Genomic DNA, 53,864 nt, shown 5'->3' on the forward strand with positions numbered 1-53,864 from the left:
ACATTAACATTTACATGTGAAACAAACTTGATGTCTTTCGCGAACAGCCAACTCTCTGACAGTAAGAAGCACCCATGTCCTCCACAGCCCCCTCCCTCCGCGATCTAGCAAAGACCCTTGGCCTCTCGCACACCACCGTTTCCGAGGCCCTGCGCAACAATCCCCGCGTCAAACCCGAGACGCGCCAGCGCGTGCACGACGCCGCCAAGGCCGCCGGCTATCAATACAACCCTCTCGCCGGCGCGCTCATGTCCGAAATGCGCCGATCACGCGCGACCACATTTCGCGGCGTGATCGCCATCGTCGATCTCGACGGCCCCGACGGACGCGCCCCCAGCTCCGCGCGCTACCACCGCGAACTCACCAAGGGCGCCGTCGAGCGCGCCGAGGAACTCGGCTTCAAGGCCGAGGTATTTATCGTGGGCCACGACGGCATGACGCCCCAGCGCCTCGACACCATACTCCAGTCGCGCGGCATCCGCGGCGTGTTCCTGCTCCCCGTCAGCGACAACCCCGACCTCACAAAAATCAACTGGTCGCGCTACGCCAGCATCTACACCGATTACGTGATCGAACAGCCTGCGCTCCACAACATCTGCCCCAACCACTACCGCGCCATGCTCATGGCGCTGCACCGCCTCCAGTCGCTGGGCTACAAACGCCCCGGCCTCGTGATTCAACAGCACCACGACGAGCGACTCTTCCACCGATGGGAAGCCGCCTACCAGATATACCAGCACCACTACAACAACAACACGACCAAGGTCCCCTCGCTCCTGTCGCGCGAAATCAACCGCGCGGACTTTTCCAAGTGGTTCAAGAAACACAAACCCGACGTCGTGCTCTGCCACCGCGCCGAGGTGCTCGACTGGATGCGCGAGTGCGGCGCGAAGGTTCCGCAGTCACACGGCTTCTGCTGCCTGAACATAATGATGAACCCCGACGTGCCCTGCGCCGGCCTGAACCTCCAACCGCGCATTCTCGGCGCGCGCGGCATCGAACTCGTCATAGGCCAACTCTACCGCAACGAATGCGGCGTCCCCGAGCTGCGCACCACGACAACCGTGCCCGCCCAATGGGTTGACGGCCCGACGGTGCGGAACCTGAAAAAGAAATAAGCATCCCTTGCGATTATTTTTGGGCGTTGTAAAGCAGCGCGGCTTCGCCGTTCAGAACGCCACCGCGTTCTGCGACCCGCCGTCCTGCCACTTTTAATTCCCGGCGCGCTCGGCGAGCGCGCCCCACCCTTTCAAAGGTCAAACCGAGCTTGCTAATGGCATTTATCTTTCGTCGCGGGCTGCCGTGACAATGTCTGGTTTCGCCGGCGGCGTCATGCCTTCGCCGAGATAAAACCCGGGATGCGGCGGCTGGTTGTAGGCGGTGTTCTGCCACGCGATCGCCAGGCGATACTGGCGGTCGTGCATGAGCGTGCGGAGGCGGTGCTCCGTCGGGATCGTCGTCGTGTAAATGCGCAGTTCGCGGTTGTCCTTCGTGCGCCAGATCACTTCCTCGCGCCAGTCGCCAAAGATGTCGCCGCTCAGGCAGGGCGTGGCCTTGGTGCCGTTGTTGGTCACGCACTCGGGATCGGACAAAAGCATGTCGGAGGTTTGCGTTTTCCAATTCCATTTCGATATCCACGCGCGCCCGCGTCGCGAGTCGCCGTCGAGAAATTCACGCAGGAGATCGCCGTCCCACCAAATGAGGAAGTTTTTTTCACGCGGGGGCTTTTTTGAAATGACGTTGCCCTTGTTGTCGTAAAGCGCGCCGTAGCTGGCCCACATCTCGCAACCTTTTGTGCGCGGATCAATGTCGGCGGCGACACCGCGGCCGACGTCGGCTTTTTTGCCCCACTCGTCGCCCTTGGGGCCGACGCCGAAGAGCAGCGTGCCCGTGCGCGCGTCGCGGTATTCGATGCCCGCGTCGCCATACGAGCGCCGGCTTTCGTGAACCATGAACACCTGCTGCCCGCCGCGATCCGGGTCCATGACGCTCATGTGCAGCGCGTCGCCGTGGCCGAGCCCGGTCGAGTAGAGCCCCTTGCCGTCGTTGTTGATGGCGGCGGCGCCGTAGATGATTTCGTCGCAGCCGTCGCCATCGACATCGCCGACGGTCACGCTGTGCGCGCCCTGGCCGTTGTATTGTTTGTTGCCGGGCGTGCCGTCCTCGCTGTCAAAAACCCAGCGTTGCGAGAGCTTGCCGTCGCGCCAGTCCCACGCGGCGAGCACGGCGCGCGTGTAATAACCGCGGCACATGACGAGGCTCGGGCGGCTTCCGTCGAGATACGCCGTGGCGGCGAGGAAACGGTCGATGCGGTTTCCGTTGCCGTCGCCCCAGATTTCCCTCTGACGAGCGCCGTCCGGATTGTCGTCGCGGTTTTCGGGATCGCGTTGCGGGTGGTATCGCACGGTGGACATGGCCGCGCCGGTCCTGCCGTTGAAAATGGTGAGGTATTCGGGGCCGGAGAGTATGCGCCCGGTGTGGCGGCCTTCCGTGCCGCGATGGTCGGCGTTCGCGTCGCCGATGGCTTTTCCAACGCCGTCGATGGTGCCGGCGGCGGTCTTGCAGGCGACCTCGGCAAACCCGTCGCCGTCGAAATCATAAACCTGGAATTGTGTGTAATGCGCGCCGGCGCGGATGTTTTTTCCGAGGTCGATGCGCCAGAGAAAAGTGCCGTCGAGTTTGTAGGCGTCGATAAGCACATTGCCCGTGTGGCCGTCGTGGGCGTTGTCGTGCGCGTTGGTCGGATCCCATTTTAATATGATCTCATATTCACCGTCGCCGTCGAGGTCGCCGACCGAGCAGTCGTTGGCATTGTAGGTATAGGATTCTCCAGCGGGTGTGACGCCGCCCTCGGGGACGCGCAACGGGATGGAGATGTATTGGCGCACGGGCGCGTTTGGCCGGAGCGTGTTGAGCGAGGTTTTTTTCGCGGCGGCGGGGAAGCTTTGTTCGCCGGTGATGACGCGCACCGAGTAGGTGTTGGTTTTCGAGAAATCGGCGGATTTGTCGGTGAAGTGCGTGGCCTTGGCGAGGGGCGCCGTGTTGAGTTTCACGGGCGCTCCGCCGTCGGTGGAGCGGTAAATATCAAACGCCGTGTCGGACGCCTCCGTGCCGAGCAAGCGCCAGCTCACGAACGCGGACGACTTGGTCGCGCGCACCGCGACAACCCCGCGGTCAAGCGCCTCCATTTGCGACGGCGCGGCGGTGACGGCGACGGCTCCAAGCAAGAGGGAGGCGGCGAGGAGGCAGAGTGGGATCGGGTGGAATTTTTTCATGCGCATAAAGGAGCTTGAGGATTGATTGCATATCGCGCCATGCAGTTGGCGCATGATGGAAAGAATACCGAAGCGCGCATTCGCTGCGCCTCCCCAAAATTGGGGATTTTTCGCCCCGTCCATTGTCTTGCGGGCAGGATGCCCGCGCTCCCGGGCACAAGCGTGGTTCGCCCAACTATTTTAATATTTCGTAGAATTCAACCTCGCCGATGCTCAGGGTTTTGCCGCCGATTTTGTCGGCTCCGGTGGAGGCGTTTTCCTTTGCGGCGACTTCGCTCATGGTGAAGGCGTCGCGCGCCTCGGAGCTGCCCTGCAACTCAATGCGCACGACCTTGCCAGCGACGGCGGGCTTCACCGCGAGGGTCACATAACCGAGACTCTTCGGTGTCGCGTCGCGGTGGATCTCAACGCCGTCGAGCGTAATGCTCACCGGGTAACTGCGCTGGCGCCAGCCGGTGAGCCGCAATGTGATTTCGTCCAGCTTCGCGGGACGCTCAAGCGTGTATTCAATCCACGCGCCGGCGAGATCGTTCGCGCTCGTCCACGCCGTCGTCTCGTCATCGTCGTAACTCTTGGCGGCATCGGCGGCATTTGAGCCGGCGCGCACGGAAACCACCCCGACCGGTGTGCGCGAGATTTTATACGACGGGCCCGCGGGTGTCGGGCCGCGATCAGGGCGGGCGATTTCCGGCTCGGGTTGCAAGGCGGCGAGGCCGTTGTGCGACGGATACTCGACCGAGTGGAGCGTGAGCGCGGCGGGGCGCAACGAACCCGAACGGGCGCGAAGCGTGATCGCGCCGGGCTGGCGCGTGGTGCGAATCAGGACGCGATTCACCCCGCATTCGACCGGCAGCGTTTTCGAAAGAATGTAGTTGTCGGCGCGCCCGTGCCCGATGCCGCCGCGCCATTCGGCGGGACCGTCGAGTTCAAACTCGACCAAGTCGAGCGCGGTCGGGCAGCGGCGGCCATCGGCATCGACGACCTCGAACTCGACCAGCGCGAGGTCGTGCCCGTCCGCGTGGTAGTTTGCCTTGCCGATGTTTTTCAGGCGCAAGGCTGCCGGTTCGCCGGCTGTTTGGATGACGGCTTCGGTGACTTTTTTTCCGGCGGTGTCATAACCGGCCGCGCGGAGTTCGCCCGGCTGCCAGGCAATGTTTTCAAATGTATAAAGAAACCGGTGCGACTGCGCGCCGCGCCCGAGCGATTTTCCATTGAGAAACAACTCAACCGCGTCGGCGCTCGATACAACGCATATGTTTTTTACGGTGCCGGGCGCGTAGTTCCAGTGGCCGATGATGTGCGCGGCGGGGCGCTCGATATCGACCCACGCGTCCCACATGACCTTGTGCGCGTGGAAGCCGTCCTTGGGAATGCGCATGGCGTCAACCTCGCCGCTGCGACGGTAGTTTTCGGAGCCGCGATGATGCGTGTTGGAATCGGAAAATATAATATTGGTGCCGCCGCTGTTCACGCGACGCCCGGTGCCGGGACGCTCGCGCCAGTAATCATACCAGCGCACTATGTTCTCGATGGCATGGGAGTCCTGGTTGCGATTATAGACGGCGGCGGGCGCGTTTCTATATAACGGGCCGTCGCCGTCCTTGTGATAAGGCGGCGAGTAGTCATCCCAATATTTGCGCAAACCCTCGTCGCGCGAATACTCCATCTGCCAAAAGGGGATGCGCGCGCTTTTGTTTATATAAAGCATGTGGCCGCCGTATTCGGCGATTTTGCTGTTGAGCATGTCGCGGGAACCCGAGGCGCGCCCGCCGTGCGGATCGTATTTGTCGCGCAGGGCCCTCATTTCGATCATGTGCTCCTCCGAGACGCCGTTGTTGCCGGACTCGTAGAAGAGGATGCTCGGATTGTTGCGGTTGTAGATGATGGCGTCGCGCATGACCTCGACGCGCTGCTCCCAGCGGCGGCCGGTCACGTCGCGCTCGGAATCGCCGGCGGGCATCGCCTGGATGAGGCCGACGCGGTCGCACGATTCGACGTCCTGTTTCCAGGGTGTGATGTGCATCCAGCGCACAAGATTGCCGCCGCTTTCAACCATGAGCCCGTTGCTGAAATCGCTGAGCCACGCGGGCACGCTCGCGCCGATGGCGGGCCATTCGTTTGAGGTGCGCTGCGCGTAACCGTGCATTTGGATGACGCGGTCGTTGAGCGTGATCATGCCGTTGGCGTATTCGGTTTTGCGGAAACCGGTGCGCGTGGTGACGGTGTCCACGGGTTTGCCGGCAACCGAGATCGTGGTGCGCACATCATAGAGCGCGCCGTGCCCCCAGCTCCAAAAGTCGATGTTTTTGGCGCGCGCGCTTGTCTTCAAAACGGCGGTTTCACCGGGGGCGATATTGACGGGGGCCGCGGCGGAAACTTTCACGCCGAGCGCGGGGATTTCCATTGCATACAAGGCGGCCTGCGACTTGCCGGTTTCGTTGCGCACCTCGGATTCGGCGTGAATCGTGGCGGCGCGGTTTTTAATATCAAAATCAACGGCGTATATATAAACGCCGGTCGTCTTGAGGTTCGAATAAAGCGGGAGCGTTTGATAAAGTTTTTTCGTGATATGCAGGCGGACGTTTTTTGTGATGCCGCCGTAGTTGGCGTTGAAGTTTTTGTCGGCCCATTGGTAGCGCTGGTTGGTTTCCTTTTCGCGATAGTCCCAGGAGTTGTCAGTGCGCACGGCGATGACGTTTTCGCCGGCGACGAGCTGCCCGGTGATATCGAAGCCAAATGCCATGATGCCATTTTCGCCACGGCCAACGTGCTTGCCGTTCACATAAACCTCGGCCGCCTGCCGCACGCCCTCGAACTCGATGAAGATTTTTGTGTTATCGAGCTGCGCGGCGGTGAGAGTGAAATATTTCCGATACCAGGCGACGCCAGTCGAGTGATCCTTGATGTCCTTGCTGAAAGCGTCGTCCTCGTTCCACGCGCGCGGGAGCGTGACGAGTTTCCACGCGGAGTCGTCGAAGTCCCTGGCATCGGCGCGGACAGGGTCGCCGACGTGCAAGCGCCAGTCGAGATTGAGGTTGTGGGTTTCGCGTTGCGCAAGGGCGGCGGGCGCGAGAACGAGCGATGCGAGGACGGCGAGCAGAAAAACGTGAAGTTTGGGCTGATTCATTGAGCGTGGCTGACGGAAAATGGTTTATTTTGGAGACAGAGAACACGGATGCGGACTTCGCCGCATTTGTGTTTATTCGTGTGATCCGTGTTGGAGTGACGGATTGGGTTTAACTTCCCTCGGGTTTTTCGAGTGTGGCTGCGGACGGACTGGAAGGGATGGCGATTTTTTTCGGATCGTCGGGGTGCCCGGGGTTAAATCTGCCGGCGTCGGGAGCGAGGCGGACGGCGAGTTCGGGAAGCTGCACGCGAATGGCCTCGACTATGCATCGCGCGAGTTCGTAGGCGCCGTAGTTGCTGAAGTGCGAATTGTCGGCGAGGGCCTTGGGCTGGTTGGGATAGGTGTTGGCCGGGGCAAACACAAAGGCATCCTTTGATTTCTCGACGCCGAGCGCGGTGAAGAGGCGTCCGCTAATCGTGTGCAGGTCGATGAAGGGGACGTTTTTTTCCTCCGCGACTTTGCGGACGGCGGCGGGATAATCGCCGTGCGTGTTTTGGAGTTTGCCAGCCTTATCAAAACGGCGGCGATACATGGGGGAAATCAGCACGGGCCTGCCCTTTTTCGCGACGATGGCGTCGACATATTCGCGGAGGTTGCCGGCATAGGTTGTGAACGCGCCGCCGTTTTTCTCCTTCATGTCGTTATGCCCGAATTGTATGAAAACGTAATCGCCGGGCCGGAGCGTGTTGAGGATTTTTTCGAGCCGGTTCTGACGGTGGAAGGAACCGAGCGAGAGGCCGGACTGGGCGTAGTTGGCGACAACCGTGCCGGGCGCGAAGAAGCGCGGAAGCATCTGCCCCCACGAGGCCCAGGGTTCGTTTTGCTGGTCGGTGACGGTGGAATCGCCCGCGAGAAAAACATTCAGCGCGGTTTCGTTGCGCGCGATTTCAATCGCGGAGACCGCGGGACTCGGGCCGTTGAATTCGAGCGTGAGCTTGTTGTCCCAGTTTGCGGCGCCGATTTCATTGGGTTTGAGCGACACTTTTTTGCCCGAACCGGGGATATCCGGTGTGTGGACGCTGACCGTGAAGGTGCGCGCGGTTGTTTCGCCTTTCGCCGTCTTGACCGACTCAAGCATGAGGCGGCGGTTCTCCGCCTTCACGGTGGTGTCGGACGCGGCGCCCGGGCTGCCGAGGTGGACGGTGACATCGTAAACGCCCTCGGGCAGGTCGATGGAGACGAACGGCGAGGAACTTGTTATCGAGCCGGGGGCGATGTCGATGCGTTGCGGCGCGGCGGTGAGGGCCGTGACTGACAGAATGGTGGTGACGAGGATGCGTTTTATCATTGGTTGAAAAATTCGAGCTATCTTGCGCGTCGGGTTGCGGTATTAATTTTTAACTTTCGCCTACGCCTTTATTCCAGCGGCCCCGGCGATGGTTTGGTTTTTCGGAAAACGCTTGGCGGCCTGTTGCAGGAATCCGAGCGTGCCGGGTTCGGGGCGGGCCTCGCTTTTCAGGAGAATCTCGGCGAGCGTGTCGCAAACATCCTCCGTGGCCAGGCCGCCCGTGAGCGCGCCGCCGAGGGTGTCGATCAATGCCGATGTTTCCTCCGCGTTCAGTTTCGCGCCGGCGGGTTTGGCCGCGAGCGCGTCCTTGAGCTGGAGGCGCGCGGCGGCGATGTGAGCTTGCGCGGGCGGCTTGGGCAGCGCCATCAGAGTCTTGAGGATTTTGCGAGCGCGCGCCTCGGAGCCGGCCTGCTGCTCGAGCGTCGCGAGCAGCGCAAGCATGGCGGGATCGCGCTCGCCGCGCCAGTAGGCGGTGCGCAATTCCTCAAGCGCCTTTCCCGGGTTCGCCTGCGAAACATGCATCTCGCCCTTGATGCGCGCGACCTCGGATTGCGTGGCCGCGCGATAAGTCGGCGCGGGCAGCGGCGGAGGCGAATCGAACTTAAAATCCGTGCTCTTATAGTAGGCGATGTCGCGCGCATAAGCGGCCAGGTGATTTTCAATGGTTTTCATGGATTTCCCAAAAACCTCCCTGAACATCGCATCGGTCGGCGCCACGCCACTCGCCAGCCTGTTCACAAACTGCATGAAACGCGCGGAGTATTTATTATTGTCCCCGTAAAGTCCGTAATGGACAAAGAGGGACGCGGCCCGCGCCTCCTCCTCCGTGAACGCCCCCTCCTTTTTGAGAAGCTCGGAGAGTTTTGGCATGGTGCGGCCGGCCAGTTCCTCGCGAACCCGCGCGAACTGGATGAGCCTGTCGGAAACCTGCGTGCTGCCGAGAAGATTGCTGAAGCCGCGCGTGAACCACGCGGGCAATTTTTGCGGCTGCGCATCGAGGGCAAAGCGGCCCAGTTCGTAACTGACCGTGGAGGCCAGGCGCTCCACGGAGGGACGTTGCAAACCGGAACGCGGTTCGTCGGCGCGAACGAGCACCGCAAGCGGGCCGCCGTTCACCGCCAGCTCAACATAACCATCGGGAAGCGGCCTCACGATGGATTCATCGCGCACAAACCCCGGCACATTGCGACTGGTGAGGTTCAAGTGGTCCTGCGTTGTGGTTTCAGTTTCATCGCCGGTCAAAATATTGCCGTCATTCATGTCGTCCATCTGGGTGAGCCCGTATTCGGAGGCAAAGCGTTGCGCGCCCATGTAGGCGAAATTGACGGAGCTGCTGAAATTGCTCGGCGCGGGCTCGATGTTGACCGCCACAATCGGGTCGCCCTCCCAGGTGTCGCTCGTTTTCACGAACTGCCGTGGCGCGGAGTGTTGCTGATTGATGTCAACGACAACATAAACGGGCGTCCTCGGCAAATTCCGCACAAGCGCGGGCCAGAGGCGGGTGGAGGCCAGCTGGCGCAACTGCAGTTCGTGCACGAGCACCCTTGTCTGGCTGGAATTGAGGTTGGAAAGCAACTCGTAACCGGGCGCGATAACGGTGCGCCCGCCGCGCTCAAGGGCAAGCGCGGGCACGCGAACATAGGTCCAGCGCTCGGGCTCCGGCAGGACGCGGTCGCCCTTGACGACGTAGGGTTCCATTTCGACAACGGGTCCGGGGGGCGCGCCGCTGGCGCCAATGAATAATGGAAAATGGAAAATGTATAATGAGAGAAGCGCGAGGAGGCGGGTTTTCATGTTGTGCGTGTGGGCATGGGCAGGCGGCGGGTTGGATGAGGCTACTTAAATCGCAAGGGAGCAAACGCGCGCTACGCGATTCGGAAGGGCCTCGAATCGCGTAGCCGGGAGCGGGTGTCAAACTGGCGGCGTTTTCAGAAGGTGTAGGTGATGCCGCCGCGCACACCAACGCTTTCCTTGGCGGCGCCGCGATACTCGGACTGGTAGCGCAGTTCGGCGCGGAGCTTGCGAGTCACATTCCAATCGAGGCCGATGTCCATGCGCCAGCCGTTGCTGCCGATGTCGGGACCGCGGACCGACATGCGCTCGCCGAACAGGTCGGAGGCGATCCAGCGCTCGTCATCGTCGAATTCGTGCAGGTAGGAATAGTGCAAATAGGGACGCAGAACACCGTGCTTGAGCGGGAAGCTGCGAGCCACGCGAACGCCCAGTTTGCCCTGAAGCGACATCTTTTCCTGGTCATAAACGCGGAGACTGGCCGCGCCGGCGTTGCGTTCCTCGAAGCCGTCCACCTTCCAATTCATCACTTGAAGGCCCGCAACGGGAACGACCTCGAACCAGGGAAGATTCACCGTGTAGGCGGCGGAAATTGCGGCGCCGAGGCGCGAGCCGTCGGTGTCGGATTTCGCCCATGTGCCAAGACCGGTCAGGGCCACGGAGCGTTCGGATTCATAATCGTCGACGCCATAAAAACCGGTGAAATTGAATTGAAGCTTGCCGGTGTTGTAACGGGCGCTGAGGCCGAAGGTATAGCTGTTCAGGTCGGTATAGCCGCCGGCAGTGTCGAGATCGAAGTCGGTGAACTCATAACTGAAGAAACCGCCGACAACGAAGTTTTCGCTGATTGCGTAGCTGGTGCCGACAACGGTGCCCACGATGCCGTAGTTGGAATAGTCGGCATCACCCTCATTGCCCTTGGATGCCTCCTGGCGGAATCCGTCGAGAAACGCCTGCCACGAACCTTTCTGCCGTTTGAAGGCGGCATCCTGATACATGCGGTCCTCCACGCTTTGCACGAGCGAGTTGGTGCGGACGACCGCCGCGGGAAACCACGACTGATAGACGCTGGGCGTGAGCTGGTCGAGCACCTGGCAGTATTGGATGATGGAGGGCTGGCGGTTCAGCGATTCGAAGAGCGGCTCGTAGGCGGCCTGGCTCGCCACGGGGGTGTTGTAATAAATATCGTCAACCTTCCGGGCGGCGGCCAGGTATTTGTCGCCAAGGTCGCCGGAGGCGAGTTGGGGAACCCCGGAGAACGGCGTTTGCTCCACGGTGACGAGGAGCGTGCGGCGCACCTCCATGTCCTGCAGGTAGGTGTAGTTGTATTCGGACTCGCTCTTCCACTCCCAAGTGGTCTTGAGCGTCATGCTGGCGGGAAGCGTGGTGTTTTCAAAATCGCCCAGGATCATGACGTCGGTGCCACTGCTGGCGACATCCAGATTTACGGTCATCAGTTCGTAGGTGACGGGCGTGCGCACGATGCGGGGAAACGTGTCGGCCATGTTGATGATGAGGTTTGCATACCTGGGATTGCTCGAGGTGGAGTCCACGGTCGTGGAACTGCGAATGGTCATGGTGCCCGTGAGGGTAACGTCGAGGCGGTCGTGCACGGTCTCCGTGACAAGATCAAAACCGAGGCTGCCGTTGAGCTCGAAATTGGTGGCGTTGATGGTGAGCGGCGTGTCGGGGGAATTGCCGATGGTGGAGCCGAGGTAACCGGGCGTGAGCATGCCGCCCTCATCGACGGTGATAAAGCCGTTGATTATGCCGCTGCCGCCGATAACCGAGCCGGCCATGGCTTGAATGCCGCCGTTGTGAACGCCCTCCACGAGATACTGGGCGCCGGAGCGGATGCGAAAACGCGCGCGCCCGTCGCCCTCGTAGTTCACCTGGCCCGTCATGCGTGTGATGTAGCCATACACATCGCAAATGGCATTGGCGGAATTGGAGTTGGCGGGCTCCTGATAGAACAACCCGCCCATGATACTGACCTGGCCTGTTGTGAGCTTGTCATTCAGCGTCACATTGCGTCCGCCCACGTAGATTGTCGTGTTGGGGCCGGCCTCAAGAATGCCGCCGATGCGCACGCCGTCGGTGCGGGCCGACGTGTAGGTGACGACGCCGGGCCTGTTCTCGACATACCCCTCGTAAACAAAGGGGATTTCGCCCGCCATGGAGATGTCAATGCGGGCGTTGTCAGTAAGCGTGAAGATGCCCGTGCCAAGACCGCTGTTGGCGACGCGGGAGCCGGCGTAGGAATCCGCTGCCGTGATGACGGTGTTTCTTCCGAGCTTGTAATAGGCGGCCAGCCGGGTCGAGTCATCCCCGGTCGATTCGGGATAGGTGAGATCAAGTGAGCGCCCCAACTCCGGAGTGCTTCCAATCAAGCCATTAAATGTGAACCCCTTGCCGACTGGATTGATATAAAGGACGCCGTCGCCCTCGCTCGAAAACTCGATCGTGTAGCTTTTGTTGGCGCCAGTCTGGATGCTATAAAACTGAATGGTTCTATCCTCGTCCCCCGTGTGGGTGGCGACGATGTCCTTGTTCGCGATGGCGGTGTCGCCGGGAAGGCGAATGGCGGCCACGGGGCTGTCGGGCACAGAGCCGGTGCTCCAGTTGGCGGCATTGAAGAAGTTATTGTCAACAGCGCCGGTCCAGTCGCTAAACTGGGTCGGCACAGGCGTGGTCTGGGCGGCGAGGTGAGCACAGGCAAGACCGAGGGCCAGGGCGAGGGATGTGGTGCGGAGTGTTTTCATATATTTAAAGTGGCGTTGGCTGATTGTGTTTTTTCGGGTCTATTATACATTTTTCATTATGCATTAGCCCGAGGGGCGTCAGAAGTTGGCCCTCACACCGAGATTAATAACCATGCCGGAGGTGAAGTAGCCGGCGGTGCGGTCAAAGATTTTGCGGTCATCGCCCTCGTCGGTCATGTTGCGCCAGTCGAATGTGGCGTTCCATCGGCTGTTGATCTTGTAGGTGAGGTTGAGGTCGAGGCGCACGACAGAGGCCTGGTTCGTAATTTCGACGATGTCGGCGTTGACCGCCTTCGCGAAATCATCAACCCAGTAGGCTGCGACGCGCCCGTTGAATTTCCGGCCCGTGTAGCTGAGCTGGATGGTGCCGCTGCGTTTTTGGATGCCGGACATGGGCAGCGTGACCCACACCATTTCACTGGCGTTGTATTCGGCCACGGTTTGCGCGGTCACCGTGGAAGGCGCGCGCATGGTGTGACGATAGGCCTTGATCGTGGGGTCGGCGTATGAAAAGGCGCCGTAGAAGAAGAAATTTCTCAGGCTCTTGTGAATGATGTCGAGCCGCTGGCGATAGGAGATTTCGAAGCCCTCGTTTTTGCCCTCGCCGCTGTTGTAATAATTGATCGAGGTCCAGATGCCGGTGCGCATGAGGACGGGGAAGTAGCGGAGATCGTCATTATAAAACACGTCGATTTCGTTCGCCAGTTCGGGCAAGTCGGTGACCTCAAAATACGAGGTCTCCTGGTGGATGTAATCCTTGATGTCCTGGCGGAAAAGCGAAAAGCGGATTTCGCCGTCGCGCGATGTCATATAGTCAATGGACACGTCGTATTTCACCGAGCGCTGGGGTTTGAGCGCGGGGTTGCCCGTGGTCATTCTCCTGCTGCTTTGGTTGTAATCACTTTCGGCGAGCACCTGGCTGAGCTTGGGACGCCCGATGTTTTGGGTGCGGGCGCCGCGAACCGTGAGATTGCGTATCGGCGTCGTCCACCGGAACTGAATATTGGGAAACAATTCGCCGTCGCCGGTGTGGGTGAATGATTTTTTCGAGAAGAGCGCCTTGGTCTGGTCAACAACGTCGTGCATGCCGTAATACGGATTGGGCACCTGGTCGAAATGGAGGAACTCGTTGGTGATCGGATCGCGCACGGCGACGGTGTTGAACTCGCGATTGGGGTTGCGCTGGCTGTTGGCGTTGGTCGTGCTGTAGATATTGTAGTCGGAAACAGTGACCGCGGTGCCATCCACATTGGTATAGCTGCGCATGCCCAGGAACTCCGGCGTTTTGCCGGTCGACCTCAACCGTTCATAACGGAGACCCGCGATCACGGTGAAGGTGGGAGTCACGCGGGCGGTCAGCTGAACATAACCGGCGGTGGTGGCCTCCTTGGTTTCCTTCTCGGAAATCATTTCCTGATACGTCTGCTCATGTCCGCGATCATCGTGGGTTTCCCGCGAATAAAAGGCGTCGGGATTGGCGTTATAAAAATCATAGACTTGGTAGGGGCTGACCCAGGTGGGAATGGGCACGCCAAATCCCCAGTTGTTTTTGAAATAGGGATCGGCGAACTGGCCGAGGGCGGGTTGCGAGGTCGTCCAGCTTGATTCCGAGCTGCCGCCCGTCATCTGGCGACGCCTCCAATATTTATTGGTGTGGCGCGATTGCTCGGCGTAGAGGCCGCCAAATTTAACCTCGACGGGGACCCGGTATTCGGTGAGGGGCACGCGGAGCTCGAGGGGGATGGTTATGTCCATCTTGGCGCCGAGCTTTTCGTCCGTGCCGTAGTTAAAGTTCTGGTCGAGCGTGAGGCGGTCGTAGTTGTCCAGGTTCTGATAGCTGCGCGGGTCGCTGGAGGTGATAACGCCCTGTCCGTCGTGATTGGTCTGGACAAGCCTGCCGGTGGCATTGCCGGCAAGATCGAAAATGTTCATCCCGAGCCCGCGCACACCGTAGGAAACCGAATAGTTGTCATCGGGACTGGGATCGGCCTCGGCCTTGCTGTAATAGGCATTGTAATCAACGGACACCCTGCCGAATTTATGCTTGGCGCCCGCGTTGAACATATAGGTGCGATTGTCGCTGGCATTGACGCTGTTGCTTATATCAACCGAGACGCCGTTGGGCGAAATCATATTGTAGAGGTCGGAGCCGTTGGCGTGCGAACCGGCGTTGACTCGCATATTGCGGTCATAGGCGCCCAATCCGCGGCTGTCATTATACGATGTCTTTAAATAGAACGAGTGATTGGAGCCCCAAGGCTCATAGTCGAGATTGAGCGAAATCACGCGATCCTCCGTGCTGCCGCTTCGTTCCCTCCAACGCAACGACCGCACATAACCGGTCGTGTCTTTCGTGAGCACGTTATTGGAATTGGCCAGCGAAAAGGAGTCGTAGGAGTAGCCGTTTGGCAATGTATACTCGTTGCTATATCGATATTTGCGCGTAAAGCCCACATCAAACGCGATGGCAAAGCGCTGGTTGAAATTCTCGCTCCAGGAAAAGTTGAAACCAGGCTGGAGTTTGCGGTCGGGAGTGCGACCGCCACCGGGAGTCTTGTCGAAGTTGAGCTCGGCGGTATTGAGGCTCATATTGGCCGTGAACATCATGCGGCGGCCCTTTTGCCGGAGCGCGCTCTTGGTCACGATGTTGATCTGGCCGCCCATGGTGCTGGCCGGCTGGTCGGCGGTGGGCGCGGCGTTGATCTCGATTTTCTCAATGTTTTGAAGGGCGGCAGTCTTCAGGTTGAAGGCGCGGCTCGTGTTGCCGTCGGAGTCATACGACATGGAGGCGGTCTCATTGCCGTCGAGGGTGATGCTGGCAAAGTCGGGGTCCATGCCGCGAATGCGCATCGTGGAGGCGTCCTCGCCATCGTAGTCGATGGTGATGCCGGGAAGGTTTTTCATGAGTTCGCCGATGTTGTTATCAACAACATTGCCGAACGAATCGGCCGCGAAAACGGCCTTCTGGGTGACCGCGACACGCTGTTCCTGAAGCGCCCGGGACGAGCCCTCGCGATCACCGGCGACCACAAATTTTTCAAGATGGTAAATCTGCGAGGTCATGTCGAAGTCGGCGCGAGCTTGCGCGCTCGAAACAACGGTCACCTCCCTGGCCATGTCGTCGAGGCCCACATAGCTGGCGGAAATGCGCACGGTGCCGGCCGGCACATTGTCGAGACGGTAGGCGCCGGACGCATCAGTGACGGTCTGGATGTTTGTGCCCTCAACAGTCACGACGGCGTCGGAAAGATACTGGCCGGTGGCCTTGTTGAGGACGCGCCCGGTCACGACCCCGCCGCCCTCGCTCCGCGCGGCCTGGGCGGAGAGATCGGTGGATGCGGTGAAAACCGCGACACCAAGCATGAGGGCAAACAAAGCCGGTCCGCGACGGCGGAAGCGATACATGAAGGCGCCGATTGCGAGCGCCGCCAGATACCAGGCGCTGGGCGCTCCGCCGCCACCACCACCGCCGCCGGTGTCGCCGCCGGAATTGCCATTATCAATGCCCCCGACATCATCCGGATTATTCGGATTGGCGTCGGAGATGGTGAGCCAGGCGTTCGCGGTGCGGAAGCCGAGCGGATTGGTGACAACAACACGATAGCTGGCCACATCGGAAAGCTGGGCGTTGTTAATCGTGAGCGAGGGTCCGGTCGCGCCGGCAATGAGCAATTGATCCCTATACCATTGGTAGGTGGGAAGCGGCCCGCCGGAGGCAACAACGGAGAAGGTGACGTCGGTGCCGGCGGCCACACGCTGATCGGCCGGCGGCGTGACGATGGCGGGGCCGATCTGCAAGGCCCGAATGGTATGGTTGCCCGAGTCGAACACATAGATTTCCCCGTCGGAATCAACGGCAAGGCCGCTCGGAGCGTTGAGGAGCGAATTGACAGCGTTGCCATCCATGCTGCCGGAAATCCCCGGTGAACCGGCAAACGTGATGACAACGCCCGCGCGCACGTCGACGGAACGTATGGTGTTGTTGCCGGTATCGGCCACATACAGGACGCCGGCCGAATCAACGGCCAGGCCTTCCGGTGTATTGAAGCGGGCATCGGCCCCGACACCGTCCGCGCTGCCGTTGACGCCGGCGGAGCCAACGAGCGTGCCCACGACACCGGAGCCTAGCGCGATGTCCCGGATGGTGCTATTGCCGGTGTCGGCCACGAAAAGGCGGAGACCATCGGCGCTGAGCGCAACACCCATGGGCATGTCGAAGGCGGCGGCGGCTCCCGCGCCATCCGTGGCGCCGGATGCGCCGGTGCCGGCAACGGTGCTCATCGCCCCGGTCGAAATCTCGATTTTGCGGATCATGTTGTTGCCGGTGTCGGCCACGTAGAGATTGCCGGACGCATCGAGGACAAGCCCGTGCGGGGAGTTGAGCGCGGGCGCGCCGGTAAGGGCGAGCGTGGTGACATTGCCGGTGGCCGTATCGATTTTCTTGATCGTGTTCGACGCGGAATCGGCCACGTAGAGAGCCGTGCCCGCGGCATCAAGCACGATGGACGAGGGCTGGTTAAGCCCCGTGGCCAGAGTCGAGACGGTGCCATCCGCCGAGATTTTGCGAATGCTGTTGTTGTCGGTGTCGGCGATGTAAAGATTGCCGTCCTTGTCGCCGACGCCCGCGCCGGGCGAGTTGAACCGCGCCGAGGCCAGGTCGCCGTCGGTGGAGCCGGGCGTGCCCGCCTCGCCAGTGATGGTGGAGATCAGCGAGGCGCCATTGATTGTGAAGCGCGCGGCCCTGGCGCCGGCTCCCGTGATATTGGTGGCAACAAACGCAACCGTATACTCCCCGGCCACGAGCGGCGTGCCCGTGATCACTCCGTCCGCGCGGCTCACGTTAAGGCCTTGGGGAATGTTGGTGACGCCGTAGCCGGGCTTGTAGGCTGGATACATGTTCGACGCACTGAGCACATAGGTGAAAGGCACGCCGACCACGCCGAAAAACTCCGTGCCAGTGGTGACAACCGGCTCGGGCGGGTTGATCGTGAAGAACACCTGCGAGCCCCATGTGCCGGTTTCATTGTCGGCGAAAAGGGTGCCGGTGACCATGAGCGGCGCCGTCCCCGTCGTGGCGACATTCGGGCAGGTGCCGCTGACAAGGCCCGTGGTGTCGTCAATCGAAAGGTAATATATCCGGCTTCCTGTAATCGTCAGGGAATCCGTGGTTTCGTAAAAGGCCGACATGCGATAGCCGGTGGGCTCGTTCTGCGCCTCGATTTGATAGGTGAACAACCTGTCCTGTATGGCGATCGCGGTGCTCTCCGAAATGATGACCGGGGGCGGCAGCGCGACGTTCAGCTGCAAGGTTTTTGTGTCCGTGCCGGCGAGGTTGGACGCGGTAATGACAACTTCATACATGCCCAGTATCTCGGGAATGCCCGTGATCAAGCCATTGGCGTCAATCTCAACACCATTGGGCAGGCCCGTGGCCGAGAAGGCGGTTGGAAAATTGGATGCCGTTATCTGGTAGCTCATGTTGCGGCTTCTGATCACCGCCACGCTCAGGGGGCTGCTGATAACCGGGGCGTCCAATACGTAATCGGCTGGATAAATCCGCACAACCAGCTCCTCCGTGGTCGTGCCGCTGGAATTGGTGGCGTGAACCAGAACCACTTCGTAGGAACCGGGCAGCAGGTTGCCATTCTCGTCCCTGGCGCCATCGTAGTATCCCGCCGTGGTTGGCGTGCCGCTGATGATGCCGGTCGCTGAATCGAAAACAAGACCCTCGGGAAGGTTTTCCACGGTCAAGATCGTGGGCGAGGAATCATCGCTTGTGGCGACGATAGCGTGGGAAAACGGCTGGCCGACGATGCCCGCGGCGCGGTTTCCGCTGGTGATCGTTGACAAGGGGATCGCCCCGCCGGTGATGGTGACTTGAATGCGATTGTTTCCGACATACTCAAGCCGGGCGTTAATGAGAGGATCGGCGGCATACGACCAGTTGAGCACGGGCTGGCTGGCAAAGTCGTTTTCGGAGAAAAGAATCGTGTAGGTGCCGTTTGCAATGCGATTGGTGCCGGTGACGACGGGTTTGATTTCGACCGAGCTGCCCTCGAATCTTACCAAGCCGCTGACCGACATTCCGGAAAGCTCGCCCGTCTCCGGGTCGGCATCGATGAGGAGCGCCGCCCCGCCTTGGAAGGTGACATTGGGTGTAACCACGCCCGAACCGCCAAACGCAGCCCCCTCATTGACAGTGACCAGATTGGCGGCGTCGCCATTGGTGATGCGGCCTGTCTTTGCGAGGAACAGCGAACCCGCGGAGACTGTCGTTCCGAAAAGGTAATTATGCGACCCCGAAAGCGTGAGCATGCCAGTGCCCTCCTTGATGAGCGCGGCCTTGTTATAGAGGGTGGCGGCGCCGACCGTCCAGTCGCCGATGGAGCCGGCGAAATGGGTGTCGATATTTTTGCGACCGATGCGATAAGTGCTGTTGGGTTTGCCGGTGGGGCCGTTGCGTCCGGCGTTCAGCACGCCATCGGGGCTGCTTCCCGCAAGCGCGCCGATGTAGATGGTGTTGCCGCCGGAGTTTGTGGTGGGGCGCATCTGCGCCTCGTCCTCAATCACAATGGTCATATTGGCCATGTTGCCCGTAAAATCCCAACTGTTGGTGCTGGGCAGCTCCGAGACGCCGGAACCGCTGAGCAGCAGCGCGCCAGTGAAGTTGTTTCCGATAAACGCATAGCGCGCGCTTTGGTCGTGATTCCTGACCTCCAAGGTGCCGGAACCCTCCAGAATACTGTTAAGCGCAAAGGCGTAATGCATGTCCAGGAGGGCGTGCCCCTCGCGCACAACAATGCTGGAGGCGAGTCCGAGCCTGGCTTTGCTCGCGGGCGGATCATAGCGAAGCGAACCGCCCTCAAAGTAGATCGGCCCCGCATTGCCGGCGGGAGTGGCCGTGCTGCCGTGGGCGGCTTGCAGCGCAAAAACGGCAGTGTCCTGAACACGAGTGATACCGCCCCAAGTGCGGTCGTTGGTGACGTCGAAGGTGACGGTGCCGGTGCCCTTGATGAGCATTTCCTTCGTTCCGCTGACATTGAGGGCCGCGGAATTGGAAATCGCTATCGTAAGGGGACGCCCGGAAACATCGATGGTGATGGAGTTGGGTGCGAATGTGCTGCTGGCAAAAATGATGTTATCGGTGGTGGATGAATCGTCGATGAACACATCGGCTCCATCGGAGTAGGTTTTTGGCGAGCCACCCTGAACCCAGTTCTGGGTGGTTGTGTCCCATGTCGCCTCGATGAGACCGCTTGTGCCGGTCACCTGATCGGCCGTGCCCGTCCAGAGCAGCACGCCGGACGGCGCGGGACCGTAGGTGACGATCTTAAGGGTGACGGCGGGGCCGACTCCGGAGGCGTTTCTGGCGGAGAGATCAATGCTAAGGGTGCCGGCGGCGGAGGGCGTGCCGGTGAGCCGCCCGGTTGCCTGGTCAAAGGAAAAACCGGCGGGCAGGGGCGCGGCGTAGAATTCGGTGGGATTGCGGGTGGCAATAGTCTGGTAGTCAACGGACTCGCCGAGGGGCAAAACGATGGTCTGGTCGCTGACAACGCGCGGTTCGTAGATGTCGATGAGGATGTCGAGCGTCTTCGTGTCGCTGCCGACCGAGTTCTTGGCCGTGATGGTGGCCGTGGTTATAATAACCGCCGTGCCGGTGCCGGTGATTTCACCGGTGCCCGGGTTGAGCGCAAAGTCCTCGGGCAGGCCGCTCTGCTCAAATGAGGTGGGATCGTTGTCAGCGGTGATGAAATAGCTGAAGGGCTCGTTGATCATGGCCTCCGCGTAAGTCGGGCTGGTGATGATTGGTATGGCCCATGCGGTGAGGCTGAGCGTGGCGTTGCCGACGCCGGCTGCGTTGGTGGCGCTGAGCACAATATCCGTCGCGCCCTTGTTGAGAATCGTGCCGCTGATAAGACCCGTGGCCGCGTCGAGCGAAAGACCGGCGGGCAGCGGAGTCGCATCGTAGCCGAGGATCGCGCCGTAGCCAAGGATCGGGTCCTTGGTCGCCGTGATTTGGTATTCAAAGGACGCATCCACGGTGCCCGTCACCGAAAGCGTGCTGGTAATCACGGGGATGACCGTCGCGGGCGGAATGGGCGCCATGGTGATGACGAGCGTCTTGGTGTCGGTGCCTCCGCGGTTCGTGGCGGTGATGGTGACGGTTGTCGGACCCTCGACCTCGGTGATGCCGCTTATGACGCCGGTTGCCGTGTCGATCTCAAGGCCCTCGGGCAGGCCGGTGGCGCCAAAGCTGCGGGGATAATTATCCGCGGTGATTGTGTAGGTGAAGGGGAAGGCCGCCGTGCCGCTTGCCGTGAGCGGGCTGTTGATATCGGGCGTGATCGGCGGCGGCGCCACGACAGTCGCAACGATGGATTTATTGTCCGCCGACTTGGCAAACGTGGCGGTGACGGGCATCATCACTGAAGAGTAATTCCATGTGTAGGACGGATTGCCCGAGATCACGCCCGTGGTCTTGAGCACGGTGAAAGTGCCCGATTCCATCGCGGCATTTTCGGGAATGACGGGCGTCACGACGAGTGTGCCACCAAGGTTCACATCGCCGGTGACTGAAAGCCCCTTGAGCGCTCCGGTGAGGACGTCCACATCCACGAGCAGCCCGGCGTCGGTGGAGAAGTTGAGACTGCGCGCGATCGTTCCCGAACCGCCGATGCCCGTCGAGGCGGGTATGGTCATGAGCGCCCCGCTTCCGACCACCTGCCCTGTTATGTGAATGCTGCCCTCGGACAACGTCATCGCGCCGGTAAAGGAATTGGTGGTCGAACTGAGCGTGAGCATGCCGCCGCCGGTCTTGGTGAAACCGCCCGCGCCGGAGATCATGCCGTCGATGTTGATGTTGTGCGCGGCACCATATTCATCGGCCGCGTCGATAACAATCGAGTTTGAGGCGGGCAGGGTCATGGGGACGGCAACGTCCCAATTCCAGTCGGCATCGGCACCGAGGCGACCGCTGGTGAGCGTGATGTTTGCAAGAAAGGCGGGAGCGCCGGATTTGACGATGCCTCCCGGGCCGACAAACATGGTGCCGCCAGTCAGGGAAAGCGATCCCGAGCCGAGAGTGACCGTGTCATTGAGGCCGCAGGTGATTTTCTCAACCGTGCTGATGCCGCCGGAGATTGTGACAAGTGCAATGTTGTTAACGCCAGCCCTCGCGCTGAGAACCATGCCATAGTCGGCGTTTGTGACAGTGAGGCGCCCGCCCGTCACACGCAACGCGCCGCCGCGGCCGCCCGAGGCTTGGTTGCCGACAATCATGGTGCCGGTGACAAGCACATCACCGCCCTCGACCGACATGTGCGCCCAGGAATTTCCGGAGGCGATGGTGAGGTTCCCGATTGTCGAAGTGCCGCCAGTAATAATCAACCCGGAGGCAAAATTGGTGGCGTTGTTCACATCACGCTGCAATGCGACACTGTCAGCGAAAAACGCCCCGCCGGTGATGCGCATGATTGTTCCATCAGCACTGTTGGAGCGAAAAGCGGAAAACCGGGCGGTCCCCGAGTGGAGGGCAAAAAAACCGGAGCCCGCGTTGCCTCCGCCCATGGTGCTTACATTGCTGGCGTGAGAAATTAAAAGGTGGCCGCCATCAATAACCAACCCGGTTTTGGCGGAAAGGTTGATGACATTGCCACCCGTTAAACTGCCGCCCGTGGCGATCAGAAGTGTTCCGGATGCGACGGAATAACCGCCGGAGATTTCCGCCGGGCCGGCCAGCGTGAGAACGCCCGTGCCCGCCTTGGTCAAGCCGGTCGCGCCGACAAGAGGCGCCCTCACCGTGGCGGGCGCGGATGCGGTTGTGATAGTGGGAGTGGACGAGTCGAGCGTGAGTGTGCCCGTGCCGCCAAGCAGCCATGCGCCTTCAGTGTCGGTGTTGGCATCGCCGAAGACTATCGACCCCACGGATTGGGCTCCGTCCAGATTGACCGCGACCGTGCCGGAGATGTCCAGCGTGTCGAATTTCGCGACCGCGCCCGAACCGCCCGCGGCGGCACCGCCCTCCCAGTTTGCCGTGTCGCTCCAGTTGCCCCCGGCGGTTTGCGTCCAAGTTCCGTCGGCGGCGTTCGCCGCAACAAATGCCAGCGGTGCCAATATCAAACCCGCCATGCGGACAAGCTGGCGGAAACGAATGATTTGATGTGTTTTATTCATAGGAAATTTACTTTGGTGAGGGTTTTTGCAACAGGCGTGCGAGGTTGGACGGTCAGGAACTGGAAGCGTGCGCCGAAACGGCGACCGGACACAAAACGCGAGGAACTGGGCTAATTGCGCGGGGGCATGAGGGTTTAACGGAAGGGGGAAAAGGCAGACAAAGTTTAATGGACGGAATTAAGAGGGCTGAGGCTGAATTTCGTTTTTATCAAAATACCAACATACCCATTGCCCATTGCTCCCTAATTTTAGGGATGTCGGGTTGACAGTAAGAACATCCCCGCGCCCAAAGGATCGAGTGGACAGGCCAAAACAAAAGGGCTTTTTCGAATGCGAAGACGCACATGCGCTCGGGGGTGAGTCACGAAGGGAACGGGGAAAAAAGATGTTTATATAATACCAGACGAGGTCAGCCTGTTTGCTTCCCCTTTTTTAGGCTTTTCTCCGCATTTTATTTTTTTCGTGTGCCAACCAAACCGCAAATCCCGCCGCGTCACAAAACGGATCAAGCTGCCCGCAGACGGCGGAACGTGGCGAGGAGCGCGAGCGCGGCGAGATAGAGGAGGCCCGGCGCGCCGCCGCCGCCCCCTCCCCCACCCTTGTCGGTGTCGTCACCGGTCGGAGGCGGGGCGGTCGTGCCGCTGTTGGTGCCGCTCGTCGAGGCCGTGACCGTCAGCGTGGCGGTGTTGCTGGTGAGTGTGCCGATTTCGTTGGTAATAATCACCGAATACTTGCCTTCGTCCGCCGTTTGCGCGGCGGCCATCGTGTGGGTGTAGGCGGTCGCGCTGGCGATGATCGCGCCGTCCTTATACCATTGGTAGTCCGGATTCGGCGCGCCGATGGCGAGCACGGTGAAGGTCGCCGCAGAGCCTTCCTCGACCGAGATGTCCTCGGGGTGTTTCAACAGGCGCGGGCTGTCGAGATAGAGGCGGATGGCGTGGTTGCCGGTGTCGGCCACGTAGATTTCCCCCGTGGCGGAGTCGATGGCGAGGTCCGCGGGTTGCCTGAGCCGGGCGGCGGAGCCAAAGCCGTCGTCCGTGCCGGGGGTTCCGGCGAGGCCGGCGCTTGTGGTGACGATGCCGGAAAGGATGTCGAGGCGGCGGATGGCGTGGTTGCCGGTGTCGGCGATGTAGAGGTTGCCGATGGCGTCGGCGACGAGTCCTTTCGGCTTGTTGAAGCGGGCGTCGGGCGCGAGGCCGTTGGCGGTGCCGCTCGCGCCGGGCTGGCCGGCGATGGTGGTGATGTCGCCTGTGGTCGTGTCGATTTTGCGGATGGCGCTGTTGAGCGTGTCGGCGACGTAGAGCTGGCCGGCGGCGTCGAGGGCGAGGCCGGCGGGCGAATTGAGGCGCGCGGTCTCGGAGTCGCCGTCCGCCGTGCCGGATGTGTCGAGCTCGCCGGCGAGCACGGTCGCGGTGTCCGATCCGGCGGCGAGTTTGTAGACGACGTGGCGCGCGGCGCTCGCGATGTAGAGGTTTCCGGCTGCGTCGCGGGCGAGGCCGGCGGGTTGTGTGATTCCGGTGGCGAGCGTGGTGAGTTGCGAGGTGGCGGGGTCGAACGCGAGGATGGCGTTGGTGTCGGCCACGATGAGCGAGGCGCCGGCGGAGACAATGGCGGCGGGACGCGAGAGCGCGGCGGTGTGCTTGGTGACGTTGCCGAGCGAATCGACGGAGCGGATGGCGTTGTTGAGCGTGTCGGCGACGTAGAGTTTTCCGTCGGTGTGCGCGGTGATGGAACCGGGGGTGTTGAAACGGGCGTAGATGGCCTGGCCGTCCGAGTCGCCGGGGTTGGGCGCGCCGCCCGCGAGGGCGACGAGCGCGGTCTGGCCGCCGATGGTGAATGTGATTTGTTGCGTGACGGGGCCGCCGGCGTTGGTGGCGGTGATCGTGACGGTGAAGGTGCCGGTGACGGTCGGCGCGCCGCTGATGACGCCGGTCAACGGATCGAAGTCGAGGCCGTCGGGCAATGCGGTGGCGGAAAAGGTCACGGGCGAATCGCTGGTGATCGCGATGGCGTATTCGAAGGTTTCGCCCGTCACGCCGTTGATGGCGAAGGTGTCGCCGGCATCAAAGACGGGCAGCGCGGGCGCGACGACGGACAAGGCGAGCGTGGCCGTGCCCGTTTCGCCGGCGGCGTTGGTTGCGGAGAGCGTGATGTCGAAGTTGCCGCTCACGGTGGGCGTGCCGCTGATGACGCCGGTCGCGGTGTCGATGGAGAGGCCGGCGGGCAGGCTTGCGGCCGCGTAGCCGACCGGGGTGTTGAGCGCGGTGATGGTGTAGGTGAAGGCGACGCCTTGCGCGGCCGAGGCGGTGAGCGCGCTGGTGATGACGGGCACGGTGTTTTCATGCGCGCCGATGTCGGGCGCGAGACCTGAATACGGGAGGCCGACATCGACGCCGGCGTCGATCAGGGCGCTGCCGAGCTTGGGTTTCAGGAAGGTGATGTCCGGCAGGTCGCCGCCGGCCTTGCGGGGGAGCGTCATGAGTTGCGTGAAATCGACGCTCTCAAATTCGGTGTCGGCGAGTTGCGCGGGTTCGGCGGCGGTCGGGATGACGTTGTGATCCATCGTGTTTCCGGTGTCGGCGAGGTTGCTGAGTATTCTGTTCAGCGGGTTTCCGTGGCTGAGGTTGTTGCGGATGACGTGTCCCGTGCCGGGGACATCAACGCCCGGGAGGGACGAATCGCTGTTGGGTTGGTAGCAGAGGAAGTTGTAGTCGGAGCCGTTTTGATACGCGCTGTTGTTATACCAGTCACCGCCGCCGGGGTGATGGTTGGCGTAGAAGCCGCGTTTGTTTTTAACGGCGATGCTGTTGCGCACGGTGTTGCGCGGGATGGGATCGGGCACGACGGAATCGCTGATGCCGTAGCCGCCGGCCTTGAAGCCGGTGCCGTCGCCGCGGGAGACGCCGTCCTTGCTGTATCCGTTGTAAAGGGCCCAGCAGTTTTCGAAGAGGACGGCTTGGTTTTGGTTAATGCAGTCGAAGCCGTCGTCGCTGTTATACCAGGCGCGGCAGCCGCGGAAGATATTGCCCTCGCCGTTTCCATGGCAGCCGAAACCGTCCACGTTTCCACCCGCGCCGCCTTCGGAAACGTCGTCCCAGTTGTTGTAGGCGTCGCAGTTGAGCACGAGGTTGCGCGCGGCGCTGCCGGACATGTAAACGCCGATGGCCTTGCCGTCGTGCATGGAGAGGTGTTCGAGGATGTTGTCGTTGCCGGTGACCTCGAAGCAGATGGATTGGGTGTGCGTGGTGATGTTCACTTGCACGCCGATGACTTCGAGGCCGCGAATGTGTATCCAGGAGCCCTTGAGGCTGAAGACGTGGATGCGGTAGCCGGCGGGGTTGACCGCGCTCATGTCGAAGACGGGCTTTTCATCCTGATACGCGGCGTAGGTGATCGGGCTGCCGCTCGACCCGCTTTTGGTGAGGTTGGTGACGTAGGCGAAAACGCCGCTGTATGCCGCGATCTGCGAGTCCCGCATGGCGTAGGTGCCGCCGCGAATGTAAACGGTTTCGCCGGGCGAGACGGCTTCCTGCGCGCGCTGGATGGTGGCGAAGGGGCGCGAGAGCGTGCCGGTGGCGCTGTCGTCGCCGTCGGGCGCGACATACCAGTCGAACGGCCCCGTGGCGCCCTCGACGGAAATGGTGAGAGTGGCCGTGGTGACGCCGTTGCCATTGATCGCGACAATGGTCAGGGCAATGGGGTTTGTGGTTTTGATGTCGCCAGTGATTTCGCCAGTGGCGGTGTTGATCGACCAGCCTTCTGGAAGATTTGCCGCGGCGAAGGAAGTGGGCGAATTGTCGGCGGTGATTGTGTAACTGAAGGCGTCGCGATAATTGCCCGTGACAACGAGCTCACTGGTGATGACCGGGCGCGGGCCGCCGGAATCAACGGATACGACGGCCTGGATTTTGTTCGCATCGACAATGGTGATGCTGGCGACAAATCCCGGCGCGGCGGATTCATCCCAAATAAACAACGGCGAGCCGGTGATGCCGCCGCCGGCCTGAAGAATTGTGTAGGTGCCGGGAACCAGCGTGACACCCTCGGGGACGACAGGCGTGACCTTGAGGATGGAGCCGAGCGCGACGGCGCCGCCGACATTGAAAGTGGCGAGCGCGCCCGCATCGGTGGCATCGGCGAGAAGCGTGGAACCGTCCGCAAAAGTTGCCGCGCCCGTGCTCGTGCCGGAGCCGCCAAACGCGCCAGCGCCCGCGACCGTGACCGCGCTCGCGCCGGAAAGATGCCCGGTGAGGTGAAGCGCGCCCGCGCTGACCGTGGTCGCGCCCGTGTAGGTGCTCGCGCCGCTGAGCGTGAACATGCCGGTGCCGACCTTGGTGAGGGCGGCGATTTGCGCGGCCGTTTTGTTCTCGATGGTTCCGCTGAAAACGGTGTCGAGATTTCGCGCGCCGATGGCAAAAACCGTCGTGCCGTTGGCGGGGCGGGCGACGAGTCTTTCGGTGCCAATGACGTTGCCCAGCGCGCCAAAGCTAATCGTGCCGGTCGATGCACCGCTACCATGCGGCTCGATGTAGACATTGTTGAGTATTACATTTGCGCCGGCCAGCTCGGCGCCGGTGGAGGCCGCGTAACCATTGGTGCCGTTGAGATGGCGAAACTGCCTGACCGTGGCCGAAGTGGTGTTGAGGCGCAGCTCGCCGGAAAAGTTGGCGAACGATTCGCCATAAATATCGAGCGTGTTTCCGGCTGTAATCGTGAACGTGCCCGAACCGGTCACGGCTCCGCCGATGCGCGTGGCGCGGCCGGTCCGCATCTCACCCGTTTGCCCCTCGGGGATGAGGATCGCGTGGTCGAGAACGATGGAGGTCGAGGCGTCCATCGTGAGCGTTCCGCCCGCCAAAACAACCGGACCGAAAAACGATGTGGTGTAGTTGACCCCGGGATAAAAAATTTGCAGCGTCCCCGCCTCCACCGTGCTCGTGCCGGTGAACGCCGTGTTCGTGGCGGTGAACGCCAGCGTGCCGGCGCCCTTCTTGAGCAGCGGCATGCTGCCGGAAAGCCCGCCGCCGGCGGAGGGCGCGAAGGTCAGCGCGCGCGTCGTGTCCACGGTGATCGATCCGGGCGAAACCGCGCCGGGGATTGCGATCGTCGCGGTGCTCGACGTGTCGTCGAAGACGACCGCGTCGCCATTGAGGAATGTCGCGGGCGCGCCGTTGTCGGTCCAGTTTTGCGATGTCGAGTTCCAGTTGCCGTCGGTCGCGCCGGTCCAGGTCAGCGTCGCGTTTTGAGCGAAGACGCTTCCCTGCAAAAGCAGCGCGGAGGAGGCTGCGAGCAGGAATGTTTTTGCGATGAGGAAAACCTGCCTGAAAACAGGCGCGGCGGGGATGGTTGTTTTAATACGCATGGTTTTTTGAAAAATTCGGAGGCGCGAATCGGGGCGGGGACGTGTTGCGAAACGGGGTCGAGAGTTGATCTTGTCCGCACAAAATACCAAATCGCGCATGGTGCCCCGCACCCCTATTTTTAGGGATGATAAAAAAACCGCGCTCTGTCAGAGTGAAATAAATGCACACCCCGATCATGCGTTCGATCACCCTCCTTCTTCTTTTCACCGCGGCCCTGATGTCTCGCGCGGCGCATGTGCCGATTGCGAATTTTCCGCAGTCCGGCGACACCAATCCCGAGTTCATCATACACAACTGGTTCGTCGAGGACGGGCTGCCCCACAACGGCATCAACAACATCGTGCGCGACTCGCGCGGCTTCCTGTGGATAGGCACGCTGGGCGGCCTGGCGCGCTTCGACGGGAGAAACTTTGTCGAATACCCGATGCCGGAGGAGTTCGCCCGCAGCCGCTACAACATCCGCGCCCTCGCGATCGAGGATGAAAACACAATCCTGCTGCTCAACGCGGCGAACAAAATCCTCCGCCTGCGCAACGGAAAATACGAACTGCATCCGGCGAATGAGCACCTCGCCAACATCACGCCGCGCGACCTCGCGGTGGATCACACCGGCGCCGTCTGGATCGGCACGGACTCGCCGTCGATCATGCGCTGGTCGGAAGCCGGCGGCGCGGGCGCCATGGAAATCTTCGGCACCGGGGCGGGCGTCACCCGGCGCAATTCCACCTTCTGTTTCGTGAGCGATGAAAACAACCGCACCTGGGTGGCAGGCGGCGATTTTTTCGGCTGGTATGAGGACGGCGAACTGCATCGCTACGAAAAACAAAATCCCCGCTCGGTCATGATAACCAAGGCGCGCGCCGGCGGGCTTTGGGTCGCGAGCCGCGACAACCTCGCGCGCTTCGACACGACACGCGGCACCTGGAATGTCGTGCTCTCCGGCAAGGACTGGCCCATGGCGCGCGCCGGGCTTCAGCATTTTTATGAAGGCAAGGACGGCGTGCTCTGGCTCGCAACCCGGCGCGACGGCGTGCTGCGCCTAATCGACGGACACCTGAAGCCCCTGGCGCTTCGATACGACCGCGTGCACGCCATCAACGAGGACATCAACAACGACATCTGGCTCGGCATCTACGCAGCCGGGCTCGTCCACCTGAAACCAAACCGCCACGTGATACTGAACAGCGACGCCGGCCTGCCCATGGACGTGAGCACATCGGTGAGCATTGACGAAACCGGCGCGCTTTGGTGCGCCAACCAGGCGGGCGGGCTCGTGCGCGTCGAGAACGGCGAAATCACCGTCATAAAAGCCCCCACCCGCAACATGCCCTTTGTCATCAACGTCTGCGCGGATCAGCGCGGCACCATCTGGGTCGGAACGGCAAGCGGCCTGTATTCAACACCCGTCAAGGCGGACGACGGACAGCGCGTCCTGCATCACGTCAATCCGGCGCTGCGCGGCATCCAAACCCTCTTCTGCGATTCCAACGGAAACCTCTGGCTGAGCTGGGCATCCTCAAAATTCGCCGTCATAAAAAACGGCGTGGTGCACGAATTCACCGCGCAAGACGGCTTTCCCGGTTCGCGAGTGGCCAGCATCGCCGAGCGCAAGACACCGAAAGGCCGCGAAATCTGGGTGGCCATGGAAAAAGGCCTGCTCTACCAAGTGCGCGAAAACGCGCCCGCCGGGAAAAAAAAGTTCATCGCGCAACAACTCCCCCGCGGTGCCCGAGACGCGCAATTGCACACGCTCTTCGTCGATTCCGAAAACAACCTCTGGCTCGGCACCACCAGCGGCCTCGTCCTCTGGCGCGGCGCCGCCCCGCGCCTCTTCACCCAGGCCGACGGCCTGCCTGACAACATCATCAACCAGGTCATCGCCGACGGCTACGGACGCCTCTGGGTGAGCAGCCGTCGCGGCATTTTTCATGTATCCATAAAACAACTACTGGCCGCGGCGGACGCGCCCGGCTCCCCCGTCAACGCCACGCTCTTCGGGCGCGACGACAATCTCGAGGGAATCTCCGGCATGGTCGGCATCCAGCCCATGGCGTGGAAGCACCGCGACGGCAACCTGTGGTTTGTCACCTATCGCGGCGTTGTCGGTTTCGACGCCGTGCGTCCGCCCGAAACACCCAGGCCGCTCCCCGTTTACATCGACGGCATCCTCGTCGACGGCGCCCCCGCGCCCGTGCCCGCAAAGGGTCCCGTCCACATAGGCCCCGGCGTCGGGCAGCTCGAGCTGCATTTCGCCGCGCTCGATTTTTCAAATCCCGGACGCGTGCGCGTGCGACGCATACTCGAGGGTTTCGACATAGACTGGAACGACGCCACCGGCGAACTCCACTGCGCCTACCCCAACCTCCGGCCAGGACGCTACGTGTTCCGCGTCGAGGCGATCAACGGCGACGGCGGCGCGAGCCGCGCCGAAACCTCCCTCGTCATCATCGTCGCGGCCGCGTGGTGGCAGACCGTGTGGTTTCGCGCGATCCTTGCCTTCGCCTGCGTCGCGCTCGTCTCGTGGATCGCGCTCAAGGTTTCCAACCGCCTCCTCAAGCAGCGCCTCCGCCGCCTCGAGCACGAGCACGCTCTGGAGCGCGAACGCACGCGCATCGCGCGCGACTTGCACGACGAGCTCGGCGGCCGTGTCACCAAAATCGGATACATCGCCGACAGCCTGCTCCGCGAGGACGAACCGACCCCGGTGAAGGAGCTCGCGCAAAACCTGGTCACCCAGTCGCACTACCTTGTGGAGGATCTTCACGGCGTTGTTTGGACTGTAAACCCGCAAAATGATTCCTGGCAGCAGCTCGCCGCATACATAGTGCGCTATGCCCAGCGCCATCTCGCCGGCACGCCAATCCTGTGCACCGCCGATGGCGCGCACACCATCCCTGACCTGCCAATCACGCCCGAAGCCCGCCACAACATCCTGTCCATCGCAAAGGAAGTGCTGAACAATATCCTCAAACATTCGCAAGCCGCGCGCGCCACCATCACCATGAGTGTCGAAAACGAGCGTTTTCGCCTCGTCATTGCCGACGACGGACGGGGCTTCGATCCGAACGCGCCCGAAAACAACGAGGGCAACGGCCTCTACAATATGCGGACGCGCATGGCTGAGATTGGGGGACGTGTTGACATAACAAGCAATCCGGGGAATGGTTCGACGATCACAATAGACTCGCCTCTCAAATGCCGCCCGCCCCAATACGGAGGCGGGGCGAACCCCCAGCCAAAAAACCCGGATGCCACTCAAAGTCGCCATTGTTGAAGACCGATCCGAGATCGCGGAGGAGCTCTCCCGCATAATCACGCGCGCGCCCGACATGGAACTCGCCTGCGTGTGCCGCAACTACCGAAGCGCCCTCGCGCGCATTCCCGAGGCGCAGCCGGACGTCGTCATCATGGACATCAACCTGCCCGACGGCTCGGGCATTCAGGCCACCGCCCACATCAAGCGCGTCCTTCCCAAAACCGAGGTTCTCATCCTGACAATCTACGAGGAGACTGACGAAATCTTCAAGGCGCTCGAAGCCGGCGCGAGCGGCTACCTCCTCAAACGCTCGTCATCGGAAGAGCTTCTCGCCGCGCTTAGAAATCTTTCAAAGGGCGAAGTGCCCATGACCGGCGAAATCGCGCGCAAGGTCATCCAGTTTTTTCACAAGGACAAACCCGTGAGCGCCAGCCAAAGCCTCGACGATCCGCTTACCCTGCGCGAAATCGAAATCCTGCAAATGGCCGCGCGCGGACTCTCCGCAAAGGAAATCGCCGCGCAATGCGGCATCGGCGTGCAAACCGTGAACAGCCACCTGCGCAGCATCTACGACAAGCTCCACGTGCACTCCCGCATGGAGGCCGTGAACAAATATTTCGGTTAAAGTTGTTTCGGTTTAAATTGTCGCGAGGAAATGCCTTTGGGTAGGGCGAACCGTCCCGGTGAGCCGCAACATCCCCGACTCACATGTCCAGAATCGCGATGCCGTGCGCTTCGAGGTTGACCGTCTTCGCCGTCCTGCCGTTGGCGAGCGTGATGCGCGTGGCTTGCGGCGTGCCGGCGTTGTTGATGACGACGAGCTTTTTGCGCTTCGGAAAATACGTCGCCTCGGTGTTGAGGTTTTCAGAGTGCCACACGCCCCACTTTGCCTCGTGCGCGGCGGCCCAGAAAAGCGCGCGGTGCAACAGGCGCGTGTTTTCGTAGGTAAACTTGAACCCGCTCATATACACCGCGCGGCCCTTGCCGAAGGCGTGTGTGGCGAGGCGTGGCGAGGCTTCGCCGGGACGCTCGGCGTGCACATGCGTGTCACCGCCGAAAACATAAATGTTGTCGATTTCCTTCGGGCCAAAATCGAGCGCCACATCGGCCAATTCCTCGGTGATAAAATGTTTTGGAGAGAGGTCGTATTTGTAGCGGCCGTTGGCGACGCGCTCGCCGTTGTCGCGATCGAGTCCGAGCACGCGCGCGAGGCGGAAGTTTTGTCCGGCCTGAGGAAGCGCGCTTGGCTCGGCGATGCCGATGAGTCCGCCGCCGCGTTGCACGTATTGCGTGATCGCGGTTTCGACGCGCGGGTCGGCCCAATGCGCGCCGCCGCTCCATGCGGTGCCGGCGCGTCCGCAGTTGATGATCGCCTTCACGCCGCGCGGCACGCCGTTTTGCGCGATGTCGTCGAGGTTGATGAATTGCACGTCGAGCGGAAGCCCGGAGAGCGCCTCGAGCACGTGGTAGAGCTCGACGTTGGCCATGAAGTGGCCGGAGCACGTCCACGCGCGCAGATCACCCCACGCGGTGAGCACGGCGACCTTGAACGGCGCGACGTGGGGTTTGTCGCCCTTGTGGAATGATTTCAGCAGGCGGAATTCGTTGGCCACTTTTTCAATGTAATCCTGGAAGTCGGGCCACGGTTCGACGAGCGAGAGATAGCCGCCGAGGCCGATGCGGTCGATGGGCGCGCGCACGATGCCGCGGCGCGCGTCGATCCAGAAATTTTTCGCGTCGAGCGTGGGATTGCCGCCGCCGCCTTTTTGGAAGGTGGGCTCGCCCTTCAATCCGGTCGGGAAAAGATACGGGTGCAGGCGCAGTTCTTTTGTGGACACGCCGCGCGAGTGCGCGCAGAGGCGAACCTCGAAGGCGTTGAACACGCACTTGATGAGGCCGTCGAAACCGAACTCATGGAAGCGCGGGCTGCTCGGCTCGACGCCGATCCAGTTGTCGTCGTAAAAAACGTAGGCGAGCTTCTTGTGCTTGTGGACGAGATCGACGCACTTGCGGCCAAACTCGATCACGAAGTCGTGCATGAACGCCATGTAGTCGCGGTAGCGGCGCGTCGGGGCGTTGTGCGTGGAATTGTAGAGGCCGCCGTTGACGAAATCCTCGGAGGTGAGCTTGTAGCCGTATTTTTCTTCGAAGAGTTTCAGCGCGCGCGGGCTCACGGTCATCTCATAATCGGCCCAGTCGGTATACACATCGCGCAGGCGTTTGTGGTCGGCGCCCCAGAACCACGTTAAATTATAAAACATCGACGTGAAGCGCACGACGCGCGTGTCGGCATGGTCGCGCAGCCAGCCGTCGAGATATGCGAGCAGCGCCTTTTGCGTTTCCGGATGCATGGGATCGACGGCGGAGAGATGCTCGCGGTCACCCCAGTTGTTGGTGAGGTGATTATACATCGAGATTTCCTCCCAGACGCGGAACGCGAGAAAATTGACCGTGTAGCGATGCCCGGGCGTCGCGCCGGTGATGGTGACCGCGCCTTTTTTCGGATCAACGCTCCACTTCGAATTCGCGACTTCCCTGCCCGTGGTGCGGTCAAAAACCTGCCACCATTGTTTCGGCGAATCCTTGAAGTTCACGACAAACTGCTCGGTGTAATAACCGTCGAGCAGCGAAATCGTGACGGACGATTTTGCCGCGACGACCGGCCTCGACATGAGGAAATTTTGCTGGAGCTTGTGCGGATTCTTGCGCGCCCAAGGCTGCACCGAACGCACGAGGCAGATCGTCGAATAAATCGAGTAACCGGATTGCGTGATCTCCGGCGAAAGCTGCGTGCCGTCGGAGTCGCGAATGGTGTCGGCGCCCCATTTTTTTGCGAGCCGGAGCGTGAGCTGTTCAAAGCCGGCCTCGCCGGGAAGCGTGAAACTGCCGGAGGAAGAAGGGATGGTTGTGGACATGGCAAAGGGAATACCCGCGGAATCAAGGGAGTGGTGGATGGCGCAAAAAACGCCCTACCCTTCCTGCAAAAAATCGCGCAGTTTGCAGAGCTCGATGCCGGCGAGGAGGACGATGCCGATGCCGTGCGTGTCGTTCAGGTTCCAGAGGAGATCGCGTTTGTAATACTCCGACTGGAACGAGAATTCCGAGCCCCGGCAAACACCGTGAACATTGCCGAATTTGTCGATCGAGTTTTTGTTGATCGCCTCCCACGCCCTGTATGCGGCGCGGATGTAGGGCGCGGGATCCTTATACCAGCCATTCCGCACGCCGCGCGAAAACCCATACATGAACATCGCAGTGCACGAGGTTTCGGGATAGGAATCGTGCTCGTTGACAACCTGGTGAAACATGCCCGCGGCGTCCTGCTGCGCGAGGATGCCCGCGCTGAATTCGAGGAAAAAGTCGAGCAGTTGCGGACGCAGCTTGTGCTTCTCGGACAGCACGGCGAGCAGCTCGGAAAGCGAGAAAAGCACCCAGCCGTTGCCGCGTCCCCAGGGAATGCCGGTCGCCTTGCCGCGCATAAAATCATAGACGTGCGACATGAGCCGCAGGCGCGGGATGTAGAGGTGCTTTTTGAAGCCGATGAACTGGCGCGCCGCGTCGTCGATGTATTTCCGCTCATTCGTGAGCTGGTAATAACGCACGAGGAACGGCACGCTCATGTAAAGGTCGTCGGCCCACATGGTGTCCTCATGGAAGGTGTGCATGAGGTTTTTGCGGAAGAAGGTGCCGTCGGGCAGGCGGACTTGCTTGTTGCTGATGTGATCGGCCACGACATCGGCAATTTTTCTGCTGCCGCGCAGCTCGTAGTATTTCGCAACCTCGAGCATTGCCGAGCCCGCCGAGCCGCAATCGTCCAGCGAATCAAGCGAGGTGAGCAAATGATGGACGTTGGTCGCGCCGCCGTATTGCTCGCGATCCCACATGGCGTAGTCGTATGTGTCGCAGCAGGACTGAAAATGGTTCACGACATAACGGCGCGTATCCTCGGAGTGTATCGCCGCGCCGGCGTGCAGAAGCCCGTAAAGCGTGACGCCGAGCGGGTAGTTCCATTTGCCGTAAAGCGCGTTGTCGTTGTAGGGGCGCACCCATGTGTCCGGTTCGTCAACACGCCAGTAAATGCGCCCGCCGTTCGCGGAATCGTGCAGCTTGTTGAGGTCGGTGAGTGTGTCGAGGTCGAGTTCCGCGCCGGCGGGAATCGGGCCGAGATAGAGCCACTTCGCCCCGGTGCCGGTCATGTTGGCCGGATTGAGAAACACGAGCGGTTCGTTTTTGCCCGCCGCCTGCGAGAGCGCGAGTTCGTAGCCCCAATCCCCGCCGGTGCATTCGGCGCGCACGATGATGTCGTGAATGCCGAAGGGCACGCTCACCCTGGCGTTGACCGGCCCGGCCTTGCCGGTGGCGTAAACAACCTCGCCATTGATCGTGACGGAAAGTTTCGAGCGCGCCCGGCCCTTGAGCGCGTAGGCGGCATTGCCGGGCAGGAGGAATTGCGCGCGCGTCCAGCCGATCGCGGCGGTGTTTTTGGTTTTGCCAAAGAGGCGCGTCATTTGGCCGAGCGCGCGCTGTTTGGAATCCCATGCGACGGACGGCAGCCATTTCAACTTTTCAGGCAGCGCGCCGGGTGTGAGCGCGCCGGGCGCGCCGGGAATAACATCGAGCTCGGTGTCGCGCGGCTCCGTGAAAATCCAGCCCTCCTGCCCTTCGCGGGCAGGATCGGGAACGAGAAAATAATAGGGCAGCTTGCCGAGCCACGTGCCGTAAACCGCGCCGAAGCCGCCGAGTGTTTTGCGCACGCGCACGACAAAGTGGTTCCAGCCGGCCTTGAGGCCGATTTCGAGCGGCGTGCGCTTGTTGAAATAGCGCTCCTGAAAAATGTCGGAGCGGAAAATCCGCTCGCCGTTCACGTAGATGAGCACGGGGCTGTGGCAGTCGATGTCGAACCTGATCGCACTGTCGGCGTCGGCCCAGATTTTCGCCCACGCATACACATACTGGCCGAGTTTTGCGTTGGGAAAATTTTTATTGAAATCGGCTTCGTAGCGATAGTCCTTGCCCCGCAAAATGCCCGCCCTGCTGAACGCGCGATAGGTGAACGGATGCGCCGGATTTTGCCCGATGTATCTCCGGGCAACGGCTTCCAATGTCTTTTCAATATTCATGCCCTCGTGGGCGTGCATGCTTTGAAAGTCCTCGAAATAGAATCCCATAAAATGTGTGGTTAAATGTTACGTTACAGGGTGACCGCAATTAAGCGAGAACAAGGCCGTCTTGCGCGGTTCGGCTCAAGGCGGCGCACATCTGACCGTAAGAAGCGAACCGTGTCATGTTCGACGCCCGGGCGCGTTGGGCGCGGCCGCAAGCGCTTGGCGAGTTTGTGGCCTTGCTCGCGAAATCAGCGCGGATCAACGCTTTCCTTAACGTCGGCGGGCTTTTCGCGCGCGAAGGCTCCGCCGATGATGTCGAAGCCGCCGCGCAGGCGAATATCCTCCGAGGACGCGCCGACCATCACCGTGAAATGCCCCGACTCAACCGTCCATTGGTGGAGTTTGTCGTATAGCGCGAGGTGCTCGGGTTTGAGCGTGAAATGGACGGTCTTGGTTTCACCGGGGGCCAGGTTGACGCGCTCAAATCCGCGCAAAACTTTCTCAAAGGTAACGACGCTGCTGTAATCGTCGCGCACGTAGAGCTGCACCACTTCATCGCCCGCGCGGGAGCCCGAGTTGGTGACCTCGCACGAAACCTCGACGCGGCCTTGCGGGCCTTGCTCCGCGGGCGTGATTTTTAAGTTCGAGTAAGTGAAGGTCGTGTAGCTGAGGCCGTGACCGAAGGGCCAGAGCACGCCGGAAACCTGGCCGTAGTCCCGGTCTTGCGAGCCGGGATGCGCGGGAAAGTTCATTTGAATCTGGCCGGCGCTTTTGGGGAAGGTAACGGGAAGGCGTCCGGCGGGATTGTAATCGCCAAAGAGCACGTCGGCAATTGCACCGCCGCCCTCCTCGCCGGGCAGCCACATTTCGACGATGGCGGGAATGTGTTTCGCCGCCCAGTTGACCGAAAGGGGGCGGCCGTTGCTGAGAACGAGAATGACGGGCTTGCCGGTGGCGTGGAGCGCCTTGATCAGTTCCTCCTGATAACCGGGAAGGTTCAGGCTGATGCGGCTGGCGGATTCGCGGCAAAGGTCGTCGGTTTCGCCGAGCGCGGCGATGATGATATCAACATCCTTGGCGGCGGCCACGGCGGCGTCGATTCCGGCCCGCACCTCGGCGTCGGGAGCATCCTTGTAAACATCGCTTTCGGGAAAGTTTTTGTCCTTCACGTCAACACCCTTGGCGTGGCGAACTTCAACGGCGGGATTCGCGTTGCTGAGCTTGGCGCGGATGCCGTCGAGCGGCGTGACGAAGTCGAGCAGTTGCGCGCCGTAGCGCGACCACCAGCCATGCTTGTCGTCGGCGAGCGGACCCGCGACGAGCACGCGCTTGAGTTTTTTGGCGTCGAGCGGGAGGACGTTGTTTTCGTTTTTGAGAAGGACGATGCCTTCGCGCTCGGCCTGGCGGGCGACCGCCATGTGCGCGGGGGCGCGCACGATTTTTTCGGCGGCATCGGGCGCGGCGACATAGGGGCGGTCGAAAAGGCCGAGCCAGTATTTAACGCGGAGAATGTCGCGCACGCGGGAGTCGATTGTTTCCATGGAGAGCCTGCCGTCGCGCACGAGCTGGCGGAGCGGTTCGGCGTAGGCTTCGGGAGGCGTGAAGTTGGTGCGGATGTTGAGGCCGGCCTCGACGGACTGGCGGATGGCGTCGGCGGGCGTGACGGCGGTGCGGTGTTTGCCATGAATGAACTCAACCGCGCCGCTGTCGGAAACAACATAACCGCGAAAACCGTATTCGCCGCGGAGGATTTCGGTGAGGAAGCGCTTGCTGGCCTGGACGGGGATGCCGTCGTAGTCGTTGTAGGACGACATGACCCCGAGCGCGCCGCCGTCCTTGATGGCGCGCTTGAAGGGCGGCATGAAGATGGTCTGAACTTCGCGCCAGGTTGCCTGCGGGTCGGTGCGGGCGTGGCCGTCGCGGCCGCCTTTCGGAATGCTGTAAATGGCGAAATGCTTGAGTGTGGAGACGACGTTTTGCTCCTGGATGCCGAGGACTTGTTGCAGGCCGAGCTCGCCGGTGAGAAACGGGTCCTCGGAAAAACTTTCGACGATGCGGCCCCAGCGGGGATCGCGGGCGACGTCGAGGACGGGCGAATAGACGTTGGTGTAGCCGAGCGCGCGCGCCTCGCGTCCGACAACGCGCCCCATTTCGCGGACGAGCGAGGTGTTCCAGGTGGCGCCGACGGAAATCTCGTGCGGGAACGCGGTGGCATTGGAGTGGAGGAGGCCCCGGATGCCCTCGTTGGTGAAATCGACTGGAATGCCGAGACGGGTGTTTTCAATGAACCAGCGCTGGACTTCGTTGATGGCGCGGGCGTGGAGCGACCAGGGAAGCGCGTGCTTGGGCGTCGGGTTGGAGTTGGTCCAGCCGGTGTTGCCGTTCATGTGCTCGTCGATGTTGCCGATGCCGTCCTTCCAAAACGCGGTGTCCCAGGCGGGCGTGGGAAGCTCGTCCTTGGCGACGCGCGGGTAACCATACCAAGTGACCATCTGCGCAGTTTTTTCCTCAAGGGTCATGCGCGCGACAAGGTCCTCAATTCGCCGCTCATGCGGAAGCGCGGGGTCCTCGTAGGCATCCTTGACCCCGTTCTTGTTAAGGTCGATCCAGCCGTCGCGATAAATGTCGGGCGAGGTGTGCGTGGCGGGTTTTGCGTTGACGAAAATGCCGGCGTCAGCGGCGGCGGAGCAAACTGCGGGAGAAATGAGAAGGGCGGCGAGAAACGCGGGGAGCGCGAGGTTGCGAAATGTGGTCGGTGTCATGCGAGCGCGAGTGGACGGGATATCGCCTGGCGAAACAAGCGGGCGCGCAATCGGAGCGTAAGAATGCGGCGAGCAACCATCCAATTTTCACCGCGCCCGCCGCCCCTTACACAACCACCTCGCGGCGCGCCTGCGCGGCCAGCTCCGTGTCCAGATATCGCTCGCCGCCGCTGCAGGCGATTGTGACGATGTTTTTCCCGGCAAACTCTTTTCGAGAGGCAATCCGCAATGCGGCCCATACGTTCGCCCCGGTCGAAAGCCCCCCGAAGATTCCATCAAGCACGGCCAGCTTGCGCACGGTTTCAATCGCGTCCGCATCGCTTACCGCGATCACCTCGTCGATCACGGAGCGGTTGCAATTTTTCGGAATGAATCCGCAGCCCAGCCCCTGAATCAAATGATGCCCCGGCTTGCCGCCGGAAAGCACCGCGCTCGCCGCGGGCTCGACCGCAAACGCGCGCATCGCCGGACGCATCGCCTTGATCGTCTCCGACACGCCCGTGATCGTGCCGCCCGTGCCCACGCCGGCGACAAAGGCATCGACCTCGCCGCCGAGCGCATCCCAGATTTCCCGCGCCGTCGTCCGCCGGTGCGCCTCGGGATTCGCCGGGTTTTCAAACTGCCGCGGCATGAACGCCATCGGACCGTGCTCCGCCAGCAACTCGCCAGCGCGACGAATCGCGCCCGGCATTCCCCCGGTGCCCGGCGTCAGCACGACTTCCGCGCCCAGCATGCGCAATAACACCCGCCGCTCCACCGGCGCCGTCTCGGGCATCGTCAGCATGAGCTTGTAGCCGCGTTGCGCGCACACGAGCGCCAGCGCAACGCCCATGCTGCCGGATGTCGGCTCGATGATCACCGAGCCCTGAGCAACCTTGCCCTGCGTCTCGGCGGCCTCGATCATCGCGCGCGCGACGCGATCCTTCACGCTCGCAAGCGGATTCATGAATTCGATTTTCAGGAAAACATTCGCCTCCAACCCTTGCGCGACGCGGTTGAGTTTCACGAGCGGGGTGCGGCCCGTGGCGGCCACGATGTCGGGAAACACTGGATTCGTTTTTTCCATTGTGATGATGTGTCAGCGATCCTTGACGGTATTCAGGAAGCGCGCCATCTCAATCCACGCGAGCGCGCGATGGCTGAGTTTGTTTTTTTCGGCGTCGCCCAGCTCCGAAAAAGTCCGCGAAAAACCCTCCGGCGCAAAAAGCGGATCGTAACCAAAACCGCCGCCCTCGCGCGGCTCGCGAACCAGCCTCCCCGGGCAACGCCCCTCGAACACATGCTCCACGCCGTCCGGCCCGATCAAAAACAGCACGCAGACAAAATACGCGCCGCGCTTTTCGTCCGGAACGTCGCGCATTTCGCGCGCGAGTTTCGCCAGGTTCGCCGCGCTGTCGCCCTGCGGTCCCGCGTAATAGGCCGACTCCACGCCCGGCGCGCCGCCAAGCGCGTCAACGCACAACCCGCTGTCGTCGGCAAGCACCCAGGCGCCGGCATCCGGGGAAAGCGCCCGCAGTTTTTCACGCAACGCCCGCGCCTTTTTTCGAGCGTTGCCGATGAACGCGCCCGTGTCCTCCTCCACGCGCGGCATGCCGCCAACCGCGCGCGCCGAAACGATCTCGACCGCGCCGCGCAGCTCGCCCGCATCGACGAGCGCTTGAAACTCCCGCGCCTTGTGCGCGTTACCTGAGGCGAAATACAGTTTCATCGACATTGAGTTTTTCGGGATAGACCGCGCGCCCGCGCATCAGGAAATCGTCGCCCAGCGATTCGTGCCGGACATCGGCCATGCGCACCGCCTGCGTCAAATGCTCCGTGCGCAAACCCGAGTAGGCGGAGCGCCCCTTGTCGTCGGCAAGCAGCATCGGCGCGGTGTAAGTGAAGAGATAATCAATCTGCCGCTCCTGCAAAAACTCGCTCACCAGCTGCGCGCCGCCCTCCAGGTAAACACCCGTTATTTTTTCCCCGGCGCAGCGCTTGCGAAACATGCCCAGCGAGCTGCGCTGCGTCGGCGAGTCCATGCACCACACGCGCACGCCCAGGTCGCGCAGCTTGCGCACATAACCGAGCCCGCCGTGCTGCGTCGTCACGACAATCGTGCGGTCGCGAAATTCGTCGGTGTAAAGCGAGGGCATGTTTTGCGTCATGACCGTGCGCAGCAAACCGTCGAACACAACGCGCCACGGGCACCACTCCGGCTCGCCCTCAATGCGCGAGGTCAGCCGCGGATTGTCCGCGATCACGGTGCCCGCGCCGACCGCGATCGCCGGGAACAGCCGCCGCCAGCGCATCACGTTTTCGCGCGCGACCGGCCCGGTTATCCATTTCGACTCCATCGAGCGCGTCGCGATTTTGCCGTCGAGCGTCATGGCGGATTTTGCCGCGATCAACGGCTCGCCGTCCGTGCGGATCGAGTGGTTGAAAATCAAGTTCAGGTCCTCGCACTCGCCGTCGAGCACGCCCGAAACCACCTCGACGCCCGCTTCGCGCAACACACCGAAACCGCGCCCGGCGTGCACCGGGTTGGGATCGGTCGCGCCCACGACCACGCGCGCGATTCCCGCCTCGCGGATCGCGTCGCAGCACGCGCCCGTGCGCCCGTGCGTCGAGCACGGCTCAAGCGTCACATAAAGCGTCGCCCCCGGCTTGGGTTTGCGCCCCAGCGCATTCAACGCCACGCGCTCCGCGTGCGGCATGCCGTCACTCGCATGAAATCCCTCGGCCACGATTTCGCCGTCCTCGACGATGAGCGCGCCGACCATCGGGTTGGGATGCGTTTGCCCCCACGCCTTGCGCGCGAGCACGAGCGCGCGCCGCATGAAGTGTTCGTGCCGGGCGAAGGAGAGGTGGTCGTCTTTGTTCATGCTCATTTTATCCGCGCACATAGGGATTCGTCAGTTTTTCGCGCCCGACTGTCGTCGAGGGACCATGCCCCGGAAACACCGCGGTGTCGTCGGGCAGCGTGTAGATTTGCGAGCGGATCGATTGCTCAAGCTGCCGCATGCTGCCGCCGGGCAAATCCGTGCGGCCGATGCTGCCCGCAAAAAGCGCGTCGCCGACAAACGCCTTTTTTTCCTTCGCAAAATAAAACAGCACATTGCCCGGGCAATGCCCCGGCACATGGCGCACCTCAACCTCCCCGCCCAGCGCGGAAAACGTGTCGCCCTGCCCCACCCACATGTCCACGCGAACCGGCTCAAGCCCGAGATCCTCGCCCATGAACTGCGTCATCACCTCGGGCGTCTCAATCAGCATTTGGTCGTCGCGATGCGCGCGCACCTTCGCGCCGGTGCGGCGCGCCACATCCGCCCCGCCCTGCATGTGGTCCCAATGCCCGTGCGTGAGCCAAAGCTCGACGAGCTTGCACTTCTCCTGCTGCAACACCGCCTCGACATCCCACCACACATCGCCCGGCGCGTCGATGAGCACCGCCTCGCCGCGCTCCGGCGCCGCGAGCAAATAGGCGTTCGTCTGAATCAGCCCTGCGGGAATCACATGAACATTGATAGCCATATCCCGAAGACTGCACACCGAGCACCCCGTGTCGATCAATGGAAAAATGCGCGCGCAATCAATCGCGCCGCCGGGCCGCCGGGCGGAATTGACTGGCGGCCGCTTTTGACGCACGAATCCGGGATGGTTTCCGCGCGCGCCAGTCAACGCCTCATAAAAACATTCAGCCTCTGCCTTGTTTGCGCCCTTTGTCTTGCGGCGCCGCTCATCCCCGCCGCCTCAATCACGCTCGAATGGAACACCGGGGCCAATGAATTCGTGACACGCGGCGGCTACGCGCGAATGAAGAAACTTTCCACCGGTGAAATCGCCCTGGTCTTTTCGAGCGGCGATTCGGTTTATATAAAAAAGAAAAACATCAGGGCAGGCGCCTGGGGTCCCGCCGTCCGCGTCGCCTCGCCCGCGAAGGAATCCGGCTACCGGTATGCCAACGCCGAGATGTGCGAACTCGCCGACGGAAGACTCTGCTACACATGGAACGCCCGCCCGGCGCGCAAGGATGGACACCTGCCGTATAAAATCATGGCCGCCTTTTCCAGCGACGGCGGGCGGACGTGGGGCGGCGCGCGCGATCTCCATGCCGCCGGCAACACTTGGCGCACCGGTTGCTGGGAGCCCTGCCCGATCCAGCTTTCCTCCGGGGAATTGCAAGTGTGGTATGCCGACGAATCCACCACGCCCGCGGGCGACCAAACCATCGCCGTCCTCCGCTCCCGCGACAACGGCGCCACATGGCTCAAACCCGTCACGGCCAGCCACCGCAAGGGCAAACGCGACGGCATGCCCGTTCCCGTGCTGCTGAAAAACAACAAGGGGCTCGCCGTCGCCATCGAGGACAACGGCATCGACGGCGCATTCAAGCCGGCCATCATCAGCCTCACCCCCGACGGAAGTTTGGACGGCGTTGTTGGCGGGCAAAGCCCCCGGCGCTGGCACGCGCTTCGCCGTGACTGCCGGCTGCCCGCCGCAACCTACGCCGGCGCGCCCTACCTCATCCAGTTGAGCACAGGCGAAACCGTGCTCTCCGTCCAGTCCACCGAAAACCGCCGCAACGAGGCGCACAAATTCGCCAACCTTCACGTTTATGTCGGCGACGACTCCGCGAAAAACTTCGCGAACAAAAGCACCCCCTTCCCCGATTTGCCGGAAAACGCCGCCGCGCTCTGGAACTCGCTTTGCCAAGTTGACGACGACACGCTCGTCGCCGTCGCCACCATCAACGGCCTTCCGCGGGACAACGGCATCTGGATTGCCACCGCGCGCATCACGCGCCCCCGAAAGTGAGCATCCCGGCGGGCACGGCCGCGCATATTTGACCTTGAGAAAAGCCCCGCCCTCCCAGAACAATGTGAACGCGCAAAACCAAAGCCAAACGTCACGCCAATGAAAATTCCCCAAGAGGCACCCAAACTGAACCCACTGCCCTTTATCATCGCCGACATCGTGCTGCTCGTCCTGGCGATCATGGTCGCCCTCGAATCGCCCTCGCCGATTCCGCCGGCGTCACTCATAACCATCACGCTGTGCGTCTGCCTCGGCGCCGTGCTCGCCTGCCTGCCCGTCGTGCTCAACCACACACGCCAGCGCGACAAACTCCTCGACGAGCGCCAGGATCAAATTGTCGCCCTCACACAGGCCGCCGCAGCCGCCGCCAACCAAATCAGCATCCTCACAACCAGCCTGCACGACATCGCGGACACCAACGCCAAAATGCTCAAGCACGCCGACACCCTGCCCACGCGACTCCAGGAAAAAATCGGCGACGTGAAAACCCAGCTCAACGAAATCGCCTCCGCCGAAATCGAGGCGCTTGAGCAGGAAGTCAACACCCTGCGCGCCTCCGAAACCGAACGACTCGAAAACGCCCTCGATGCCGTCAAAAAATTCTCCAACGAAATCCTCACCCGCGAGACAAACGCCCAAACCCAATCCGACGAAACCGCGCGCAAACTCGGGCAACTCTCCGGCGCGCTCGACGCCGCCATCAAAGCCCTCCCCGCCCAAATCGCCGCCGCGCTCGACACCGCGCGCGAAAAACTCGGGCAGTCCGTCGACGAATCCATCGAACGCCGCAACAAGGAAATGCTCGCCCGCTTTGCCGGCGAAATCACCGCGCTCGAAAACAAACTCAAGGACCTGTCCGGCAAACTGTCCGCCGCGCAAACGCAACCGGCGTCCAAGACTCCAGCCCCCGAAAAAACATCGCCGCCACCCCCGTCGCCGACTCCCCCCGCGCACATCCAGGCGCAGCCCAAAAACACGCCGAAGGCGGACGACAGCGTTGCGTCAAACACGGACGACACCCCCGCCGCCACGAGCGCCCCGCCATTCAAGAAAAACATCGCGCACCCTCCCTCAACCCCGCGCCTCCAGGAAAAAACCAAGCCCGAAAAAACTCCCAACACCTCGCCCAAACCCGACGCGCCAAAAACACCCGGGGGCGAAACGCCCGGCGCCGCGCACGCCAACAAAACCGAAAGCCCGCAATCCCCCGCGCCACCGCCACCGACGCCTCCAGTCGAGCCCCAACCCGAGGCGCCTCCCCCGGACAAACCGAAACCGGTTGAGGACGACACACCCAAACCCGAGCCCGCCCCCCCGCCGCCTCCGCGCAAACGCGCCGCGTCCAAACCGAAACCGCCGCGCGACGAGGAACCCATGCTTGACCTCGATTTGCCGCCTCCCTCCGACGAGTATTCCCAAGGCGAACCCGAGGACGGCGGCTTCAGCTCCGCAATGTCGGCCGACGGCGTCACCCGGCTCATTGTGACCGCCTACATCGGAATCGGAAACAAACTCTACATTCGCGGCGACGGCCCCGGCCTGAGCTGGAACAAAGGCGTGCCGCTCCAGTTTATCTCGATCGGCAAGTGGCGATGGGAAACAAACGACGCCGTCGCGCCCGTTTCGTTCAAGCTCTACAAAAACGATTCCGTCGAATGCACCCGCATCGGCGCGCCCAAACTCGAACCCGGCCACCAGCACGAAATCACCGCCGATTTCTAAAGCTTTTTTCGATTTAAAATCATCACGAGAAATAAAGCCTTTTGGTAGGGCGAACCCTCCGGGTGAGCCGAAATATCCCCGGCTCACCCGGAGGGTTCGCCCTACCAGAAAATGCGCTCAAATAAAAGCGGTTGGTTCTTCTGCGCAAAACAGGGGTATTCTCATTCTGAGTAAGCTATTGGGTTCCACTTTTTCGCGCGCCCGCCCCTACTCGCTCTCCGTGAATTCGCAAAGCGTGAACACGTCGAGCCCGGCGGCGCGCAGTTTTTTCGAGCCGCCCAATTCGACAAGGTCGATCAACGCCGCCACGCCGACAACTTCACCGCCGAGTTGCTGAAACAGTTTCGCCGCGGCAAGCAATGTCCCACCCGTCGCGATCAAGTCGTCAACAATCAGCACGCGATCACCCGGCTTGCACGCGTCCACGTGGATTTCCACCGCGGCCGTTCCGTATTCGAGCTGGTAACTTTCGGAGATCGTCTTGAACGGCAGCTTGCCTTTTTTGCGCACGAGCACGAACGGCTTTCGCAAGCGGTATGCCAGCGCGCCGCCAATCGTGAACCCGCGCGCGTCCACCGCCGCGACAATGTCGAACGGCCGCTTGTCGCCCTCCTCCGCAAACACATCGATCGCCCTCGAAAACGCGACCGGATCGTGAAACAGTGTCGTGATGTCGCGAAAATTAACGCCCGGCTTGGGCCAGTCGCGCACGGTGCGAAAAATCTTTTTGAAGTAATCGGACGGGCGCATGGCGAATCATTGCGACTCCGTTTTCTTTTTCCCCGGAAACAGCAGCGAGGCGATCACCGAAAGCGCCAGCGTGCCGCCGATCACGCCAAGCGACAACCCGATGCTCACGTGATACTCGAATATGTATCCGACGATCATTTTCATGCCGATGAACACGAGGATCACGGCCAGCCCGATGCCCAGGAACCGGAACATGCCCATCACGCCGCTCAGCGCGAAATACATTGAGCGCAGCCCGAGTATCGCAAAAATATTCGATGTGAACGCGATGAACGGCACTTTCGTGATCCCGAGCACCGCGGGAATCGAGTCGAGCGCGAACACCACGTCCGTCGTCTCGATCACCAGCAGCACGATGAACAGGGGTGTCGCCACCTTGCGCCCGTCGATCTTCGTGAAGAAACGCCCCTCGTGATAATCGGGCGCCACCGGAAAAAACTTACGAAACAAACGCACCACGACATTTTTCTCGGGATGCACATGCTCGTCTTTTTTTGGAAGCGCCAGCTTGATGCCCGTGAAAATCAAAAACACGCCGAATATCATCAGAACCCATTCGAAATGCTCGATGAGTTTTACCCCGACCAGGATGAACACCGCGCGCATCACCGCCGCGCCGATGATGCCCCAGAACAGCACCCGGTGCTGATACTCCGCGCGCACCTTGAAAAACGAAAACACCACGATGAACACGAACACATTGTCCACGCTCAGGCCGAGCTCGACCAGGTAGCTTGCGAACCATTGCGCCGCCGCCTGCGAGCCGTGCTCATGCCACACAAAGGCGTTGAACCCCATCGCCAGCGAGAACCAGACAATGCACCATGTGGCGGCTTCCTTCACGGAAACCACATGCGCCTTGCGATTAAACACGCCCAAATCGAGCGCCAGCATCGCCGAGATAAAAATGCCAAAGCCCAACCAGGCCCATAACGGATATTCGTCCATCGTCGTCGTTTCTTAATGCGTTAAAATCCCGCGCGCGTCAGATGTGAATCGCCTCGCCCAGGGTCGCGGCGGCGGCTTCCATCACCGCCTCGCTCAATGTCGGGTGCGCGTGGATCGTCTGGTGAATCTCATCGACGGTCGCCTCCATCTCAACGGCGAGGCCGTATTCGGCGATCAACTCCGTCGCCTCCGAGCCGATGATGTGCGCGCCGTAAATTTCGCCCGTCTTCGCGTCGCTGATCACCTTGACAAAACCCTCGCTCTCGGCGGACGCGACCGCCTTGCCCGACGCGGTGAACGGGAACTTGCCGACCTTGATGTCGAGCCCCTCCGCCTTCGCCGCTTTTTCAGTGAGCCCCGTGCTCGCCACCTGCGGCTGGCAATACGTGCAACCGGGGAAAACCTTCACGCGCTTCGGCGTGCCGTGGCCGAACATGCCGTTCACCGCGCTCACCGCCTCGAACGTCGCCACGTGCGCAAGCCACGGCGGGCCGATAATGTCGCCCGCGCCGTAAATGCCCTTGATGCTGGTCTCGTAGTCGTCGCCGACCTTCAGGTAATTGCGATCGAGCTCCGGCTTGAGGTTCGACGCGAACACATGGTCGATGTTTGCCACCACGCCAATCGCGGAAAGCAGCACCTCGGCCTCGACCTCGGTCTTTTTGTCGCCTTGCACGAGGTCCACTTTCACGCCGCCCTTGCCGGTGCGGAAGTTTTCGCACCTGGTGTCCGTGTGGATATCGATGCCCTGCTTCACGAGCGCGCGGCTGAGCGTCCTTGAGATTTCCGCGTCCTCGACCGGCAAAATCTGCGGCAGCATTTCAACGAGCGTCACCTTCGAGCCAAGCGCGTTGTAGAAATACGCGAACTCCACGCCAATCGCACCCGCGCCGACAATAATCACCGACTTCGGCAGCGACTTGCCCGCGAGTGCCTCGCGCGAGGTCATCACGCGCGCGTCGTCGTATTCGATCCCGGGGATGCGACGCATCTTGCAGCCCGTGGCAACGAGGATGTTTTTTGTTTTGAAAAATTTACCGTTATGCTCGCCCTCCGTGATCGAAACCATGCCCGGCGCGTTCACAACCGCGCGGCCGATGAAATAATCGACCTTGTTTTTCTTGAGCAAAAACTCGACGCCCTTGGCCATCTGATTCGAGACGCCGCGCGAGCGCTCGATCACCTTCGCAAAATCAAACGTCACTTCCTTCACGCTCAGCCCGTAGATGTCGGCGTGCTTCATCTTCTGGTAAAGCTCCGCGCTCTTGAGCAGCGCCTTCGTCGGGATGCACCCCCAGTTCAGGCATGTGCCGCCGGCGCGCTCCATCTCGATGCACGCCACTTTTTTTCCGAGTTGCCCCGCGCGAATCGCGCCCGCGTAGCCCGCCGGGCCGCCGCCGATGACAATCAGATCATATTCTTGGATTTCAGCCATGTTGAGAAGGGAAGTCTTTGTTGATTAATATTTGCTGGGTGCAAAAGCACCGCAACTGTCGCCCACGGTCAACGGGAAACGCGCGCGGGCGGGATGATCGCGCGCGGATTTTCATCGTTGCAATTGGCGGGCTAATGACAACACCCCTTGGCTGCAACGGCGAACACCATGAAAAAAATCGTCATATTGCAGGATTATCTTCGAAACGGCGGCACGGAGCGGCAGTCCGTCCACCTCGCCGGAAGATTCGCCGCGCACGGTCTCGACACGACACTGCTCACTTTCCGCCCCGGCGGCGCGCTAGCCCCGCCGTCCGCGCAATCGCAGATTTCCACCGGGCAACAACAACATTCCGCCAATTACAAATTTCAAAGTCTCCAGTCCTTCGACACGCACCTCGATTTTTTCGCCCCTCGCCTCATCCCCGCGCTGCGCCGCCTCGCCCCCGACATCGTGCTCTGCATGGGACGCATGGCGAATTGCAAGGCGGGGCGCATCGCGCGCGCGCTGCCCGACGCCGCCGTCATCTCGACCATGCGCACCGGCAAAAAACTCCCGCGCGCCTACATCCGCTCGCTGCACACCACGAGCCATGTGATCGCCAACAGCCACGCAATCGCGAAAACCCTCGTCGAAAATTACGACGTCCCCGAAGAAAAAATCTCCGTCATCCACAACGCCATCGTCCACGACGCCGACAGCGCGCCCCAGCCCGAGGAATCGACCGATGCCGTCCCTTCTTCAGCCCTTCAGCCCTTCAGTCCTTCAGCCCTTCCCCACCGCCTCCTCTGCGTCGCGATGCTGCGCCCTGAAAAAAACCACCACGAGCTCATCAAAATCTTTTCCCAACTCCCCCCCGCGCCACCGGCCGAACTTCACATCATCGGCGCCGGCAGCGAACTTCTCCCCTGCTGCTCCGCCGTCAAACGCATGGGACTGGTCGGGCGCGTCCACTTCCACGGTTATCTTTCCGATCCCTCGCCCTACTACAAACAAGCGCGCGTCGCGGTCCTCACATCGCACAGCGAATCGCTTCCCAATTTTCTCGTGGAGGCGCACATGCACGGCATCCCCTCCGTCGCCTACGCCGTCGGCGGCGTCTCCGAATGTGGCGGCATCGCCATCACCCCCGGCAACCAGCCCGCCTTCATCGCCGCGCTCACCCGCCTGCTCAACGACCCCGAACACCACGCCGCCGAATCCGCCCGCGTCGCAGCCCACGCGCAGGAACACTTTGCCCCCCAAACCCAGCTCCGGCGTTACTTGGAAATTTTTGCCAAAGTCACGACTTGAGAAAACCGGGCAACGGCCCTTCCGTGTTTCCGTGTCCAAGTCCAAAAAGCCAGCCGCCCGCGCAATCCGTTCCTCCACTTCCGCAATCCGCACTCCGCACTCCGCATTCGATTGCATCCGCCTGCGCGGCGTCCGCCAGAACAACCTCAAGGGCTTCGACCTCGACATCCCGCTCGGCAAATACATCGCCGTCACCGGACTGAGCGGCGCGGGCAAATCCTCGCTCGTTTTCGACACGCTCCACGCCGAGGGCCAGCGCCGCTACGTCGAAACTTTCAGCGCCTACACGCGCCAGTTTCTCGACCTCCTCGACAAGCCCAAGGTCGACAGCATCGAAAACATCCGCCCCTCCATCGCCATCGAGCAAACCAACACCGTCAAGACCTCGCGCTCCACCGTCGGCACCATGACCGAGCTCACCGACTACTTCAAAGTCTGGTTCAGCCACGTTGCCAAGTGCCACGACCCCGAAACCGGCGAGCTCATCGAGGCCGACACGCCGCAAACCATCTGGGCCAAAACCCTCGCCGCCGCCAAGGGCCAAACGCTCATCGTCACCTTCCGCGTTAAAAAGCCCGCCAACATCACCTGGCCCGAAATCCTCACCAGCCTCAAAAACCAAACCTACGTCCGCGTCCTCATTCCCGACAGGAAACGCGCCTGCGCATCCGCCCGCGTCGACGACCTCCTCGCCAACCCCAAACAAATCCCCGACACCGCCGCCGAAATCCACGTCGTCCAGGACCGTATTGAAATAACGGATACAAACCGCGCCCGCTTCCTCGAGGCCGCCGAGGCCGCCCTCCACTTCGGCCACGGCCAGCTCCAACTCTTCGCCGCCGCCTCCCATCACTCCGCAATCCACACTCCGCATTCCGCATTCTCCTCCACGCTCCACAATCCCGCCACCAACCGCACCTTCCGTCCCGCCACGCCCGCGCTCTTTTCCTTCAACTCGCCGCTTGGCGCCTGCCCCGTCTGCCGCGGCTTCGGACGCGTCATCGAAATCGACTACCGCCTCGCCATCCCCGACCAGTCGCTCTCCATCGAAGGCGGCGCGATCACCGCCTTCGCCGGCCAGGTTTACAGCATGTCGCGCGAAGACCTCATCCGCGCCGCGCGCCGCCACAAAATCCCCACAAACATCCCCTACGCGCAACTCACCGAAAAACAGCGCGAGTTTGTCATGCTCGGCGAACCCGAATATCGGAAACGCAAAGCCCGCGGCGAACAAATCGACTACGAAACCGACGACCTCTGGTATGGATTGAAGGGCTTTTTCGAATGGCTCGAAAACAACACCTACAAAATGCACGTGCGCGTCTTCCTCTCGCGCTTTCGCGCCTACAACCCCTGCCCCGCCTGCCACGGCCAGCGCCTGCAACCCGACGCGCTCTGCTGGAAATGGCAAGACCGCGCCATCCCCGAACTCTACACGCTCCCCGTCAGCGAACTACTCCCGCTCGTTGAAAAGTCCACGCTCTCCGACTCCGCCACATCCCTCGAAACGCACAGCGCCAAACTCGCGCGCGACAGCATCCTCACGCGCCTGCGCTACCTCGTCCACGTCGGCCTCGGATACCTCACGCTCGACCGCCCCTCAAAAACGCTCTCCGGCGGCGAGGTCGAGCGCGTCAACCTCACCTCGTGCCTGGGCACCTCGCTCGTCGACACCCTCTTCGTCCTCGACGAACCCAGCGTCGGCCTGCACCCGCGCGACATCGACCGACTCATCGCGATCATCCGCTCGCTCACCGACGCCGGCAACACCGTCGTCGTTGTCGAGCACGACGAAACCATGATCCGCGCCGCCGACCACATCATTGAAGTCGGCCCCGAACCCGGCGCGCAAGGCGGCCACATTGTATTCAGCGGCCCCCTGCAAAAACTGCTCACCCACAAAACAAGCATCACCGGCCGCTACCTCAGCGGACGCGAAACGATCCCCGCGCCACAAACCAGAAGACCGGTGGAAAGCGGCCAGAATACCAGAGGCCAGAGTGCCAGAGACCAGAAAGCCAGAGGTCAGAAATCCAGAAAAACCGCGCCCAAATCTTCAGCCTCCGCATCATCCTCTGGCTCTCTGGCTTCTGGCCTTCTGGCCTCTGACTTCCTGAGCATCGAAGGCGCGTCCAAGCACAACATCCGCGACCTCTCCCTCTCCGTCCCCCTCAACCGGCTCGTCTGCCTCAGCGGCGTTTCAGGCTCCGGAAAATCAACGCTCCTCGACAACATCATCCATCAAGGAATCCTCGTTTCACGCCATCTCCTCGCCGAGGACCCAGCCGAAATCGCGCGCATCACCGGCGTCGATGCGTTTGGCGAAATCATCCTCGTCGACCAATCCCCGCTCAGCCGCACCCCGCGCTCCAACCCCGCGCTCTACAGCGAGGCGTGGGAACACATCCGCGACCTCTACGCATCCACCCCCGCCGCGCAAACGGCGGGCTTCACCGCGTCGAGCTTCTCGTTCAACAGCGGCGACGGACGCTGCGACCACTGCAACGGCCTCGGCTCCGAACGCGTCGAAATGCAATTCCTCTCCGACGTTTACGTCCCCTGCCCCATTTGCGAAGGCCGCCGTTTCAAACCCGAAGTCCTCGCGATCACATGGCGCGACCGCAGCATCCACGACCTCCTCAACACGAGCATCGACGACGCGATCGCCCTCTTCGTTGACCACCCGCAAATCACCACCCGCCTCGCCCCCCTCGCCCAAGTCGGCCTCGGCTACCTCACCCTCGGACAGCCGCTCAACACGCTCAGCGGCGGCGAATCGCAACGCCTGAAACTCGTCCGCCATCTCTCCGGCACAAACAGTAACGCCACCGCCACTTCATCTGAAATTTCAAATTTGAAATCTGAAATTCCAAAAGGAGCCCTGCTCCTTTTGGACGAACCCACCACCGGCCTCCACCGCCACGACGTCAAACGCCTGCTCGCCGTCCTGCACGCCCTCGTTGACCGCGGCCACAGCGTCATCGTGATCGAGCACAACATCGACGTCCTCAAATCCGCCGACTGGATCATCGAAATCGGCCCCGAAGCCGGAGCCGGCGGCGGCCGCATCGTCGCCGAAGGCACGCCCGAGCACCTCGCCCAAACCAAAACCGAAACCGCGCCCTACCTGCTCGCCGCGCTCGCAAATTCCAAAATCCAAAACCCCAAATTCCAAAAAAATCTCAAATCGCCAAAATCCAAATCTCAAAAAAAACCAACCTCGCTCCCCGCCGGGGATTCGCGTTCATTCGCGTCCATTCGCGGTTCATCCCCCGCCTCGCTCAACATCACCGGCGCGCGCGAAAACAACCTCAAAAACCTCTCCCTCGCCATCCCGCATCACGCGCTCAACGTCGTCACCGGCGTCTCCGGCTCGGGCAAGTCCACGCTCGCGTTCGACATCGTGTTCGCCGAGGGCCAGCGCCGCTTCATGGAATCCATGTCGCCCTACGCGCGCCAGTTCGTCGAGCAACTCCCGCGCCCCGACATCGACCTGCTCACCGGCATCCCGCCCACCGTCGCCATTGAGCAACGCATCACGCGCGGCTCCCGCAAATCCACCGTCGCCACCATCACCGAAGTCGCGCAATACCTCCGCCTCCTCTACGCCCGCCTAGGCGTGCAGCACCACCCCGGCACCGGCCTCCCCATTGTTCCGCTCACGCTCGCGCAACTCCGCGCCCACCTCGCCAAAATCCTCGCCACCGATCCGCGCGCGAAGAAGGCGAAAAAACTCTACCTCTGCGCCCCGCTCATCCGCGGACGCAAAGGCCACCACCAACCCATCGCCACCTGGATCGAGAAACAAGGCCACACCCACATGCGCACCGACGGACGCCTCTTCCCCGTCGAAAAATTCGAAAAACTCGACCGCTACAAAGAGCACAACATCGAAGTGGGGGGGGGGGGGGGGGGGGGGGGGGGGGCGGCGCCCCCCCCCCCCAACAAAAAAAAACAAAAAAACAAATCCCTCCAGCAAGTATAAAAAGAAAAAGTTGACATATAATATCAACAAAG

The 53,864-nt window shown here is 61.7% G+C and carries 25 protein-coding genes (1 of these 25 cut by a window edge); 8 read left to right on the forward strand and 17 right to left on the reverse strand.

Annotation, left to right across the window (positions count from 1 at the left end; translation table 11 throughout):
* Together M2447_RS08330 and M2447_RS08335 are read left to right on the forward strand one after the other, a co-directional pair.
* On the forward strand, positions 1 to 20 hold the 3' end of the coding sequence (locus tag M2447_RS08330; RefSeq protein WP_277558204.1) for a hypothetical protein. It extends 139 nt beyond the left edge of the window; the window shows 20 of its 159 coding nt (coding positions 140-159); its start codon lies beyond the left edge, outside the window; the stop codon is at positions 18 to 20.
* A 54-nt stretch (positions 21 to 74) separates the two neighbouring features.
* Complete coding sequence (locus M2447_RS08335) at positions 75 to 1,118, forward strand: LacI family DNA-binding transcriptional regulator (RefSeq protein ID WP_277558206.1); 1,044 nt, start codon at positions 75 to 77, stop codon at positions 1,116 to 1,118.
* A 162-nt stretch (positions 1,119 to 1,280) separates the two neighbouring features.
* Here the strand turns inward: M2447_RS08335 and M2447_RS08340 are convergent, their stop codons facing one another.
* From M2447_RS08340 to M2447_RS08370, 7 genes are all read right to left on the reverse strand, one after another.
* Entirely contained in the window at positions 1,281 to 3,188 is a 1,908-nt protein-coding gene (locus tag M2447_RS08340; RefSeq protein WP_343215387.1) for a rhamnogalacturonan lyase, read from the reverse strand.
* A 262-nt stretch (positions 3,189 to 3,450) separates the two neighbouring features.
* Positions 3,451 to 6,402, reverse strand: a complete 2,952-nt coding sequence (locus tag M2447_RS08345) for a DUF4982 domain-containing protein (RefSeq protein ID WP_277558209.1) — start codon at positions 6,400 to 6,402, stop codon at positions 3,451 to 3,453.
* Between the two features lie 109 nt (positions 6,403 to 6,511).
* A complete protein-coding gene (locus tag M2447_RS08350) occupies positions 6,512 to 7,690 on the reverse strand; it encodes a rhamnogalacturonan acetylesterase (RefSeq protein WP_277558211.1) in 1,179 nt (392 codons plus the stop codon).
* Positions 7,691 to 7,750: 60 nt separating this feature from the next.
* Entirely contained in the window at positions 7,751 to 9,484 is a 1,734-nt protein-coding gene (locus M2447_RS08355; protein ID WP_277558212.1) for a hypothetical protein, read from the reverse strand.
* Between the two features lie 134 nt (positions 9,485 to 9,618).
* Entirely contained in the window at positions 9,619 to 12,243 is a 2,625-nt protein-coding gene (locus M2447_RS08360) for an autotransporter outer membrane beta-barrel domain-containing protein (protein WP_277558213.1), read from the reverse strand.
* A gap of 78 nt (positions 12,244 to 12,321) precedes the next feature.
* Positions 12,322 to 22,416, reverse strand: coding sequence for a TonB-dependent receptor (locus tag M2447_RS08365; RefSeq protein ID WP_277558214.1), 10,095 nt, complete (start codon positions 22,414 to 22,416; stop codon positions 12,322 to 12,324).
* A 505-nt stretch (positions 22,417 to 22,921) separates the two neighbouring features.
* Positions 22,922 to 27,778 (reverse strand): putative Ig domain-containing protein, encoded by a 4,857-nt coding sequence (locus M2447_RS08370; RefSeq protein ID WP_277558216.1) that lies wholly within the window; start codon positions 27,776 to 27,778, stop codon positions 22,922 to 22,924.
* A gap of 176 nt (positions 27,779 to 27,954) precedes the next feature.
* Here M2447_RS08370 and M2447_RS08375 point away from each other — a divergent pair, with 176 nt between their 5' ends.
* On the forward strand, positions 27,955 to 31,053 hold the full coding sequence (locus tag M2447_RS08375; RefSeq protein ID WP_277558218.1) for a sensor histidine kinase: 3,099 nt from the start codon (positions 27,955 to 27,957) through the stop codon (positions 31,051 to 31,053).
* The gene (locus M2447_RS08380; protein WP_108823678.1) at positions 31,028 to 31,660 is read left to right on the forward strand and encodes a response regulator transcription factor; all 633 of its coding nucleotides are present in this window, start codon (positions 31,028 to 31,030) and stop codon (positions 31,658 to 31,660) included. The genes M2447_RS08375 and M2447_RS08380 overlap by 26 nt, the downstream gene beginning before the upstream one ends.
* 79 nt (positions 31,661 to 31,739) lie before the next feature.
* Here the strand turns inward: M2447_RS08380 and gnpA are convergent, their stop codons facing one another.
* From gnpA to M2447_RS08415, 7 genes are all read right to left on the reverse strand, one after another.
* Complete coding sequence (gene gnpA / locus M2447_RS08385) at positions 31,740 to 33,950, reverse strand: 1,3-beta-galactosyl-N-acetylhexosamine phosphorylase (protein WP_277558220.1); 2,211 nt, start codon at positions 33,948 to 33,950, stop codon at positions 31,740 to 31,742.
* A gap of 54 nt (positions 33,951 to 34,004) precedes the next feature.
* The gene (locus tag M2447_RS08390) at positions 34,005 to 36,203 is read right to left on the reverse strand and encodes a glycoside hydrolase family 88 protein (protein ID WP_277558221.1); all 2,199 of its coding nucleotides are present in this window, start codon (positions 36,201 to 36,203) and stop codon (positions 34,005 to 34,007) included.
* Between the two features lie 185 nt (positions 36,204 to 36,388).
* On the reverse strand, positions 36,389 to 38,902 hold the full coding sequence (locus M2447_RS08395) for a glycoside hydrolase family 3 N-terminal domain-containing protein (protein WP_277558222.1): 2,514 nt from the start codon (positions 38,900 to 38,902) through the stop codon (positions 36,389 to 36,391).
* A 106-nt stretch (positions 38,903 to 39,008) separates the two neighbouring features.
* Complete coding sequence (cysK, locus tag M2447_RS08400) at positions 39,009 to 39,968, reverse strand: cysteine synthase A (protein ID WP_277558223.1); 960 nt, start codon at positions 39,966 to 39,968, stop codon at positions 39,009 to 39,011.
* A gap of 12 nt (positions 39,969 to 39,980) precedes the next feature.
* On the reverse strand, positions 39,981 to 40,610 hold the full coding sequence (gene rdgB / locus M2447_RS08405) for an RdgB/HAM1 family non-canonical purine NTP pyrophosphatase (protein ID WP_277558225.1): 630 nt from the start codon (positions 40,608 to 40,610) through the stop codon (positions 39,981 to 39,983).
* Complete coding sequence (gene ribD / locus M2447_RS08410) at positions 40,585 to 41,766, reverse strand: bifunctional diaminohydroxyphosphoribosylaminopyrimidine deaminase/5-amino-6-(5-phosphoribosylamino)uracil reductase RibD (RefSeq protein ID WP_277558227.1); 1,182 nt, start codon at positions 41,764 to 41,766, stop codon at positions 40,585 to 40,587. Before ribD ends, rdgB begins: the two co-directional genes overlap by 26 nt.
* Positions 41,767 to 41,773: 7 nt before the next feature.
* A complete protein-coding gene (locus M2447_RS08415; protein WP_277509614.1) occupies positions 41,774 to 42,415 on the reverse strand; it encodes an MBL fold metallo-hydrolase in 642 nt (213 codons plus the stop codon).
* A gap of 123 nt (positions 42,416 to 42,538) precedes the next feature.
* Here M2447_RS08415 and M2447_RS08420 point away from each other — a divergent pair, with 123 nt between their 5' ends.
* Both M2447_RS08420 and M2447_RS08425 read left to right on the forward strand, forming a co-directional pair.
* Positions 42,539 to 43,699 carry a sialidase family protein gene (locus tag M2447_RS08420; protein ID WP_277558228.1) on the forward strand — a complete coding sequence of 387 codons (1,161 nt, stop codon included), beginning with the start codon at positions 42,539 to 42,541 and terminating at the stop codon, positions 43,697 to 43,699.
* 99 nt (positions 43,700 to 43,798) lie between these two features.
* Positions 43,799 to 45,421, forward strand: coding sequence for a hypothetical protein (locus M2447_RS08425; protein ID WP_277558229.1), 1,623 nt, complete (start codon positions 43,799 to 43,801; stop codon positions 45,419 to 45,421).
* 207 nt (positions 45,422 to 45,628) lie between these two features.
* Here the strand turns inward: M2447_RS08425 and M2447_RS08430 are convergent, their stop codons facing one another.
* The 3 genes from M2447_RS08430 to lpdA all read right to left on the reverse strand — a co-directional run bounded on the left by M2447_RS08430 (position 45,629) and on the right by lpdA (position 48,554).
* The gene (locus M2447_RS08430; RefSeq protein WP_277558230.1) at positions 45,629 to 46,171 is read right to left on the reverse strand and encodes an adenine phosphoribosyltransferase; all 543 of its coding nucleotides are present in this window, start codon (positions 46,169 to 46,171) and stop codon (positions 45,629 to 45,631) included.
* 6 nt (positions 46,172 to 46,177) lie between these two features.
* Positions 46,178 to 47,065, reverse strand: coding sequence for a TerC family protein (locus M2447_RS08435; RefSeq protein WP_343215385.1), 888 nt, complete (start codon positions 47,063 to 47,065; stop codon positions 46,178 to 46,180).
* Between the two features lie 91 nt (positions 47,066 to 47,156).
* Positions 47,157 to 48,554: a dihydrolipoyl dehydrogenase gene (gene lpdA / locus M2447_RS08440; RefSeq protein WP_277558233.1), complete on the reverse strand. Its 1,398-nt coding sequence runs from the start codon at positions 48,552 to 48,554 to the stop codon at positions 47,157 to 47,159.
* A 168-nt stretch (positions 48,555 to 48,722) separates the two neighbouring features.
* Here lpdA and M2447_RS08445 point away from each other — a divergent pair, with 168 nt between their 5' ends.
* Both M2447_RS08445 and M2447_RS08450 read left to right on the forward strand, forming a co-directional pair.
* Positions 48,723 to 49,847, forward strand: a complete 1,125-nt coding sequence (locus M2447_RS08445) for a glycosyltransferase (protein WP_277558234.1) — start codon at positions 48,723 to 48,725, stop codon at positions 49,845 to 49,847.
* Positions 49,848 to 49,878: 31 nt separating this feature from the next.
* Complete coding sequence (locus M2447_RS08450; RefSeq protein ID WP_277558235.1) at positions 49,879 to 53,832, forward strand: excinuclease ABC subunit UvrA; 3,954 nt, start codon at positions 49,879 to 49,881, stop codon at positions 53,830 to 53,832.
* Positions 53,833 to 53,864 lie beyond the last annotated feature (32 nt).

It is taken from the genome of Ereboglobus sp. PH5-10 (assembly GCF_029504735.1).
GTDB lineage: Bacteria > Verrucomicrobiota > Verrucomicrobiia > Opitutales > Opitutaceae > Ereboglobus.

Coding starts and splice junctions, on each gene's coding strand:
- M2447_RS08335 (WP_277558206.1), top strand. CDS start 75: ATGTCCTCCACAGCCCCCTCCCTCCGCGATCTAGCAAAGACCCTTGGC.
- M2447_RS08340 (WP_343215387.1), bottom strand. CDS start 3,188: ATGGAGGCGCTTGACCGCGGGGTTGTCGCGGTGCGCGCGACCAAGTCG.
- M2447_RS08345 (WP_277558209.1), bottom strand. CDS start 6,402: ATGAATCAGCCCAAACTTCACGTTTTTCTGCTCGCCGTCCTCGCATCG.
- M2447_RS08350 (WP_277558211.1), bottom strand. CDS start 7,690: ATGATAAAACGCATCCTCGTCACCACCATTCTGTCAGTCACGGCCCTC.
- M2447_RS08355 (WP_277558212.1), bottom strand. CDS start 9,484: ATGAAAACCCGCCTCCTCGCGCTTCTCTCATTATACATTTTCCATTTT.
- M2447_RS08360 (WP_277558213.1), bottom strand. CDS start 12,243: ATGAAAACACTCCGCACCACATCCCTCGCCCTGGCCCTCGGTCTTGCC.
- M2447_RS08365 (WP_277558214.1), bottom strand. CDS start 22,416: ATGAATAAAACACATCAAATCATTCGTTTCCGCCAGCTTGTCCGCATG.
- M2447_RS08370 (WP_277558216.1), bottom strand. CDS start 27,778: ATGCGTATTAAAACAACCATCCCCGCCGCGCCTGTTTTCAGGCAGGTT.
- M2447_RS08375 (WP_277558218.1), top strand. CDS start 27,955: ATGCGTTCGATCACCCTCCTTCTTCTTTTCACCGCGGCCCTGATGTCT.
- M2447_RS08380 (WP_108823678.1), top strand. CDS start 31,028: ATGCCACTCAAAGTCGCCATTGTTGAAGACCGATCCGAGATCGCGGAG.
- gnpA (WP_277558220.1), bottom strand. CDS start 33,950: ATGTCCACAACCATCCCTTCTTCCTCCGGCAGTTTCACGCTTCCCGGC.
- M2447_RS08390 (WP_277558221.1), bottom strand. CDS start 36,203: ATGGGATTCTATTTCGAGGACTTTCAAAGCATGCACGCCCACGAGGGC.
- M2447_RS08395 (WP_277558222.1), bottom strand. CDS start 38,902: ATGACACCGACCACATTTCGCAACCTCGCGCTCCCCGCGTTTCTCGCC.
- cysK (WP_277558223.1), bottom strand. CDS start 39,968: ATGGAAAAAACGAATCCAGTGTTTCCCGACATCGTGGCCGCCACGGGC.
- rdgB (WP_277558225.1), bottom strand. CDS start 40,610: ATGAAACTGTATTTCGCCTCAGGTAACGCGCACAAGGCGCGGGAGTTT.
- ribD (WP_277558227.1), bottom strand. CDS start 41,766: ATGAACAAAGACGACCACCTCTCCTTCGCCCGGCACGAACACTTCATG.
- M2447_RS08415 (WP_277509614.1), bottom strand. CDS start 42,415: ATGGCTATCAATGTTCATGTGATTCCCGCAGGGCTGATTCAGACGAAC.
- M2447_RS08420 (WP_277558228.1), top strand. CDS start 42,539: ATGGTTTCCGCGCGCGCCAGTCAACGCCTCATAAAAACATTCAGCCTC.
- M2447_RS08425 (WP_277558229.1), top strand. CDS start 43,799: ATGAAAATTCCCCAAGAGGCACCCAAACTGAACCCACTGCCCTTTATC.
- M2447_RS08430 (WP_277558230.1), bottom strand. CDS start 46,171: ATGCGCCCGTCCGATTACTTCAAAAAGATTTTTCGCACCGTGCGCGAC.
- M2447_RS08435 (WP_343215385.1), bottom strand. CDS start 47,065: ATGCTGGCGCTCGATTTGGGCGTGTTTAATCGCAAGGCGCATGTGGTT.
- lpdA (WP_277558233.1), bottom strand. CDS start 48,554: ATGGCTGAAATCCAAGAATATGATCTGATTGTCATCGGCGGCGGCCCG.
- M2447_RS08445 (WP_277558234.1), top strand. CDS start 48,723: ATGAAAAAAATCGTCATATTGCAGGATTATCTTCGAAACGGCGGCACG.